This is a genomic window from Paenibacillus pedocola (assembly GCF_031599675.1).
In the GTDB taxonomy this organism is placed as follows: Bacteria; Bacillota; Bacilli; order Paenibacillales; family Paenibacillaceae; genus Paenibacillus_AQ; species Paenibacillus_AQ pedocola.
Genome location: NZ_CP134223.1, coordinates 5,735,245 through 5,791,445 on the forward strand (window position 1 = coordinate 5,735,245; position 56,201 = coordinate 5,791,445).

60 protein-coding genes, 14 tRNA genes and 4 rRNA genes (2 of these 78 only partly in view) are annotated in these 56,201 nt (G+C 48.8%); 4 read left to right on the forward strand and 74 right to left on the reverse strand.

Going from position 1 to position 56,201, the window contains the following annotated elements; translation table 11 throughout:
- The 27 genes from glmS to QU597_RS25520 all read right to left on the reverse strand — a co-directional run.
- Window positions 1-1,356, reverse strand: partial view of a glutamine--fructose-6-phosphate transaminase (isomerizing) gene (gene glmS, locus QU597_RS25390; protein ID WP_310830355.1) — the 5' portion only. The gene continues 477 nt to the left of window position 1, outside the view; only the first 1,356 of its 1,833 coding nucleotides appear in the window; the start codon lies at window positions 1,354-1,356; its stop codon lies beyond the left edge, outside the window.
- A 643-nt stretch (window positions 1,357-1,999) separates the two neighbouring features.
- Entirely contained in the window at window positions 2,000-3,340 is a 1,341-nt protein-coding gene (gene glmM / locus QU597_RS25395) for a phosphoglucosamine mutase (RefSeq protein WP_310830356.1), read from the reverse strand.
- 110 nt (window positions 3,341-3,450) lie between these two features.
- Window positions 3,451-4,896: a CdaR family protein gene (locus QU597_RS25400; protein WP_310830357.1), complete on the reverse strand. Its 1,446-nt coding sequence runs from the start codon at window positions 4,894-4,896 to the stop codon at window positions 3,451-3,453.
- A complete protein-coding gene (cdaA, locus tag QU597_RS25405; protein ID WP_310830358.1) occupies window positions 4,889-5,719 on the reverse strand; it encodes a diadenylate cyclase CdaA in 831 nt (276 codons plus the stop codon). The genes QU597_RS25400 and cdaA overlap by 8 nt, the downstream gene beginning before the upstream one ends.
- Window positions 5,720-5,926: 207 nt before the next feature.
- Window positions 5,927-6,541, reverse strand: a complete 615-nt coding sequence (locus QU597_RS25410) for a zf-HC2 domain-containing protein (protein WP_236336862.1) — start codon at window positions 6,539-6,541, stop codon at window positions 5,927-5,929.
- 121 nt (window positions 6,542-6,662) lie between these two features.
- Entirely contained in the window at window positions 6,663-7,229 is a 567-nt protein-coding gene (gene sigW, locus QU597_RS25415; RefSeq protein WP_054943560.1) for an RNA polymerase sigma factor SigW, read from the reverse strand.
- Between the two features lie 690 nt (window positions 7,230-7,919).
- Window positions 7,920-10,712, reverse strand: coding sequence for a phosphoenolpyruvate carboxylase (gene ppc / locus QU597_RS25420; RefSeq protein ID WP_310830359.1), 2,793 nt, complete (start codon window positions 10,710-10,712; stop codon window positions 7,920-7,922).
- A gap of 379 nt (window positions 10,713-11,091) precedes the next feature.
- Window positions 11,092-11,165, reverse strand: a tRNA-Pro gene (locus tag QU597_RS25425).
- Window positions 11,166-11,181: 16 nt separating this feature from the next.
- Window positions 11,182-11,255: transfer RNA gene (locus QU597_RS25430), tRNA-Gly, on the reverse strand.
- 11 nt (window positions 11,256-11,266) lie between these two features.
- Window positions 11,267-11,340, reverse strand: a tRNA-Pro gene (locus tag QU597_RS25435).
- 34 nt (window positions 11,341-11,374) lie between these two features.
- Window positions 11,375-11,451 (reverse strand) — tRNA-Arg (locus tag QU597_RS25440).
- Between the two features lie 7 nt (window positions 11,452-11,458).
- Window positions 11,459-11,533: transfer RNA gene (locus QU597_RS25445), tRNA-Gly, on the reverse strand.
- Window positions 11,534-11,540: 7 nt separating this feature from the next.
- Window positions 11,541-11,624: transfer RNA gene (locus QU597_RS25450), tRNA-Leu, on the reverse strand.
- Between the two features lie 22 nt (window positions 11,625-11,646).
- A tRNA-Lys gene (locus tag QU597_RS25455) sits at window positions 11,647-11,719 on the reverse strand.
- Window positions 11,720-11,724: 5 nt separating this feature from the next.
- Window positions 11,725-11,798: transfer RNA gene (locus QU597_RS25460), tRNA-Gln, on the reverse strand.
- Between the two features lie 52 nt (window positions 11,799-11,850).
- Window positions 11,851-11,926: transfer RNA gene (locus tag QU597_RS25465), tRNA-Val, on the reverse strand.
- Window positions 11,927-11,963: 37 nt separating this feature from the next.
- Window positions 11,964-12,038, reverse strand: a tRNA-Glu gene (locus tag QU597_RS25470).
- Window positions 12,039-12,049: 11 nt separating this feature from the next.
- Window positions 12,050-12,125: transfer RNA gene (locus QU597_RS25475), tRNA-Thr, on the reverse strand.
- 1 nt (window position 12,126) lies between these two features.
- A tRNA-Asn gene (locus QU597_RS25480) sits at window positions 12,127-12,202 on the reverse strand.
- Between the two features lie 9 nt (window positions 12,203-12,211).
- A 5S ribosomal RNA gene (gene rrf / locus QU597_RS25485) occupies window positions 12,212-12,328 on the reverse strand.
- A gap of 149 nt (window positions 12,329-12,477) precedes the next feature.
- Window positions 12,478-15,404, reverse strand: a 23S ribosomal RNA gene (locus QU597_RS25490).
- Window positions 15,405-15,548: 144 nt separating this feature from the next.
- A tRNA-Ala gene (locus QU597_RS25495) sits at window positions 15,549-15,624 on the reverse strand.
- 29 nt (window positions 15,625-15,653) lie between these two features.
- A tRNA-Ile gene (locus QU597_RS25500) sits at window positions 15,654-15,730 on the reverse strand.
- A gap of 45 nt (window positions 15,731-15,775) precedes the next feature.
- Window positions 15,776-15,892 (reverse strand): 5S ribosomal RNA (gene rrf, locus QU597_RS25505).
- 114 nt (window positions 15,893-16,006) lie between these two features.
- A 16S ribosomal RNA gene (locus QU597_RS25510) occupies window positions 16,007-17,554 on the reverse strand.
- Together the 16S, 23S and 5S rRNA genes with 14 tRNA genes alongside form the textbook arrangement of a ribosomal RNA operon.
- Before the next feature lie 362 nt (window positions 17,555-17,916).
- A complete protein-coding gene (locus QU597_RS25515; RefSeq protein ID WP_025336637.1) occupies window positions 17,917-18,147 on the reverse strand; it encodes a hypothetical protein in 231 nt (76 codons plus the stop codon).
- 247 nt (window positions 18,148-18,394) lie between these two features.
- Window positions 18,395-19,006 carry a stage II sporulation protein M gene (locus QU597_RS25520; RefSeq protein WP_310830360.1) on the reverse strand — a complete coding sequence of 204 codons (612 nt, stop codon included), beginning with the start codon at window positions 19,004-19,006 and terminating at the stop codon, window positions 18,395-18,397.
- A gap of 118 nt (window positions 19,007-19,124) precedes the next feature.
- Between QU597_RS25520 and pdaB the strand changes: the two genes are divergently transcribed.
- Window positions 19,125-19,931: a polysaccharide deacetylase family sporulation protein PdaB gene (pdaB, locus tag QU597_RS25525; RefSeq protein ID WP_310830361.1), complete on the forward strand. Its 807-nt coding sequence runs from the start codon at window positions 19,125-19,127 to the stop codon at window positions 19,929-19,931.
- A gap of 45 nt (window positions 19,932-19,976) precedes the next feature.
- On the opposite strand, the gene QU597_RS25530 is transcribed toward pdaB, so the two are convergent.
- Both QU597_RS25530 and QU597_RS25535 read right to left on the reverse strand, forming a co-directional pair.
- Window positions 19,977-20,798, reverse strand: a complete 822-nt coding sequence (locus tag QU597_RS25530; protein ID WP_310830362.1) for a PPK2 family polyphosphate kinase — start codon at window positions 20,796-20,798, stop codon at window positions 19,977-19,979.
- A gap of 200 nt (window positions 20,799-20,998) precedes the next feature.
- Window positions 20,999-21,592 carry a KinB-signaling pathway activation protein gene (locus tag QU597_RS25535; RefSeq protein WP_310833413.1) on the reverse strand — a complete coding sequence of 198 codons (594 nt, stop codon included), beginning with the start codon at window positions 21,590-21,592 and terminating at the stop codon, window positions 20,999-21,001.
- Window positions 21,593-21,719: 127 nt separating this feature from the next.
- Here QU597_RS25535 and gerD point away from each other — a divergent pair, with 127 nt between their 5' ends.
- A complete protein-coding gene (gene gerD, locus QU597_RS25540; protein ID WP_310830363.1) occupies window positions 21,720-22,406 on the forward strand; it encodes a spore germination lipoprotein GerD in 687 nt (228 codons plus the stop codon).
- Between the two features lie 59 nt (window positions 22,407-22,465).
- Here gerD and salA read toward each other — a convergent pair whose 3' ends face one another.
- The 24 genes from salA to QU597_RS25660 form a co-directional block, all read right to left on the reverse strand.
- Window positions 22,466-23,575, reverse strand: coding sequence for an iron-sulfur carrier protein/transcriptional regulator SalA (salA, locus tag QU597_RS25545; protein ID WP_310830364.1), 1,110 nt, complete (start codon window positions 23,573-23,575; stop codon window positions 22,466-22,468).
- An 89-nt stretch (window positions 23,576-23,664) separates the two neighbouring features.
- Complete coding sequence (gene cwlD, locus QU597_RS25550) at window positions 23,665-24,411, reverse strand: N-acetylmuramoyl-L-alanine amidase CwlD (RefSeq protein WP_310830365.1); 747 nt, start codon at window positions 24,409-24,411, stop codon at window positions 23,665-23,667.
- Between the two features lie 83 nt (window positions 24,412-24,494).
- Entirely contained in the window at window positions 24,495-25,667 is a 1,173-nt protein-coding gene (gene sat, locus QU597_RS25555; protein WP_310830366.1) for a sulfate adenylyltransferase, read from the reverse strand.
- 57 nt (window positions 25,668-25,724) lie between these two features.
- A complete protein-coding gene (locus QU597_RS25560; RefSeq protein WP_310830367.1) occupies window positions 25,725-26,417 on the reverse strand; it encodes a phosphoadenylyl-sulfate reductase in 693 nt (230 codons plus the stop codon).
- A 242-nt stretch (window positions 26,418-26,659) separates the two neighbouring features.
- Window positions 26,660-26,932, reverse strand: coding sequence for a holin (locus QU597_RS25565; protein ID WP_310830368.1), 273 nt, complete (start codon window positions 26,930-26,932; stop codon window positions 26,660-26,662).
- On the reverse strand, window positions 26,932-27,792 hold the full coding sequence (locus QU597_RS25570; RefSeq protein ID WP_310830369.1) for a DUF1906 domain-containing protein: 861 nt from the start codon (window positions 27,790-27,792) through the stop codon (window positions 26,932-26,934). The genes QU597_RS25565 and QU597_RS25570 overlap by 1 nt, the downstream gene beginning before the upstream one ends.
- 1 nt (window position 27,793) lies before the next feature.
- Window positions 27,794-28,195 (reverse strand): hypothetical protein, encoded by a 402-nt coding sequence (locus tag QU597_RS25575; protein ID WP_310830370.1) that lies wholly within the window; start codon window positions 28,193-28,195, stop codon window positions 27,794-27,796.
- A gap of 292 nt (window positions 28,196-28,487) precedes the next feature.
- The gene (locus QU597_RS25580) at window positions 28,488-28,595 is read right to left on the reverse strand and encodes a CD1375 family protein (protein ID WP_310830371.1); all 108 of its coding nucleotides are present in this window, start codon (window positions 28,593-28,595) and stop codon (window positions 28,488-28,490) included.
- Window positions 28,595-29,107, reverse strand: a complete 513-nt coding sequence (locus tag QU597_RS25585) for an XkdW family protein (RefSeq protein ID WP_310830372.1) — start codon at window positions 29,105-29,107, stop codon at window positions 28,595-28,597. The genes QU597_RS25580 and QU597_RS25585 overlap by 1 nt, the downstream gene beginning before the upstream one ends.
- Window positions 29,108-29,120: 13 nt before the next feature.
- Window positions 29,121-32,312: a hypothetical protein gene (locus QU597_RS25590; RefSeq protein ID WP_310830373.1), complete on the reverse strand. Its 3,192-nt coding sequence runs from the start codon at window positions 32,310-32,312 to the stop codon at window positions 29,121-29,123.
- A gap of 12 nt (window positions 32,313-32,324) precedes the next feature.
- Window positions 32,325-32,876 carry a phage tail protein gene (locus tag QU597_RS25595; protein ID WP_310830374.1) on the reverse strand — a complete coding sequence of 184 codons (552 nt, stop codon included), beginning with the start codon at window positions 32,874-32,876 and terminating at the stop codon, window positions 32,325-32,327.
- Window positions 32,869-33,999, reverse strand: a complete 1,131-nt coding sequence (locus QU597_RS25600) for a baseplate assembly protein (RefSeq protein WP_310830375.1) — start codon at window positions 33,997-33,999, stop codon at window positions 32,869-32,871. The genes QU597_RS25595 and QU597_RS25600 overlap by 8 nt, the downstream gene beginning before the upstream one ends.
- A gap of 1 nt (window position 34,000) precedes the next feature.
- Window positions 34,001-34,333 carry a GPW/gp25 family protein gene (locus QU597_RS25605; RefSeq protein ID WP_310830376.1) on the reverse strand — a complete coding sequence of 111 codons (333 nt, stop codon included), beginning with the start codon at window positions 34,331-34,333 and terminating at the stop codon, window positions 34,001-34,003.
- The gene (locus QU597_RS25610; protein ID WP_310830377.1) at window positions 34,330-34,749 is read right to left on the reverse strand and encodes a phage tail protein; all 420 of its coding nucleotides are present in this window, start codon (window positions 34,747-34,749) and stop codon (window positions 34,330-34,332) included. Before QU597_RS25610 ends, QU597_RS25605 begins: the two co-directional genes overlap by 4 nt.
- Complete coding sequence (locus QU597_RS25615) at window positions 34,746-35,150, reverse strand: phage baseplate assembly protein V (protein ID WP_310830378.1); 405 nt, start codon at window positions 35,148-35,150, stop codon at window positions 34,746-34,748. The genes QU597_RS25610 and QU597_RS25615 overlap by 4 nt, the downstream gene beginning before the upstream one ends.
- The gene (locus tag QU597_RS25620; protein WP_310830379.1) at window positions 35,144-36,175 is read right to left on the reverse strand and encodes a phage late control D family protein; all 1,032 of its coding nucleotides are present in this window, start codon (window positions 36,173-36,175) and stop codon (window positions 35,144-35,146) included. Before QU597_RS25620 ends, QU597_RS25615 begins: the two co-directional genes overlap by 7 nt.
- A gap of 2 nt (window positions 36,176-36,177) precedes the next feature.
- On the reverse strand, window positions 36,178-36,381 hold the full coding sequence (locus QU597_RS25625; protein WP_310830380.1) for a tail protein X: 204 nt from the start codon (window positions 36,379-36,381) through the stop codon (window positions 36,178-36,180).
- Window positions 36,378-39,368, reverse strand: coding sequence for a phage tail tape measure protein (locus QU597_RS25630; RefSeq protein ID WP_310830381.1), 2,991 nt, complete (start codon window positions 39,366-39,368; stop codon window positions 36,378-36,380). The genes QU597_RS25625 and QU597_RS25630 overlap by 4 nt, the downstream gene beginning before the upstream one ends.
- Window positions 39,369-39,520: 152 nt before the next feature.
- A complete protein-coding gene (locus tag QU597_RS25635; RefSeq protein WP_310830382.1) occupies window positions 39,521-39,850 on the reverse strand; it encodes a phage tail assembly protein in 330 nt (109 codons plus the stop codon).
- Between the two features lie 15 nt (window positions 39,851-39,865).
- A complete protein-coding gene (locus tag QU597_RS25640; RefSeq protein ID WP_310830383.1) occupies window positions 39,866-40,387 on the reverse strand; it encodes a phage major tail tube protein in 522 nt (173 codons plus the stop codon).
- A gap of 11 nt (window positions 40,388-40,398) precedes the next feature.
- On the reverse strand, window positions 40,399-41,844 hold the full coding sequence (locus tag QU597_RS25645; RefSeq protein WP_310830384.1) for a phage tail sheath family protein: 1,446 nt from the start codon (window positions 41,842-41,844) through the stop codon (window positions 40,399-40,401).
- 3 nt (window positions 41,845-41,847) lie between these two features.
- Window positions 41,848-42,195 (reverse strand): hypothetical protein, encoded by a 348-nt coding sequence (locus QU597_RS25650; RefSeq protein ID WP_310830385.1) that lies wholly within the window; start codon window positions 42,193-42,195, stop codon window positions 41,848-41,850.
- Complete coding sequence (locus QU597_RS25655) at window positions 42,192-42,611, reverse strand: hypothetical protein (protein WP_310830386.1); 420 nt, start codon at window positions 42,609-42,611, stop codon at window positions 42,192-42,194. Before QU597_RS25655 ends, QU597_RS25650 begins: the two co-directional genes overlap by 4 nt.
- Window positions 42,612-42,751: 140 nt before the next feature.
- A complete protein-coding gene (locus tag QU597_RS25660) occupies window positions 42,752-43,258 on the reverse strand; it encodes a sigma factor-like helix-turn-helix DNA-binding protein (RefSeq protein ID WP_310830387.1) in 507 nt (168 codons plus the stop codon).
- A gap of 188 nt (window positions 43,259-43,446) precedes the next feature.
- Between QU597_RS25660 and QU597_RS25665 the strand changes: the two genes are divergently transcribed.
- Together QU597_RS25665 and QU597_RS25670 are read left to right on the forward strand one after the other, a co-directional pair.
- Window positions 43,447-43,833 (forward strand): helix-turn-helix domain-containing protein, encoded by a 387-nt coding sequence (locus QU597_RS25665; RefSeq protein ID WP_054943987.1) that lies wholly within the window; start codon window positions 43,447-43,449, stop codon window positions 43,831-43,833.
- A gap of 93 nt (window positions 43,834-43,926) precedes the next feature.
- A complete protein-coding gene (locus QU597_RS25670) occupies window positions 43,927-44,814 on the forward strand; it encodes an ImmA/IrrE family metallo-endopeptidase (RefSeq protein WP_310830388.1) in 888 nt (295 codons plus the stop codon).
- A gap of 76 nt (window positions 44,815-44,890) precedes the next feature.
- On the opposite strand, the gene rpsI is transcribed toward QU597_RS25670, so the two are convergent.
- The 21 genes from rpsI to rplE all read right to left on the reverse strand — a co-directional run.
- Window positions 44,891-45,283 (reverse strand): 30S ribosomal protein S9, encoded by a 393-nt coding sequence (gene rpsI, locus QU597_RS25675; RefSeq protein ID WP_206102155.1) that lies wholly within the window; start codon window positions 45,281-45,283, stop codon window positions 44,891-44,893.
- A 20-nt stretch (window positions 45,284-45,303) separates the two neighbouring features.
- The gene (gene rplM, locus QU597_RS25680) at window positions 45,304-45,741 is read right to left on the reverse strand and encodes a 50S ribosomal protein L13 (protein ID WP_042140128.1); all 438 of its coding nucleotides are present in this window, start codon (window positions 45,739-45,741) and stop codon (window positions 45,304-45,306) included.
- Window positions 45,742-45,977: 236 nt separating this feature from the next.
- On the reverse strand, window positions 45,978-46,757 hold the full coding sequence (truA, locus tag QU597_RS25685) for a tRNA pseudouridine(38-40) synthase TruA (RefSeq protein WP_310830389.1): 780 nt from the start codon (window positions 46,755-46,757) through the stop codon (window positions 45,978-45,980).
- A gap of 225 nt (window positions 46,758-46,982) precedes the next feature.
- Entirely contained in the window at window positions 46,983-47,348 is a 366-nt protein-coding gene (gene rplQ, locus QU597_RS25690) for a 50S ribosomal protein L17 (protein WP_019908254.1), read from the reverse strand.
- Window positions 47,349-47,390: 42 nt separating this feature from the next.
- Complete coding sequence (locus tag QU597_RS25695; RefSeq protein ID WP_054943983.1) at window positions 47,391-48,335, reverse strand: DNA-directed RNA polymerase subunit alpha; 945 nt, start codon at window positions 48,333-48,335, stop codon at window positions 47,391-47,393.
- 131 nt (window positions 48,336-48,466) lie between these two features.
- Complete coding sequence (rpsK, locus tag QU597_RS25700; RefSeq protein WP_020427052.1) at window positions 48,467-48,862, reverse strand: 30S ribosomal protein S11; 396 nt, start codon at window positions 48,860-48,862, stop codon at window positions 48,467-48,469.
- A 19-nt stretch (window positions 48,863-48,881) separates the two neighbouring features.
- The gene (rpsM, locus tag QU597_RS25705; protein WP_020427053.1) at window positions 48,882-49,250 is read right to left on the reverse strand and encodes a 30S ribosomal protein S13; all 369 of its coding nucleotides are present in this window, start codon (window positions 49,248-49,250) and stop codon (window positions 48,882-48,884) included.
- 19 nt (window positions 49,251-49,269) lie between these two features.
- Window positions 49,270-49,383 carry a 50S ribosomal protein L36 gene (gene rpmJ, locus QU597_RS25710; RefSeq protein ID WP_003322638.1) on the reverse strand — a complete coding sequence of 38 codons (114 nt, stop codon included), beginning with the start codon at window positions 49,381-49,383 and terminating at the stop codon, window positions 49,270-49,272.
- 53 nt (window positions 49,384-49,436) lie between these two features.
- The gene (infA, locus tag QU597_RS25715; RefSeq protein WP_018753971.1) at window positions 49,437-49,652 is read right to left on the reverse strand and encodes a translation initiation factor IF-1; all 216 of its coding nucleotides are present in this window, start codon (window positions 49,650-49,652) and stop codon (window positions 49,437-49,439) included.
- Between the two features lie 2 nt (window positions 49,653-49,654).
- Window positions 49,655-49,963: a KOW domain-containing RNA-binding protein gene (locus QU597_RS25720; RefSeq protein ID WP_054943982.1), complete on the reverse strand. Its 309-nt coding sequence runs from the start codon at window positions 49,961-49,963 to the stop codon at window positions 49,655-49,657.
- Window positions 49,964-49,974: 11 nt separating this feature from the next.
- The gene (map, locus tag QU597_RS25725; RefSeq protein ID WP_206102157.1) at window positions 49,975-50,727 is read right to left on the reverse strand and encodes a type I methionyl aminopeptidase; all 753 of its coding nucleotides are present in this window, start codon (window positions 50,725-50,727) and stop codon (window positions 49,975-49,977) included.
- A 4-nt stretch (window positions 50,728-50,731) separates the two neighbouring features.
- Window positions 50,732-51,376, reverse strand: coding sequence for an adenylate kinase (locus QU597_RS25730; RefSeq protein ID WP_236337399.1), 645 nt, complete (start codon window positions 51,374-51,376; stop codon window positions 50,732-50,734).
- 98 nt (window positions 51,377-51,474) lie between these two features.
- Entirely contained in the window at window positions 51,475-52,773 is a 1,299-nt protein-coding gene (gene secY / locus QU597_RS25735) for a preprotein translocase subunit SecY (RefSeq protein WP_206102159.1), read from the reverse strand.
- Complete coding sequence (rplO, locus tag QU597_RS25740; protein WP_020427058.1) at window positions 52,773-53,213, reverse strand: 50S ribosomal protein L15; 441 nt, start codon at window positions 53,211-53,213, stop codon at window positions 52,773-52,775. Before rplO ends, secY begins: the two co-directional genes overlap by 1 nt.
- A gap of 40 nt (window positions 53,214-53,253) precedes the next feature.
- Window positions 53,254-53,439: a 50S ribosomal protein L30 gene (rpmD, locus tag QU597_RS25745; protein WP_019908243.1), complete on the reverse strand. Its 186-nt coding sequence runs from the start codon at window positions 53,437-53,439 to the stop codon at window positions 53,254-53,256.
- A 14-nt stretch (window positions 53,440-53,453) separates the two neighbouring features.
- A complete protein-coding gene (rpsE, locus tag QU597_RS25750; RefSeq protein ID WP_036652980.1) occupies window positions 53,454-53,951 on the reverse strand; it encodes a 30S ribosomal protein S5 in 498 nt (165 codons plus the stop codon).
- Between the two features lie 27 nt (window positions 53,952-53,978).
- A complete protein-coding gene (gene rplR, locus QU597_RS25755) occupies window positions 53,979-54,347 on the reverse strand; it encodes a 50S ribosomal protein L18 (protein WP_054943978.1) in 369 nt (122 codons plus the stop codon).
- A gap of 84 nt (window positions 54,348-54,431) precedes the next feature.
- Window positions 54,432-54,974 carry a 50S ribosomal protein L6 gene (rplF, locus tag QU597_RS25760; protein ID WP_042181065.1) on the reverse strand — a complete coding sequence of 181 codons (543 nt, stop codon included), beginning with the start codon at window positions 54,972-54,974 and terminating at the stop codon, window positions 54,432-54,434.
- A gap of 30 nt (window positions 54,975-55,004) precedes the next feature.
- Window positions 55,005-55,403: a 30S ribosomal protein S8 gene (gene rpsH / locus QU597_RS25765; RefSeq protein WP_019908239.1), complete on the reverse strand. Its 399-nt coding sequence runs from the start codon at window positions 55,401-55,403 to the stop codon at window positions 55,005-55,007.
- A gap of 32 nt (window positions 55,404-55,435) precedes the next feature.
- Window positions 55,436-55,621, reverse strand: a complete 186-nt coding sequence (locus QU597_RS25770) for a type Z 30S ribosomal protein S14 (RefSeq protein ID WP_036589425.1) — start codon at window positions 55,619-55,621, stop codon at window positions 55,436-55,438.
- A 45-nt stretch (window positions 55,622-55,666) separates the two neighbouring features.
- Window positions 55,667-56,201, reverse strand: the 3' portion of a protein-coding gene (gene rplE / locus QU597_RS25775; protein ID WP_038597061.1) for a 50S ribosomal protein L5. Its footprint extends 8 nt past the window's final position; 535 of the gene's 543 nt are visible here — the last part of the coding sequence; its start codon lies beyond the right edge, outside the window — the gene reads right to left on this strand; its stop codon occupies window positions 55,667-55,669.

Consider the following 56,201-nt stretch of genomic DNA (forward strand, 5'->3'; position numbering starts at 1 on the left):
CTTCTGTGCCAGAACTTCTTCTACCTGCTCAGGCAGTTTGTTCATGGCTGCAAGAATCTCAGCGACTTGCTCTTCGGTTTGCGTTCCGCGTACTTCAGCCATGTACAGACCAAGCAGTGTAAACGCGATAATCTGTGAAGTATAGGCTTTGGTGGATGCTACAGCAATTTCCGGTCCAGCCAGTGTAACCAGCACATCGTTAGCTTCACGGGCGATGGAGCTGCCTACCACATTGGTGATTGCAAGTACATGTGCACCATTCGCTTGACCTTCACGCAGTGCAGCCAGTGTATCTGCAGTCTCACCGGATTGGCTGACTACGATAACCAGTGTTTCCGGTGTTACGATCGGAGCACGGTAACGGTATTCCGAAGCGATATCGTTCTCTACCGGAATACGAACCAGGGACTCGATCAGGTTGCGTCCTACAAGACCAGCGTTGTATGCAGTACCGCAGGCAACGATCTGGATGTTGCGGATATTCTTGATTTGTTCTTCAGTCAGATTGAGTTCTGGCAGAATCACTTTAGTGCCTTCAGCATTGATGCGTCCGCGCATAGTATCGCGGTAAGCCTTAGGCTGCTCGTGGATTTCTTTCAGCATGAAATGCTCGTAGCCGCCTTTTTCTGCGGTAACAGCATCCCAATCGACAGTAATCATTTCCCGAGAAATAAAGTTGCCTTCAATCGTCATCAGTTCGACAGCATCCCGTGTCAACACAGCCATTTCGCCGTCGTTCAAAATATATACGTTGCGGGTGTATTCCAGCAGAGCAGGAATATCCGACCCGATAAAGTTTTCGCCTTCGCCAAGACCGATAATCAGCGGGCTGGCTTGACGCACAGCTACCAGTTTATCCGGCTCATATTCAGTCAGAACACCCAGTGCGAACGCTCCGCGCATGTAAGAGATCGCTTTTTGTACAGCTTTAACGATATCTCCATCATATTCACGGGCGATCAGGTGGGAAATAACCTCTGTATCCGTTTCGGAAGTGAAGTGGCATCCGCCGGCAATCAGCTCTTCTTTGAGGTCCAGGTAGTTTTCGACAATCCCGTTGTGCACAACTGAGAACTTATGACTGTTGTCAGTGTGCGGATGGGAGTTCTCATCAGATGGTTTGCCGTGAGTCGCCCAACGGGTGTGCCCGATTCCGGCACTTCCTGTCAGCGGAGTAGCTTCAAGTCTTGACTCCAGGTTAGCCATACGGCCCTGTGCCTTAACAACCTGCAAGCCATCCTTCGTAAATACGGCAATACCTGCCGAATCATACCCGCGATACTCCAGCTTCTTCAAACCTTCTACCAAGATCCCCTGCGAATTCTGATTACCAATATATCCTACAATACCACACATTATAATTTCCTCCGTCCAATTTATCGTAATGTGGGCGGCATAAGGAAAGAAACGTGCCGTGCGGCATGTTTAGAGAATAAGCAAATATTCTGTTGTCTTGAGACACTCAACAAAATAAACCTGTCACCTGCATAGGTGGTTCATGACATGCACAGTCTTCTCCTCTGCCGCAGCAGAAACATCTGTTTCTTCCGTTTAGCGCATACCCATGAGTTAATTCAATTCTTCCTGCACCCACAAAAGCGTTGTGTGAAAGGTCGCCCTCTCATTTTCCGCTTCCATTTACGGCTCTGGTGCATCACCGGGAGGTCCCCGCCGAACATTTCGAACACCTCCACCTCGTCAGCTTACATCTGCCGTGATCCGTTCAAGCCGTTGCCTTAAAGCTGGCAGCTCCGGCCGTCCCTTCTCCCCCGCGCAAGATCAAGCTCTGGCGCTTGTTATTGCTGTAACCTTACTATCCCCGCTTTCCTTCTGGAATGACACTTAATCATTATATGCACCTTACATCACTTTTGGCAATGCAATAATGCTTGAAACCTTTGGAATTTGCAGAAAAAACTCACATAATAGCCATACAGCCGGCAGTTGAAGAGCTTATCTCCGTCCACCGGCTCTGCTGGCCAATCATATTATACGTATATTAAACCAATTCACGCTGAACAACATCAACAATTCGTCCGACATACTGATCCAGCTCAGACTTATCCGGACCTTCCGCCATGACACGAATCAGCGGCTCTGTTCCCGAAGGACGTACCAGCACGCGGCCATTGTCGCCCAGTTTACCTTCTACCTCTTGAATCGCCGCCTCAATGGCCGGGTTGTTCGGGTAGTTGGTTTTATCCTGTACGCGCACATTCACGAGCACCTGCGGATATTTAGTCATCATTGACTTCAGCGCGCTCAGCTTCTTCCCTGAAGCCTTCATCGTATCAACCAGCTGGATCGCAGTCAGAATACCATCACCAGTTGTGTTGTAATCAAGGAAAATAACATGACCGGATTGCTCTCCGCCCAGGTTATAGCCGCCACGGCGCATTTCTTCCATTACATAGCGGTCACCGACAGCCGTTTTGGCAGTATTAAGTGACAGCTTCTCCGTTGCTTTATAGAAGCCGATGTTGCTCATGACCGTAGAGACAATCGTTGCATCTTTCAGCTTGCCTGCACGGTTCATAGCATCTCCGCAGATGCAGAGGATAAAGTCACCGTCGACCTCTTCGCCCGTTTCATCAATAGCGATCAAACGGTCAGCATCCCCGTCAAAAGCAAGTCCCAAGTCCGCGCCATGACGCAGCACTTCTTCACGGAGCTTCTCTGGATGGGTCGAACCGTAGCCGTCATTAATGTTGAGGCCGTCCGGCTCTGCTCCAATAGAGATGACTTCAGCACCCAGCTCTTTGAACAACCGCGGGGCCAGCTCATAAGCCGCTCCGTGCGCGCAGTCCAGTACAACCTTAATGCCTTCAAAACGATTGGAAATCGTTGTCTTAAGGTATTCAAGATACAGGTACTTGGCGTCGTTGTCCACGGTAAGCATACCGAGACCCGAGCCTACAGGACGGGGAAGTTCATCCTTCTCTGCGTCCATCAGTTCTTCAATCCGCAGTTCCGTTTCATCCGTCAGCTTAAATCCGTCTCCGCCGAAAAACTTGATACCGTTGTCCTCCACCGGATTGTGTGAAGCGGAAATCATTACACCCGCATCAGCTTTCAGCAATCTAGTAATATATGCTACAGCAGGTGTGCTTACAACACCTATGCGGATAACATGGGCACCAATAGACAATAATCCGGCTACAAGTGCTGATTCCAGCAGCGGACCGGAAATACGTGTATCCATACCGATAACCACTTTTGGCTTCTCTACATTCCCCGCCAATACATAACCACCGCAGCGGCCAATACTATAGGCCATTTCTGCTGTCAATTCCTGGTTTGCGACTCCGCGCACACCATCAGTTCCAAAATACTTACCCATCTTTTTTCTCCTTTAAATACGCTACATTAGCTTAATGAATTATTGTATGAAAGAATCCTGATTCTGTGTAACTATACTACTGTAAAATAGACGTGTTCCCATATAAAAAGTTACGTTCCGCCGGTGCTCGCTGCATTATTGGTATTCCCGCTGCCGGCAGGAGTACTGCTGTTCTCCGAAGCGCCTGCTGTAGGGGCTGGGGTTGCAGTAGCTGCACCTCCGCTATTGGAAGGCTCAGTATCTGCCTCCTCCCCGGAGACAGGCTCAGAGCTCGGCTCCGGGGTGGGGGCACTCCCTGTACTGGGATTATCTGTTGTCTCCGGCGTGGCTGGCGCTTGCAGATCTATAGTAACTATATGCGGCTGTGAAGAATTGACCAGTGATATGAACCGCGGCATTGAGATTTGCAGAGATACCTGATGAACACCAGCGGCCAGTCCTCCAACATCTGCAACAACGCTAATATTGTCCTGATCAAGCTGATCCAGCAGTGTCGGTGCCCCGGACAGAGTCAGCGTAACAGCTTTGGCAGCGGGATCCGTTACGACTGCTGTCAGGCCGCTGCCCACACCCTCCAGCTTAATCGGAATATTCTCCATTGTCCGCTCGGCAATTTGGGCAACAGAGACAGTGACACTTACCGCCGCGGGTTCGATTTTTGCGGTTCCCTCCGGCGGTTTAAGGTCCAGCTTTACCTGCTCTGTACCGGCCGATTTAATGGAGCTCAAATCCAGCGATGCCTCATAAGAGGATAATCCGGCCAGTGCCTCCTCACTCCCGTATGCCGTAACTGTATCTACCTCAGGAGTTACCCGCGACAGTACGAGCGAACCTGGCAACTGGCCGGTAAAGCTCACATCAAGGGGCAAGCTTTTAAACGGGAGTGTAACCGGCAGCTCTACAGACACGGTGGAAGGCTCAATAACCGCGTTCTTTATTTCATTACCGCTGCTATCGTAAGCCGCCAGCTTCACTTTTTTCTCTGTAATGTTTGCACTATCCCCATCGAGTTCAAGGGTACCCTGAACCTTTGATACATTACCCAGTTCACTGGCCGGAAGCGTTACTTCTACCTCGACAGGATCAATAACCGCTGTACCTAGCTGGTAGCCTTCTGCAGGCTTACCATTAGTAACCAGAGTAACCGGAAAAGACTTGGTATTCCGCAGCTCCACATGCACATTTACCTCATGCGGTATCATTTCGACCAGCGATACTCCGCTGGGAAGGTCGTAATTCAGCGGAAGCGTAGTATCCCCGGGTCCGACATCACTTAAATCGACCATAACGTTGTAAGCATCCGATAGTTTGAAATTAAGATCAGAGTTTTTCCCCCGGACCTCCATCCTTACACTATCCGCATCAAAGGTGTATACATACTTCTCGTTATCAATGCCAACCTGTTCTATTTTGACATTCTCAATGATTTTGGACTGGGTGCTGACTGTGGTCTGATTCGTTGGCGCAGTATCCACATGCACAATTGTCCATAGAATAACGCCGAAGACAAGAGCAAGAATTTTGTTGAAGTTGTTATTCTTCATCCACTTATCCATTGTTTTTGCCCCCTCTCCGTTTCCAGAAAGCAGAGCTCTTCTCCTTCAGCGGGGAAGATGCGCTCAGTTCCTGATGGAGTTTGGAGATGAGCGATTCTTCCTTAATATCCCGCACAATTTGCCCATTAATCGCCAGAGAAATCTGTCCGGTCTCTTCTGATACCACAACAGATACGGAGTCCGCCACTTCACTGATCCCGATGGCCGCGCGGTGGCGTGTCCCCAGCTCTTTGCTGATGAATGGATTCTCCGACAAGGGTAGATAACAGGCAGCGGCAGCAATTTGCCCCTCCTGCATAATCAGAGCACCATCATGCAGCGGCGTATTAGGAATAAAGATGTTGATCAGCAGCTCCGAACTGACGACAGAACGCATAGGAATGCCTGATTCGGTATATTCATTAAGGCCCGTGGCTCTTTCAAAAACAATTAATGCCCCAATTTTTCGCTGTGCTAAATAATTCACGGCTTTAATGACTTCGCCGATTAATCTGCTGATCTCCTCATCATTCTCTGAAGCCCGTCCAAAAAACTTACCCCGCCCAAGCTGCTCCAGCCCCCTGCGCAGTTCCGGCTGAAAGATGATAAAGATTGCAAAGATCCCGAAGGTGAAGATCTGGTTCATGAGCCATTTCAGGGTATACAGATCCAGGAGGGTGCTCAGCGCCCAAATGATGACCAGCACCAGTATCCCCTTAAGCAGCTGAACAGCCCGCGTACCGCGGACCATGTTCAGGACTTTGTAGATAATATAGCTGACGATCAGAATATCAATTATATCTTTAATGGATTCTTTCCACGTTAGGTCGGTAAAATAACTCATTGCCTAAAACCCCCGTCATTTCATATTAGCTGGGTTTATGTAAATTGTCTGTAAGATCTGTATCATATCTAGGTTATAACGTTCACGCTCAGGTTGCAAGTTTAGCTGCCTGGAGATTTCTGATAATGGAATTTTCAGGCAACAAAAAAGCGCCATCTTTCCGGAAAAAGAGGCGCAAATAATATTTCTGCATAAAGGGCCATGGTATTAACGGTAGGCAACTTCAGAGAACATGTTCGTCACTTTATACCAGAGCCAACTTACCGCTTGGTCTATGCTTTTGACTTGCCCGGAAATATGAGCAGTTGATGCCTTATAGAGAGACCCGTCAATTACCGTTACATTACCGTCAACTTCACCGTATACCTGGGTTTGGCCATTCTCCACTGTGAGATCGCCGGATATTGTTTTGCCGGAGGGTACGATCACCGTATCCCCTTTGATTACAACCTGATCGAGGTCAGCACCTCTGACAACAAGCTGCCCATCCTGATTCCAAAAAGTAACGGAGCTCATCAGCATCACAAGAATAAATAAGGACGCCGCCGTAAGGGCAGGATGTCTTTTGATCCAGGTGATAAAGGCTTTCTCCTTCTTGGGTTTCGGTAATGAGTTCATAATCCGGCCTACAAGATCCTCTGAAGCCACAGGGTTCTGGTGCATCAGGGAGAACATCAGCATATCGGTTTGTTCCAGTTCTTTGAACTTTGCACGGCAATCCGGACAGGATAGAAGATGCTCCTTCAATTCCCTCTGCTGCAGTTCGGGCAAGTCGTCATCCAAGTAATCATGCATCATAGAGACGGCCAGTTTGCATTCCATAGGAGCCAATCCTTTCATGAGTGCTATTTAATTATTTCAAGGCAAAGGGGCAGGGCGCATAAGACTTGCTTAACTTACATACGGTGCTCCCGGAAAGACGTTTCAAAAAAAACATCAATTTTTACAATTTAGGGCCTAATTTTTTACGTAAAAATTCACGTCCGCGATGTACACGGGTCTTAATTGTCGTTACCGGCATATCCAGCACATCGCTGATCTCCTGTAGCGACAAATCCTGCAAATAGCGCAAAATCATTACAGACCTGTATTTCACGGGCAGACTGTCAATAGCCTCATAGATCAGTCCCTGCGTCTCTGAGAGCAGCAGTTCGGTCTCAGGGGTCACATTGTCACTCGGAATCATCGAATAGCCGTCAATGCCTTCCTGATCGTTCATTTCAGCATCGAGCGAATAAGTCGGTTTCCGCTTACGTAGTCTGTCTATACAGAGATTCGTTCCGATCCTATAAATCCAGGTTGAAAATTTCTGTTTATCATCATAACGGTCTAAATTTCGGTATACACGCAAAAAAGTTTCCTGAACAATATCCTCCGCTTCGTGCCGGTTGTTCAGCATCCGGTAAGCCAGATGATATATCTTGTCTTTATATAGTTCCACAAGCTCGGCAAATGCCCTTTGGTCGCCTTTCAAGGCGAGCTTTGTCAATCTGCCTTCCAAATTCTCCACCTGTTAACTCCCCCAGACTTGCCGCCCTTGGTATTCCATCTCTTGAATGTCCACGGTACAAGCATTTAAATCGTAATTCAAGTTTCAGTAAAAATCAAGGATTGTCTTGTTACCTTCTAGGGAATTTGGGCTAAAGCAACTTAACATCGAGTAAGCTGATACGCCGGTATTCCTAAGAATGTTTGGACTTCCGGTCGCTGTTATTGTCAGATTTCCTGATTATAACCGTTGTGCACGGTAGAAATCTGACAATAAAGGCGAACGCTACCGCTCCTACAGTTCCAAAATTCTTCTCCACACCTTCTCCCCACCTGTACCCTATGCAGTGCTGCTCGCCCAAATTCCCTCCCGGTAACTATGGAGGGGTAGAAGACTCGAAAGCCGCTTGAGCACGGCGGCTTCAATAGATAAGCTCAGCAAGCCCTGCAGCTTCTTCGGCAGGGCTATTACAATAACCCCCCACCCGACTCGTTAGAAGATGCCAGAGAGGGATGTTACCGGTTGAAGCGGTTAAACCGCATTTGTTTTCTAATGTACCTCCTGCGGACAATGTCATTACAATAGAATAAGTGCCGGTTTGAATCTGATTTCAGATTCAAACCGGCACTTATGTTGGGTATAAAGAGTTCTTTATCTTCAGGCTGCAAATGATTCAGAGCCTATTCCTGTAGACTGTAAAAATTCCGGGCATCAGCCCGTATTCCGGAGACCGGCGGCAATGCCGTTGATCGTAAGCAGCACCTCACGCAGCAGTTCAGCGTCGTCGCCCTCAACTTCACGCAGGGCTCTGAGCTCGGATAACAGCTGCACCTGAAGGTAGCTGAGCGGATCTACGTATGGGTTGCGCAGACGGATGGATTCCTGAATAACCGGAACGTTATCCAGAATATCCTGCTGGCCGGTGATCTTAAGAATCAGTTCTGAAGTCAGCTTGAACTCTGCTTCAATCTGACCGAAGATCCGTTGGCGGGCTTCGTCATTTTTGCCCATGGTGGCGTATTCCTTGGCAATAACCAGATCCGCCTTGGCAATAGCCATTTGCAGCGTATCAATCAGAGTGGTAAAGAAGGAGAAGTTCTCATACATAGTCTGCATGATTTTCAGGTTCTCTTCTTTCCCCTCGTAGAAGCTCTGCAGTCCGGTTCCGGCAGCATACCAGGCAGGAAGCAGGTAACGGCTCTGCGTCCACGCAAACACCCATGGAATTGCACGCAGGTCCTCGAAACGGTCACTGTTCTTCCGTTTGGAAGGGCGTGAACCAATATTAAGTTCTCCAACCTCAGGCAGAGGTGTCGATTCTTTGAAGAAAGTCAGGAAATCCGGATCACGGAAGATCAGATCCTGGTATTTGTTTAATGAAACTTCGGAGATGCGGGCCACAATTTCATCCCATTTGGCTTCATACAGATCAGCTTGAGGCATTCTAGCATGAATAGCTGCAGTCACCAGTGCTGAGGTAGCTTGCTCTAGACTCCGGTAAGCAATACCCTTCATCGAATACCGGGAAGAAATTACTTCCCCCTGCTCGGTAATCTTAATCCCTCCGCCAATGGTTGAAGCAGGCTGGGCAAGAATACTGCGGTTCAGCGGCATGCCGCCGCGTCCGAGTGCACCGCCGCGTCCATGGAAGAACTTCAGCTTAATGCCGAATTCATCCGCCGTAGCGGTAATTTGCTTGAGGGCCACACGCAGCTCCCAGTTCGCAGTCACCACACCGCCGTCTTTATTGCTGTCGGAATAACCGAGCATGATTTCCTGGAGATCGTTCATCGCTCTAACCGCTTCACGATAAATCGGCATGTTGAGCAGTGTCTTCATAATCTCAGGTGCATCATGCAGGTCATCAATCGTCTCAAAGAGCGGCACTGCCTGCAAAGTGCAGACGACCGTTCCATCATTATCTTTGCGGAACAAGCCAACCTCTTTGGAGAATACCATAACCTCCAGAATGTCGCTGGCCGCTTCTGCCATACTGATCAGATAACTGGTAATACACTGTTTGCCGTATTCTTCCTGTGCCATAAAAATCGTACGGTACACCGCGAGGCATTCCTCCGTACTCTCACTATATGACTGGTACGGGGAAGTCAGTGGACGCGGATCATTAAGCAGCGATTCCAGCAGCGTTACCTTTTCTGTTTCCGGCATATTGGCATAATCCTGCGTGATGTTCATTTTAGCCAGAATTTCTGCCATCGCATTTTCATGCTCCTGACTATGCTGGCGGACATCCAGAGCCGCAGTGTGGAAGCCGAACAGCTCAACCTGACGGATTAGCTTCTTAATATAAGTGTCCGCAACATAATCAGCATAGTGGTGACGCAGGCTGCGGTCAATTACGTTCAAATCATCTATGAACTGCTGCGGTGATGAGTAGCGCTCAGGAGTGCCTTTTTTCTCATCATCAAGCACATTTTGTGTTTTCGAGATCATATAGCTTAGCTTGATCCGGTAAGGCTCATTATCATTGCGCCAGGCATCGACCCGGTTGAGGTTAATGATGTTCCGGTCTTTTTCGATGGAATCCACCAGTTCGGTAGTTACACTGACAATGCTTGTACTAAAGCTCAGATACTGCATTAGTTCACGCATAATACGCTGATATTCCCTGATCGCAAGTTTACGCTGTAAACGCAGTGTCTGAAGAGTAACAGCGGCAGTTACCGAAGGATTTCCGTCGCGGTCCCCGCCGATCCATGATCCAAAACGCAGATAAGTCGGCACGTGCCAGTTCTGGCCCGGATAATATTTGCTCAAACATCGCTCAAGCTCTTGATACACATCCGGCAGCACTTGGAAGATCGTCTCATGGAAATAGTACATCCCATTGCGTACTTCATCGAGCACAGTAGGTTTGCGGTCGCGCAGTTCATCCGTCTGCCAAAGGGTAATAACTTCATTCAGCAGCTTCTCGCGGAGCTGTTCCCGTTCACGGAACGTTAACGTTGGATTGTCTAAACCCATTACATCGTCGGATATCCGTTTGTGAATATCAAGAATAGCCCGCCGCATTGCTTCGGTAGGGTGAGCCGTCATGACCAGCTCCAAAGACAGGCCGTTCATGATCTCATGAACATCCTCTTGAGAGAAATCCCGTTCGCGTAGCTCCTGAATCGCACTTTCGATAGAACCCGGCTGTACCGTGTCCCCTGCTGAGCGTTCATAGTCACGCTTACGGCGAATCCGGTGGTTCTGCTCCGCGATATTCACCAGTTGGAAATAAATGGCGAACGCCCGTATCACTTGGTGACGATTTTCAGGATCCAGTGAATTAATCAGCTCTTTAAATTCATTGTGCAGTTCAGGCAAAAACAATGAGCGCAGTGATTTACTGGTTTCGCGGATTTTCTCCACGATCTCCAGCAATTCGTTGCCGCCTTGATGTACCAAGACTTCGCCCAAGATATTCCCCAGGAACCGTACGTCACGCCGCAGCAGATTGTTGGAATTGCTTTTGCTGACAGCTGTCGTAAGTTCGGTCATGCTGCTCCCCCCATCCTCTTCCGGATCAATGTCCTTAACATTGTCTATTTGAAGCTTTCCTCATATCATACAGTAAAACCACTAGGAAATCTCCAACTTATTACGCTGTAAAGCGTTGCAGTAATTACGATTATACACCAAATTCATTCATTATACAGTCATAAAATATTTATGTTCCTATACTAAATTAGAATGGCTGAGTTAATCCGTATTTATGTGCAAGGTTTACACAGCGTGTAGGTATTGATTGCATTATACACGGATTGAAGAAGAATAGAAATCGGGGTTTATGATATCCTGTGAGGGGGCAACCGAGGTCTTAAATTTATAACAAAAAACTCCTACCGGAGTAAGAGTTTTGTCAGCCTAGACTGAAGTATCGGGATGACACGATTTGAACATGCGACCCCCTGGTCCCAAACCAGGTGCTCTACCAAGCTGAGCTACATCCCGAAAATATATATAATTATGGAGCGGGTGATGGGAATCGAACCCACGCTATCAGCTTGGAAGGCTGAAGTTCTACCATTGAACTACACCCGCAAAGGTGAAAATCGGGATGACACGATTTGAACATGCGACCCCCTGGTCCCAAACCAGGTGCTCTACCAAGCTGAGCTACATCCCGTTAATATATTGATGATTCATAGAAAAATATAAAATGGCGCGCCCTGAGAGATTCGAACTCCCGACCTTTTGATTCGTAGTCAAACGCTCTATCCAGCTGAGCTAAGGGCGCAAAATTATGGAGCGGACGACGGGAATCGAACCCGCGACCCTCGCCTTGGCAAGGCGATGCTCTACCGCTGAGCCACGTCCGCAAATAAGTGGTGCGCGTGAAGGGACTTGAACCCCCACGTCTTACGACGCCAGATCCTAAGTCTGGTGCGTCTGCCATTCCGCCACACGCGCATAATACATGTTTTAATCAAAGTGAGCCATGAAGGACTCGAACCTTCGACACCCTGATTAAAAGTCAGGTGCTCTACCAACTGAGCTAATGGCTCGCATTTGGCAGGGGATATAGGATTCGAACCTATGATGACGGAGTCAGAGTCCGTTGCCTTACCACTTGGCGAATCCCCTATGATGGATACTTATAGATTGCCCATAATCTCTTCAAATATGAGGACGATTATGGTGGAGGCTGAGGGGTTCGAACCCCCGACCCTCTGCTTGTAAGGCAGATGCTCTCCCAGCTGAGCTAAGCCTCCATATGTATGCCCTCAAAGGGTGAAGATAAATAATAATTGGTGACCCGTATGGGATTCGAACCCATGTTACCTCCGTGAAAGGGAGGTGTCTTAACCCCTTGACCAACGGGCCTTGTAAATCTGTGGAGCTCTCAACCGGATTCGAACCGGTGACCTCTTCCTTACCATGGAAGCACTCTACCTGCTGAGCTATGAGAGCATGGCTCCCCGAACAGGACTCGAACCTGTGACAACTCGATTAACAGTCGAGTGCTCTACCAACTGAGCTATCAGGGAATATTGTCCGCTTGGCGGCGTCCTACTCTCCCAGGACCCTTCGGTCCAAGTACCATCGGCGCTGGAAGGCTTAACGGTCGTGTTCGGGATGGGTACGCGTGGAACCCTTCCGCTATCGCCACCAAACGGGCATTTACAGCGTAAATGCGTATTCAGGTCTCAGCATCGCCAAATGCTGAATATCAATTCTTTATCAATCAACCGCTAGGGTCTCATGAATCAGAACTTGATTCCTGAAAACTGAATCCGAAACGAATCTGCGTTCTTCGAAATTTTTGGATAAGCCCTCGACCGATTAGTATTGGTCAGCTCCATGCATTACTGCACTTCCACCTCCAACCTATCTACCTCGTCGTCTTCAAGGGGTCTTACTAATTGGGAAATCTCATCTTGAGGGGGGCTTCACGCTTAGATGCTTTCAGCGCTTATCCCGTCCGTACGTAGCTACCCAGCCATGCTTCTGGCGAAACAACTGGTGCACCAGCGGTACGTCCATCCCGGTCCTCTCGTACTAAGGACAGCTCCTCTCAAATTTCCTGCGCCCACGACAGATAGGGACCGAACTGTCTCACGACGTTCTGAACCCAGCTCGCGTACCGCTTTAATGGGCGAACAGCCCAACCCTTGGGACCTACTTCAGCCCCAGGATGCGATGAGCCGACATCGAGGTGCCAAACCTCCCCGTCGATGTGGACTCTTGGGGGAGATAAGCCTGTTATCCCCAGGGTAGCTTTTATCCGTTGAGCGATGGCCCTTCCATGCGGTACCACCGGATCACTAAGTCCGACTTTCGTCCCTGCTCGACTTGTAGGTCTCGCAGTCAAGCTCCCTTATGCCTTTGCACTCTTCGAATGATTTCCAACCATTCTGAGGGAACCTTTGAACGCCTCCGTTACTCTTTAGGAGGCGACCGCCCCAGTCAAACTGCCCGCCTGACACGGTCCCCGTACCCGCTTAGGGTACCAGGTTAGAACCTAGATACGATCAGGGTGGTATCCCAACGGCGCCTCCGCAGAAGCTTGCGCTCCTGCCTCTACGGCTCCCACCTATCCTGTACAGATCGTACCCAAATTCAATATCAAGCTGCAGTAAAGCTCCATGGGGTCTTTCCGTCTTGTCGCGGGTAACCTGCATCTTCACAGGTATTAAAATTTCACCGGATCTCTCGTTGAGACAGCGCCCAAGTCGTTACGCCATTCGTGCGGGTCAGAATTTACCTGACAAGGAATTTCGCTACCTTAGGACCGTTATAGTTACGGCCGCCGTTTACTGGGGCTTCGGTTCATAGCTTCGGGTTACCCCTAACCACTCCCCTTAACCTTCCAGCACCGGGCAGGCGTCAGCCCGTATACTTCGCCTTGCGGCTTCGCACAGACCTGTGTTTTTGCTAAACAGTCGCTTGGGCCTTTTCACTGCGGCCCCCTCGGGCTATTCACCCTACCGAGGCACCCCTTCTCCCGAAGTTACGGGGTCATTTTGCCGAGTTCCTTAACGAGAGTTCTTCCGCGCGCCTTAGAATTCTCTTCTCGCCTACCTGTGTCGGTTTGCGGTACGGGCACCTTCTCCTGGCTAGAGGCTTTTCTTGGCAGTGTGAGATCATGACCTTCGCTACTATAATTTTCGCTCCCCATCACAGCCCAGCCTTACGATGTGCGGATTTGCCTACACACCAGCCTCACTGCTTAGACGGACATCCATCAGTCCGCGTCACTACCCTCCTGCGTCACCCCATCGCTCATAGCGGATTACGGTGGTACAGTAATTTCAAACTGTTGTCCTTCGACTACGCCTTTCGGCCTCGCCTTAGGTCCCGACTTACCCTGAGCGGACGAGCCTTCCTCAGGAAACCTTGGGCTTTCGGCGGATCAGATTCTCACTGATCTTTTCGTTACTCATACCGGCATTCTCACTTGTATGCTGTCCAGCGCTCCTTACGGTACACCTTCAACCCACATACAACGCTCCCCTACCCCAGATACATACGTATCTAGCCATAGCTTCGGTGGTGTGTTTAGCCCCGTTACATTTTCGGCGCAGAGTCACTCGACCAGTGAGCTATTACGCACTCTTTCAATGGTGGCTGCTTCTAAGCCAACATCCTGGTTGTCTGTGCAACTCCACATCCTTTCCCACTTAACACACACTTGGGGACCTTAGCTGATGGTCTGGGCTGTTTCCCTTTTGACAATGGATCTTAGCACTCACTGTCTGACTCCCGGCAAGAAGTTAATGGCATTCGGAGTTTGACTGAGCTTGGTAACCCTTGCGGGCCCCGCACCCAATCAGTGCTCTACCTCCACCACTCCATTCACCGAGGCTAGCCCTAAAGCTATTTCGGGGAGAACCAGCTATCTCCGAGTTCGATTGGAATTTCTCCGCTACCCCCACCTCATCCCCGTATTTTTCAACATACGTGGGTTCGGGCCTCCAGTGCGTGTTACCGCACCTTCACCCTGGACAGGGGTAGATCACACGGTTTCGGGTCTACGTCCACATACTAAATCGCCCTATTCAGACTCGCTTTCGCTGCGGCTCCGGCTTCTCACCTTAACCTTGCATGTTAAACGTAACTCGCCGGTTCATTCTACAAAAGGCACGCCATCACCCCTAAAACGGGCTCTGACTTTTTGTAAGCACACGGTTTCAGGTTCTATTTCACTCCCCTTCCGGGGTGCTTTTCACCTTTCCCTCACGGTACTGTTTCACTATCGGTCGCCAGGTAGTATTTAGCCTTAGCAGATGGTCCTGCTGGATTCATACGGGGTTTCACGTGCCCCGCACTACTCGGGATCCGTCTCGGAGAGAATACAGTTTAGGTTACAGGGCTTTTACCTCTATCGCGGGCCTTTCCAGACCTCTTCACCTACCATATTCCTTTGTAACTCCATGTGAGACGTCCCACAACCCCAAGGGGCAAGCCCCTTGGTTTAGGCTGTTCCGCGTTCGCTCGCCGCTACTGACGGAATCACTATTGTTTTCTCTTCCTCAGGGTACTTAGATGTTTCAGTTCCCCTGGTCTGCCTCTACACACCCTATGTATTCAGGTGTGAGTAACTGCGAATTACCACAGCTGGGTTTCCCCATTCGGACACCCCCGGATCAAAGCTTGCTTACAGCTCCCCGAGGCAGTTTCGTTGTTCGCCACGTCCTTCGTCGGCTCCTGGCGCCTAGGCATCCTCCGTGTGCTCTTATTAGCTTAACCAATGCGTTCTCCCGAAGGAAACCGCCAGCATCGCTATAATTGAAACTCGTTTACACAAGTTCAGCTTAAAGGAATATTCTAAAACGCAAATTCGTTTCGGTATCCAGTTTTCAAGGATCAAGATAATGCATGTAATGAAGTTATTGGTGGAGCCAAGCGGGATCGAACCGCTGACCTCCTGCTTGCAAGGCAGGCGCTCTCCCAGCTGAGCTATGGCCCCATAAAAGGTATGAAGTTATAATTGTTATATGGTGGGCCTTGGTGGACTCGAACCACCGACCTCACCCTTATCAGAGGTGCGCTCTAACCAACTGAGCTAAAAGCCCATATAACATATATAACATTTGAACCAACCAATGGAATGGTTGTCCGCTTGGCAGCGTCCTACTCTCCCAGGACCCTTCGGTCCAAGTACCATCGGCGCTGGAGGACTTAACGGTCGTGTTCGGGATGGGTACGTGTGGAACCCCTCCGCTATCGCCACCAAACGCATACGAAAGAGACTTGCTCTTTCAAAACTGAACACGAGTGAGTGTTTGAAGCTTTTTGGAAGTTATACTTCCGATTTGAATGTCACCGTTGCAGGTGACGATTCTCCATAGAAAGGAGGTGATCCAGCCGCACCTTCCGATACGGCTACCTTGTTACGACTTCACCCCAATCATCTACCCCACCTTCGGCGGCTGGCTCCCTTGCGGGTTACCCCACCGACTTCGGGTGTTGTAAACTCTCGTGGTGTGACGGGCGGTGTGTACAAGACCCGGGAACGTATTCACCGCGGCATGCTGATCCGCGATTACTAGCAATTCCGACTTCATGCAGGCGAGTTGCAGCCTGCAATCCGAACTGAGACCGGCTTTGCTGGGATTGGCTCCACCTCGCGGCTTCGCTTCCCGTTGTACCGGCCATTGTAGTACGTGTGTAGCCCAGGTCATAAGGGGCATGATGATTTGACGTCATCCCCACCTTCCTCCGGTTTGTCACCGGCAGTCACTCTAGAGTGCCCAGCACTACCTGCTGGCAACTAAAGTCAAGGGTTGCGCTCGTTGCGGGACTTAACCCAACATCTCACGACACGAGCTGACGACAACCATGCACCACCTGTCTCCTCTGTCCCGAAGGCCGCCTCTATCTCTAGAGGATTCAGAGGGATGTCAAGACCTGGTAAGGTTCTTCGCGTTGCTTCGAATTAAACCACATACTCCACTGCTTGTGCGGGTCCCCGTCAATTCCTTTGAGTTTCAGTCTTGCGACCGTACTCCCCAGGCGGAGTGCTTACTGTGTTAACTTCGGCACCAAGGGTATCGAAACCCCTAACACCTAGCACTCATCGTTTACGGCGTGGACTACCAGGGTATCTAATCCTGTTTGCTCCCCACGCTTTCGCGCCTCAGCGTCAGTTACAGCCCAGAAAGTCGCCTTCGCCACTGGTGTTCCTCCACATATCTACGCATTTCACCGCTACACGTGGAATTCCACTTTCCTCTTCTGTACTCAAGCCATCCAGTTTCCAGTGCGACCCCAGGTTGAGCCCAAGGTTTAAACACCAGACTTAAATAGCCGCCTGCGCGCGCTTTACGCCCAATAATTCCGGACAACGCTTGCCCCCTACGTATTACCGCGGCTGCTGGCACGTAGTTAGCCGGGGCTTTCTTCTCAGGTACCGTCACTCCGGTAGCAGTTACTCTACCGGACGTTCTTCCCTGGCAACAGAGCTTTACGATCCGAAAACCTTCATCACTCACGCGGCGTTGCTCCGTCAGGCTTTCGCCCATTGCGGAAGATTCCCTACTGCTGCCTCCCGTAGGAGTCTGGGCCGTGTCTCAGTCCCAGTGTGGCCGTTCACCCTCTCAGGTCGGCTACGCATCGTCGCCTTGGTGAGCCGTTACCTCACCAACTAGCTAATGCGCCGCAGGCCCATCCCTTAGTAGCAGATTGCTCCGCCTTTCATCCTTTCCTCATGAGAGAAAAGGAATTATCCGGTATTAGCTACCGTTTCCGGTAGTTATCCCAGTCTGAGGGGTAGGTTGCCTACGTGTTACTCACCCGTCCGCCGCTAAGCTTACCCCGAAGGATAAGCTCCGCTCGACTTGCATGTATTAGGCACGCCGCCAGCGTTCGTCCTGAGCCAGGATCAAACTCTCCAAATTGGTATTTAGAAAGAGCGATTGCTCATTTTGAAACATCTGACGAGAATTTGCATTCTCTAATTTTGGATCTCACTTTCGTGATCTCCCACTCACTCGTTGTTCAGTTTTCAAAGATCAACGTCTCTCTTTTTAACACTTCGCCGCGTTTCAGCAGCGACCTTTATAATATATCACAGTGTTTATCGTTTTGGCAAGTGTTTTTTTGAAAAAAGTTATTTTTCATTTTTTCTTGCCGTGCAGCTACTATTCAAACATCGAAAAGGAGCGCGAGATATAATGTATCACGGACGCTCCCTTTTAGTCAACCTATTTGATTAAATTAATAGCCAAGCACACAAACTTGTGAGCAGCAGCTTATTATTTCAATGTTTGAACTGGGATGAACGGCCGCCCCACGCATACTTCGACAACTCTTTCTGCGGAGCAAAACGCGCGTACATGCGGAATACGGTTTTATATCGGTTGGCAATGGCATGCCTGATATTCTGGTCCAAACGCTGATCACTTAAATCAAGGAGCATCTCGTCAAGCTCTTTTCTTAAAACATAGTCCAGCTCCTTGCACTCCTTCTCATTGAACAACATTCCCAACATATGCTTGGCCTCCTTCGTGGTATTTTAAGATCAAAACCTAAAACGCTGCTGTTTGTGTGATAGAAGTTAGTCCATTTGGTGGGAAAAGCTGTGAATATGCCTGTTACACTAAATTAACCGGAGCACAAGAGCTATAACCATAATCTCCAAAATTCCCTTATGGCCTCGCCGCCTATGCCTGCGTGTCGTGTTGTCAGGATCCCCCAAATTCGAATGGCTTTAATGTTATGCTCATTTCCCTGAATTTTTATGATAAAAGAGACAACGTAATTGTACTTTCAATAATTGCAGCAATGAACAAAAGGATTATAATCCACACCGACGCTGTAAATGTCTGCCGCATAAACCCGGACCAGCTAAGGTTTCCCTGTTCTTTTCCGCGGGATGGGCTGAATAAGCTGAGTATCACTTTACCGCCAAAATGAAGGCCAAAAGCACAAGCGATGATTATTGCCGGTATCTCGATAATTCCGTGAGGAAGCAGTCCCTTTACTATCAGCTGAAATAGATCCTGTCCCTGCATAGCTGACAAATGAATCAAGTAGCCGATAACGCCTCCGTTAATCAGTAAGAATACAGCCGGTATGAGTCCGAACAGTGCACCCAGAAAGATAACCACTACACTTTTGATGCTGTTGTTCGCAAAGATAAATATGAAAAAACTCCACTGCGGGTGCTCTGAATCTCTGAGATTCCCGCTGATCTCACTTAATCCCTCTAACTGCTGGGCGAGCAGCTTCTGCAGACTTCCGGTACCTATCCAGCCGAGCACTCCTCCTGCTAGGAATAGAATCAGCGCAACCAGCAAGGTTTTGCGGATTGTGCCTAAATCTTTGACAAATGTTGAAAATGAAAACATAGGTTCCTCCTATAAGTTATTAATGCGATTTGTGAGACGGATGAGGTCATAAGCGGTAGGTACGAGCATACATTTAGAACAAACAAGCCATTTCGCATGGGAGAGGAGCGCTGCAAGTATGAATTCTTTTTATGTATTCAGCGGCAAAAAGATAAAACGGTTCATTTATATCTTTGCCGCTGCGCTTCTTGCCGCTGGTGTTGTGTATGTCGAGAGGGGCAATATTACCGTTTTTTCGGATTCGACGGCCCCGTCTGCGATTTACAGTGTACCAACGGAGAAGAAGCTGATCGCCTTAACCTTTGACATTAGCTGGGGTGAAAAGAGGCCTGAACCGATTCTAAAGGTGCTGGAGGACAAAAAAGTAGATAAGGCTACCTTCTTCCTCTCCTCGCCCTGGAGCAAAACGCACCCGGAAATTGTTACGAGTATTAAAGAGGCAGGATTTGAAATCGGCAGCCACGGCCATAAGCATGTTAACTACAGCACTTTGAGCAACGAGGAGATCCGTACTCAAATCTCAACAGCTCATACCGTCTTAACCGAGTTAACGGGTAAAGAACCGAATTTGATCCGTATGCCGAATGGCGATTTTGATAAAAGAGTGCTTCAGGTGGCCAGCGATCTGGGCTACAAGGTCATCCAGTGGGATACCGACTCCCTTGACTGGAAAAACATCGGTGTAGATAATATCGTAAAGCGCGTAACCAGCAAAGCCCATCCTGGAGATATTGTTCTGCTCCATGCCAGCGATTCCTGCAAACAGACACATGAGGCGCTTCCGCTTATTATCGACAATCTCCGCAGTCAAGGCTATGAATTCGTGACGGTGTCTGAATTGATCAGCCAGAGCAGTGCCGACGGTACAGAAGTCCGGGATTCCGCATCACTGAATGAAGGGCTGGAAGACGCCGCAGGACTATAATTTCGTAAACCGCTCAGTACCGCAAGTTGTCTGGCAGAACCTTTATCAGTGGCGCGGGGATATGAGCTCTGAAATCTCTGGTGTGGGGGTATCCAGCTTCGGATAACTCAGGTCAAGGCTTTCCAGTGTCTTCACCACGATAGCCAAAGCCAGATAATTGCGGTACCAACGGTGATTGGCCGGTATCCAATACCACGGAGCTTCTTCTGTGCCTGTCTCACGAAAAACATCTTCATAAGCCTTTTGATAATCATTCCAGTATTGCCGCTCCTGCAGATCACTGACATCGAATTTCCAATGTTTGGTCGGATCCTGGAGCCGCTCCTGAATCTTCTCTAGCTGCTTCTCCTTAGAAATATGCAAAAAGAGCTTGATTATCGTCGTTCCCTCTTCCACCAGCATTTCTTCGAACTGGCGGATGTAGCGGAACCGCCGTTTCATGTCATCCTTTTTCAGACTTCCGTGCACACGCGGCACCAGCACATCCTCATAATGAGAGCGGTTGAAGGCAGCGATGTAGCCTTTCGGCGGAGTCTTCATATGCACTCTCCACAGGAAATCGTGAGCCTCCTCCTCCAGCGAGGGCTTTTTGAAGCTCGTAACGATAAAGCCCTGCGGATTAATACCAGAGAAAATATGCTTTACTGTTCCGTCTTTCCCGCTTGAATCCATCCCTTGAAGTATCACAAGCAGGGAGTGCTTCTTCTGTGCGAACAGAATATCCTGCAGCTCGGCAAGGCGCTTCTTGAGCTTCTCCATCTTTGCCTCTGCTTCCTCTTTGGAATTAAAGTCGCCGCTTTCATCCGGATCAAGCCTGCTCAGGATTTTATCACTTGTGTCTTTTATCATATAGCGCTTAATGTTCATATATGCCCCTCCTCAAAGTTTTGCTGGCCGGATTCCAGACAAGGCCGACTGTGAAATCTCAGGTGCATGTTATGTAAGCTGTTCCTTAAGATTAACCTTCTTGTTTTGATTTTAATCGCTGCTGGAATGAACAAGAAAAAACTTATATTTGAACAAAAACCCCGGCTCCTTGGAGTGCCGGGGTTTTTCGCTGAATTCGATTATAACGGCGGCTTCGGCTTTAGAATGCGGTGCAATCTTAAAATCTGGAATGCATTGCAGGCAATCAGCGGAACAACAATAAATACAGTCGCACTGTCAACACCTATCTGAAGTACACCTACCGTCTCTACAATGGTGATGGCTGTCATAAAGAAAAAAGTCGGAACTGCGGCGGTTGTGTTCGTGCTCCGCACTTTGAAGTAGGTCACTATGAGGGCTGTGAGCAGAATTCCAATTCCCAGGATCAGATCAGATACACCATTCCTGTCTCCACCGACAAAGGTACGCAGAAAGACAAGTTCAAGCAATGCCAGAACAGCCAATACTAATTGTATGTACTGCCAAGCTTTACGGGGAAATACGCCGATGCCCATGTAATTAAGGATCAGATAGGCGAAAAAACCCAGCTGCGCGTAAACGCTAACAAGCATCCCGTAACCAAGAAGAATCAGCGGGTAAATGAGCAGATCTGCTGTGCTTTTAAATTCAATTCCGCCATTTACAGCTTGCAGCAGCAATCCGGCCAGAACAGCCGTGGCAGCACCAATTAAAAGTGTGGTCCAGAATAAATGATACCATTTTCTTATACTCAGCCACTCCACCTCCCCTGTGTGATTTATTTTACCAAGGTTGCCGTCAAAAAACCATTGCGCTGTAACATAACCTGTGTGACCGTGCGGCATACTACAGTCAGGATTCCTATAAAGGAGGGCAGCGCCAATGAAGTGGAGGAGTTTGTTGTCAGGGAGCTTGGCATTAAGCTTAGTTTTCGCCTTAACAGCCTGCGGAGGGGAACAGAGCAGTTCTTCCAGCCAGATGGGATATAAGGAAATGAAGACGATGGTTGTCGATATATTAAAAAGCGATGAAGGAAAAAAGGCGGTCGAAGAAGCGCTGAGCTCGAGCTCCGGCTCCGAAGGAGGCAGCGTCAGCGGAATGAGCATGAAAATGATGCCGCTCCAAACCACGGAACAGATCCGGATAGCAGTTAAAGATACAATTACTGCTCCGGAATATCAAAAAGAAATCGAAAAAATCATGACCGATCCGACTTTCGCCGGTGAATTCGCCAAGGCCATTAACAGCCAAAGCAAAGAGCTTCATCTTCAGCTGATTAAGGATCCCACATATCAAAAATCCATTGAAGAAATCATGAAATCACCTGAAATGATGAAAATGTTTCTAGACCTTACTAAGACCTCAGATTACCGTAAGCAATCTATGACCATTATGCAGGAAGCCATGCAAAACCCATTATTCCGCATGGAAGTGCTAAGTCTGTTAAAAACAGTTGTACAGGATGAGCTTCAGCCTAAGGTTCAGAAAAAGGGCGGAGATAAAGAAGGAGAATCTGGAGGCGGCAGTGACAGCTCTAAGCAGGATGGCGAAGGCGATTCCGGGTCTTAAACAAAAGAGGCATCCCCTTATGTGTTGGGGTATGCCTCTTTTTATGCGTTTTGCTTAGTTTATTGTTCATACTTGGCAATCAGCTTATCGGCAACCTCTGCAAACAGCTGTGCGGTCGGTGTTTCTGCTTTGTATACAGACGGCGAAAAATCGGGCTCAGAGATATGATTGTCCGGTGCGCCAAGCGGTACCTGGGCAAGCAGCTCCGTATGCAGCGTCTCCGCCAGCCTTGCTCCGCCCCCGCGGCCGAAAATATAATCCTTTTTGCCACAGGAGGAGCATTCATAATAAGCCATATTCTCGATAACACCAAGCACCTCATGGTCAGTCTGCAGCGCCATAGAGCCCGCTCTCGCGGCAACAAAGGCCGCCGTGGCATGCGGGGTGGTTACAATTATCTCTTTGCTGTGCGGAAGCATCTGGTGTACATCCAGCGCTACATCGCCCGTTCCAGGAGGAAGATCCAGCAGCATGTAATCAAGCTTACCCCAGCCCACATCGCTAAAGAACTGGCGGAGCATTTTGCCGAGCATCGGCCCTCTCCAGATTACCGGACTATTCTCACGGATGAAAAAGCCCATAGACATGACTTTGACTCCGAAACGTTCTACAGGAATTATCGTACCTTCTTCAACTATCGGCCCTTCCTCGATTCCCATCATATCCGGAATACTAAAGCCATAAATATCGGCATCGATCAGCCCAACTCTCTTGCCCTTACGTGCCAGTGCCACTGCGAGGTTAACCGTTACTGTCGATTTCCCTACACCGCCTTTACCACTGGCTACAGCAATGAAGTTTACACCGGACTTCTCATTGATCAATTCATGGCCCTCAAGACCCGCTGCATGTCCTTTGAGCCCTTCCCCCTGTTCTGTGTCCAGTTCGTCCTCAGAGCTCTCTCCGCGCAAAATAGAACGCTCATAATCGGTTGCATTGCGCAGCCGGATATGGACATTAGAGACCTCGCTTGCTGTAAGCAGGTCACGCACCCTCTGCTCCAGTTCCATCCGGCTTTTCTCATCTTCCTCAAGACAGATGACGGATAACGATACCCTATCCTCTTTGACCATTATGTCGCGGATCAACTGCAAATCAATAAGGCTTTTACCGGATTCCGGGTCTGTGAGCGGCTGCAAAAGTTCCTGAATTTGTTCCTTGGTCAGCATGGATAGCACCTCTGTTTCGTTCCGGACGGGTAAGGCTCCGGTTTTTTTGTCTATTATAGCATTACCCTCCTACAGATGAGTAGTCCCCGTCAGGGCTGCTCCGAGACGTACCGCAAAATCCCCCGGTAAATGCCCGTTGCCACTTTCCGCTGATACACATCGTCGCCAAGCAGGACTGACTCCTGCGGATGGGACAGGAACCCTACCTCAACCAGTGCAGCCGGCATTTTCAGCATTTTGAGCAGATACACCGTATTCACCGTTTTCGCCACACGGTCTGTATTCTCAAGAGTGCTCCGCAGCTCGTCCTGAACGAATCCGGCTAATGCCTTATTGCCTTCGTTGTTCGGAAAGTAAAAGGTCTGCGCTCCGCTCCAGCGGTTCGAAGGCACACTGTTCATATGCACACTGATAAAGAGGTCTGCCCCTTCCTCTTCAATACTTCTGACCCGCTGCTTCAGGTCCTCTGTCTTACGCTTGGAATACCCTTTAGTCCCCTCCTGGGCCAGGTCATAATCTCCCTCCCGTGTCATGACCACAATTGCTCCCGCCTGCTGCAAATAGTCACGCAGATAAAGGGAAACCGAGAGATTGATATCCTTCTCGATCAAGCCCTCCCGGCTGACCGCTCCCCCGTCGGGTCCTCCATGTCCGGCATCAATGGCGATAATTTTACCGGAAAGCGGCAGGCTCCAATAGTTCAGCGTCTTGGCGGTAGGCATATCATAAGCTATTATGCCGATCATCACAGCCAGAAGCACGGCTCCCAGAATACTTTTTCTAATACTGCTCCACGCGATCCAGACCGAGACCTTATCTTCCTTTCGGCCAGACATAGCAAAGACCCCCTCGTCCCGATAGATTCTACTCATCTATATGGGACAAGGGGGCCAAATAGTACTGGCTCTATAATTATTGATTATCGGGAAGTGACTTCCTGTGACATGCCTTCAATCAGAATCTCCGCAACCTCAGGGCGGGTAAATTCAGGAGGCGGGCACTTACCGTCACGCAGCAGCGCACGTACCTTCGTACCCGACAGAGTCAAATGCTGATCAGCCGGATGCGGGCATGTCTTACTTGAGGCCATATTTCCGCATTTGATGCAGAAGAAGCTGTGCTCGAAAAATAATGGAGTAATCCCAAGTTCCTCAGCAGTGAAGTTGCTGAAAATCTCCTGGGCTTCATACGTACCGTAGTAATCACCTACACCGGCATGGTCACGTCCAACTATAAAATGGGTGCAGCCGTAATTCTTACGCACCATTGCATGGAAAATCGCTTCTCTAGGACCAGCATAACGCATCGCTGCCGGAAAAACGCCCAGGAAGGTCCGGTCTCCCGGATAATAGTTCTCCAGGAGTGCCAAATAGCTCTTCATCCGCACATTGGCCGGAACATCATCAGATTTGGTCTCACCGACCAAAGGGTTCAAGAACAGTGCGTCTACAACCTCCATAGCACACTTCTGAATGTACTCATGAGCACGATGAACAGGATTACGCGTCTGGAAGCCTACAACGGTTCTCCAGCCCTTTTCAGCGAAGATCTTGCGCGTCTCTGCTGGATCGAAATAGAACTCTCCGAACTTCGCCGGCTGCGGACGGTTAAGAACTGTAATCGGGCCTCCCACATAAGTCGTTGGGCGAGCCAGGAGCTTGCTGACACCGGGATGCTCGGGATCCGTAGTTTTGAACACATTTTGTGCCTCAACCTGCTGGTTCACGCTGTAGATGCTCTCGATATCCAGCAAACCATAGATGACACCGTCTTCTTCACCAACCAGCGAGACAGTGTCGCCAACAGCAAGACCGGAAGCTACTTCATCTTGGACAGCCAAGGTAATCGGAATACTCCATACTGTACCATTGGATAGGCGCATACTGGTGACTACCGAATGATAGTCTTCTTCATTCAGAAAGCCGGTAAGTGGAGAAAATGCCCCGACACCAATGAGATCCAGATCGGATATTGTCCAAGTATTAATTGGAATTGATTTGTTGCCTGAAGCTTGCAGCAGCAATTGTTCCCGCTGCGCTCCCTCCACAATACGCTGAATCAGTGTTCCTCCGTGTGGAAGTATTGACGTCATCTAATTTCTCTCCTCCTGTGTCTTTACACTTTATATGAGTAGCTGATTTGCAGGTGATTATTTGTGAAGGCCGCATTCCGTTTTTTCTGAATTGGCCCATCTGCCGGCACGCGGATCTTCACCTGGCATTACAGCACGGGTGCATTGTTCACAGCCGATGCTCGGGAAGTTACGGTCATGCAGCGGGTTATACACTACATTGTTCTCACGGATATAGTTCCACACATCCTCAGATGTCCAGTTCGCAATCGGATTAAATTTTACAAGGCCAAATTTATAGTCGTACTCTACCTTTTTGGCGTTGGCACGGGTTGGTGCCTGATCGCGGCGGATGCCGGTAATCCATGCATCATACTGGGAAAGAATACGGGTGAGCGGCTCTACCTTGCGGATTGCACAGCACTGGTTCGGATCCACATTCCAAAGGGCCTCTCCATATTGCAGCGCTTGTTCCTCTACGGAGATCTGCGGCGAGACACGGACAAATTCCATTCCGTATTTATCAGCCATAATATCTCTTGTCTCATAAGTCTCTTTGAAGTGATAATCTGTATCCAGGTAAAACACATCCGTTGACGGACTAACTTTCTGAAGCATATCAACAAGCACTACATCTTCGGCACCGAAGCTGCAAGCAAAAGTTATATTAGGGAAGGTCTCTACTGCCCAGCGGATAATGTCTTCCGGAGAAGCATTCTCCAGTTCCTCAGCCTTAACTTTGATCAAATCTTCTTTCTCAAGCAGATTCATAATCCTATTCCTCCATCCTGGTATTAAAACATCCAATCCCGTCAATTCCAACTATTCTTATATGGAATAGTATAAGGCATCCGGGGCCGAAGTCAATGGTTTTTTCCATTTTGGTTGAAAGTTTTGAATGTGGAGAATGATGCGCAAAAAAGCCTCGAAGCTAAATGGCCAGAGGCTTAATTTGCTTGATATGGTATCTGTATGAATCACGGGACTGTATATGGTATTTCATAGGAAGTAAATTATTCTTTCGTGGTCCCTGACCGATTTGAAAATGCCAATTCAAATAATCCGGTAGCTGACAATCCCGCCAGTCCCCCCGCCCATAGCCGCAACGTCAGAGCAAGGTCAGTAAACGGATAGGCTGCAAGACCAATCAATAGACCTGTAGCCAGTCCCATAAAAGGAATTAGTTTTTTAGCCATCCTAATATTAGATTTCAATAACTGCACGACAGCTAGTACAAACACTGCCAGCACCGAAGCAAACGCCAGGACATCGTTTAAATTGTCCATTATTCATCCTCCTTCTCAATCGTTTGCAGCCTTTGCTCAAATGATTTGATATTCGTCTCATTGTCAGCAATAAGTTTCAACAGATTCCGACGTAGCCTGCTGACCGCTATAGCTGCCTCCTCGCGTGTAATTCCGGAGCCAGGCCGGGTACCGTCGAAATAGCCATTTATCTGCATTTCCTCCCAAGCCTCTGCCGCCCACGTGCTAACCTTGTGAATATCACGTTCTATGACCATCTCCTCCTCGGATGGTTTCAGTGCTGGAATTGCAGTGTTCCACCACCCCTCATTCCCGTAAGACTCGTTGAGGTCGAGTGCAACCGCAGTTCCGTCTACCCGGGTATTGTTTTTGTATTGATAAAGGTCTGCTTTAACCGATTTTTTTCCGCCGCTCCAGGCATAGGTCTGCCAAAAATGGCGTCCAGCTCCGCGCTTAGCCATAGCTTCAATTACAGCATAAGAGCCGTAAACACCGATAGCGTACCCCGGAATCTCCGCGGCTGCAGCTTTAAGATAGGATTCGATTTTGTCGTAATCCCCGCTGCCTGAATCATAATCAACAGCAAAATAAATAGCGCTGCCGCCCGGTTGGGCAATCTTCAGCGCCTCCTGATATGCCTCTTTGCCATCTACAGTTCCCGCGGCAGTTCCGCCTGCCGGACGGTTAGGCGTGGTTTCAAACACCGAAACAATGTGCATGCCTGCGTCTGTTATCCTCTCCGCCTCTGTCCGCGTCAATCTCTTCCAGGTCAGCCGTTCCGGCACTAAATAACGTGCTGCAAATTTATGGCCTGATGCTGCCAGCACTCGTGCCGCCTCTGCAGTTAGAGGTGTGGCACAATCAATCCCTTTACTAGCCATCCTATCCCCCTCCTATAAAAATGTATCCGATTATCACAAAGATCGTTCCGCCCAGCACATACTTCAAAAGGTCCATCCAAAACTTCCGCTCTGCCTGAGTGTCTTTCCCTGATTGCTGCAGCAGCATAAATATTCGGTTCTCTAACTGATCAAATTTGCCCATAATGGCGTTGAACTGCAGTTTCATTTCGATAGTCGATTCCTTAATTTGTTTGATATTTTCTTCGTGGCGGTGATCGTTCTCTTCTAACAGCTTCAATTTAGTGTGCGCAGTGGCATTCTCATCCGCTAACCGCGTAAACTCTGCCGCCAAGCCCTGCAACTGTTCTTCAACAACTTGCAGCCTTTGCATAGGCATCACATCACTACCCCCTCCTCTGCCTTGTCCTCCCCCGTCTGACATGGTAATTGCCCCCTCTCTGTATCTATGGTTGTAAAAATATCTCCCGGAGATCCGAGGACAAAATAAAAACGCCTCTATGGGCGCCAGCGTTAAATCTATTCCACAGGCAATGGATCTCCGTCTTCATTTAAGTCACTCGCGGCCAGATAGGACTTCACTTCCGGTTGCAGTTTGGTCGGGACCTGCGCGAAAGCAATCAGCCCCTTAATAATCACCGCGCATAGATAGCAGACATGGTATCACCTCCCCTCATAAGGAGAATACCAGCGGATACCAGCAGCGGGCCAGCCTGTTACGCATTGTCATCAAGTAGCGCCTGGACCTCATTGCGGATCACAGTCGGCACCTGCTCGATTGTCTTAAGTCCCTTGTTGATCAAGCTTGCATATATCTGCGGCATTATACATCACCTCCGATCAGTGGCAGTACCAACTCGTACAGGTCTACGAGCGCCAGTTGCGCACTGGTCGCCTCGTTCTGAGAGGACAGCAATTGCTCATATGTGTCCGTTAAAGCTATTTGTGTTTGTACCAGCTCCTCCCGGACCTGTTCGATCTCCGTCCGCTTCGGCGGCTTGTTTGCTTCGGCTTCATGGTAGGCTTCCCAGGCAGCCACAAGCTCGGCATCTGTCGGCTGCGGCTCTTCCAGCCCCCAATAGGCGATAAATGGGCCACGCTCTACCAGATAATAGTCCTCGTCCTTTGTCAATAGGTTGTAGTCTATGCCGAAGCGGTAATGGAGGTTCTCGGTAGGTTCTTCGCCGTCTTCTGGCTGTTTGATCTCATACCGGACAAGGCCTTTCTCTTCGGCTCCGGGGAACAAAACAGGTTCCGGTCCGTTGTCCTGTACGGTGAAATCTCTCATTGGGTTAGCGTCCGGGTATAGGTACATGATTGCTAGTGCTATATTCATTCGTTTTCCCTCCTTACGCTATTTGTGTAACTCCGAAATTCGACAATGGGCTTCCCGTGCTTGTTGTCATGCTAATCCCATCCGCATAAGCGTATAGCTCAACGTAGTCTCCAGCCGCTAAGAACGCATGAGTAGCACCCTGTACGTATAATGCGCCTGCTGTGCCTGAATTAGCATATGATCCCAAATCTAATTGCCTGTTCCCATTTAAATATGCTGCTAAAGTTATATGAGTACCCGCTGGTGAAGCCGCATTTGCAACCGCACCAGATATTAAATACCACCCTGCCTTTTTAGCGGTGAATCTAAAGGTTGAAGTGCTATATTCACCCAACATATCATTAACAATTGTATTGAACTGTAGCTTGGTAAACGTATTCGCCGCAAGAGTATGCCCGCTAGTAATTATAGTCCGCACTGCACTTCTGCTGAATGTCGTGTTATCTCCCCATGGGTTAAGGACACCGCCATAGGTCAAGAGTCCGTTATCGCTTGAATCTCCGGCAGTTCCAGTTAAGCGTGTCCCTGCCGCCGTGACACAAGAACCGAGAGTGCCTCTATTTCCCCAGGTATTCCCAGACCCTGAGAAATTCTCTATATACGCAACGCTGGCATTAACGGCGCTAACACCAGCGAATTTGTTGGAGAAATTGCACCCAGTCGCTCGGATATTGCTTAGATTAATGTCTATGCCATTACCCGAGGAAGCTACCGTGCTATTAAACGCATTGACCTGTGCCCCAATACAACAGGTAACGGTAACGGCTGTTGTGTTACCTGGAGTCAAACAGTTAAAGCCGGTGGCGTCTACGTAACAGGTATTTCCGTACATAACTAGTGAATGTATGTTTCTTGATGTCGATGGTGAGACATCCCCTACGAGTTTGATTTGTCCAGTCCCATAAAAGCCCCTAAATTCCACAACTTCTGTATAGGTTCCGACGGCAACATTCACAACAACCGTATGATTGACAGCTTTGGGAATCAAGCTAACAGCTTTCGTTATCGTCTTAAATGCCCCTGCCACCGTATTTGTCAGACCCGTATTATTATCATTACCATCTGTACGGACATAATAGGTAATGTCACCGTTTGTTTCAAGTACTACAGGATTGTCTTGTACGCCAGGCACACTAAACATCAGTTTTCCAACAGTATTTACCGCTAAGGTTCTATCTCTTGGAACATTAGCGGAATCGCGATATTGGTATTTCAAAACTTTTGACCATGAATTTGCCACACTAGCTGTGGACATGATGATATCCCCTGTCATTGTTCCCCCGGTCTTCGAAAGCGCAGCGTCTAGCTGCCCCTGAATCCCACTTGTCACCCCATCCAGATAACCAAACTCCGTATTGGACACAACACCTGTCCCGATCTTGGAAGCATCAATTGCCGCAGTAGCATTGACATCAGCATTGACGATAGCTCCGGCAGTGATCGCCGCTGTTCCGGTTCCCGCAGCCATTGTAATATCCCCCGAGATTGCCGGGAGACGCGCCGCAGGCAGCGTGCCGCTGGAAAGATCTCCGGCGGATCGTGTGGGCAGGTCAGCCAAGGAAGCCCCTGTCTTGCTGACTTTATTCCAGCCAATGGCTGCTGCAGCTGCAACATCAACGTCTGCGATGGCTGCAGTAGAGTTAACTTTTGCCCAGGAGATAGCTGCTGCAGAATTGATATCCGCGTCAACGATTGCCCCCGCTGTTATCGCCGCTGTACCCGTGCCAGCGGCCATTGTGATATCACCACTCACTGCAGGTAGGCGTGCTGCCGGCAAGGTGCCGCTGGTTAAGTCGGCTGCCGATTTTGTTCCTAAATCTGCAAGCGAAGATCCTGTTTTATTAATCTTAGACCAGCTGATGGCTGCGGCACTATTTACATCGGCATCGACTATGACACCTGGGGCAATGGCGGTGACACCGTCTCCCGAACTGGTAACGTCTCCGGTATGATTGGGATGTACGTAAGCATTGGCCCCTGCAGCTATGCCGTTAAGTTTTACTTTGTCAGCAGCAATCATAAAACCGTCAGTAGTCGTAGTCACATCTGCGTGTGCAGTTCCACCGGAGCCGATATGGGCAGTCAAATTAGTTTCAACAGCATTAGCTTTGGTTGAGGCATCACTAGCCGCCGCGCTTATGGCTGCTGCCTGAGCTGCATTTGCTTTTGTCGTTGCATCTGTGGCTGCTGCGGCTATTGCAGCTGCCTGAGCTGCCGAAGCTTTTGAACTGGCATCTGTCGCTGCCGTGGAAATGGCTGCATCGACTGTATCCTTGCGCGCAATATCAGCTGCAGCAGATGGGGCAGCTACCTGAGCACGTCCGGAAGCATCACGCTTTATAAGAGTTGAAGCTGTGGCTGCATTAGTCGCTGCGTCTAGGAGAGCTTTAATGGCTGCAATCGTCATACCCGGGAGTGTCCGCCAGGTTGCTCCGCCTGTAGTCTGTTTGATCATATTAGCCAGGCCGGAGAAAAGCGAAGTGATTGAACCGGTCTCCGTAGTCGGGGCAGTTGCATCGGATAAAGTACGGTTACCTGTTACCGTATCCGTAGCTGCCCCATCAGCAAGCTGCACTGTCCCGACAGCTTTATCCCCAATCTTCGCTTGCGTAACTGCCTTTGCCCCCAGCTGCGCTGTCCCTACTGAAGAGTCAGCCAAGCCCGCTGAAGTAATCTTAGGAGCATCCCCGGCTGCACCTGTATGCTTATGTCCCGTAAACAGGTCAAATTTAGCGTTAACATCTGATTCCCGGGCAAAGACAAGTGAATTATCAATGGTTGCCGTAATATTGGTCGCCGCACCCACGACTACAATGCAATCAAAAACCTTCTCGATGATATCCGTGCCACCGCCGGGGGCGATATAATCTGCTGTAACTCCCGAATTGGCATACGCATATAAAATCTCTCCAGCATCCGGATCCTGTGCGAAAACTCCCACCTCACGGAAATAAAATCCTGTAGTGACCTCCGCATTGGATAAGACTGCACCCACGATTACTTTGTTCGGCGATTGCGTCCGCAGTCTCTTGATAGGCAAGGTTTTCTTAGGTGAAATCAGTCCATTAAGCGCCGGTATAGACTGTCCGCTCAGTGAGCCGTCACCGACAGCAATCCTCGTATAATTAAGCTGTGTGCCCGCCTGTGCCTTACCTTGGAGTGCAAGGCCTTTGTTGGTTAGTGTCATACCGCCAAATACTGCCACGATAGTCCCTCCCTAAATAGTAATTTGTTCTCCAAAATGCAAAAAAACGCCGATATACAGCGGCAGTCCTTCAGATTGTGAAATAGTGACGCTATCCAGCACGGCAGAGATACGTTTAACTGCATCTACCGCGTCTATAAATTCCTGTGCCCGCGCTGCAGTAACATCTGCATTGTTAGTGACGACACGGAAGTGGTAAGGATCTCCTCCGTATTCCCACCATTCTTCAACAGCTCCCTCACCGAACAAGATAGCGATGAGATCCTCAACAGCGCCTGCTGTCCCTTTATGCCGGTGAAATGGAATTGACGTTTTAACCAGGAGCCTTTTTTGCTCCAGCGGCAAGCCGGGATCATAATAGGGCGGCCGGTATTGAACAGCCAGCTCGTCAGTCTCTCCATTCGTCCATTCGCCCGAGCGTCCGAAGATATTTAATTCCCTTATCATATCCGTCGTTTCCTGCAGCTGCTTGTCGAGTGCTGTGGCTGCCGTTGACATAGCCGGATCGTTCCGAAGCGATGAAGGTAGCAGATCAAGCAGGCTTGCCTTTTGAATATTAATCATCTGCCAGCCCCCCAAAAGTGATAGTTGTCGTACCCTCTTGGGCAACTTGTGTTGCGGTTAAGGCCGTATATGCAGGTACTATTGGGACAACCCGCAATGCTCCGGCAGCCATGACACGGGCTATTAATTCCGAAGGATTGATATCCCGGCCAAGCTTGGACTTTTGCCAGAGCTGATAAGCAGCTACTGCAGAAGTTACCGCTGCTTGTATAGCCGGCACCTCCGAGACCCTGCTGCGGCTGATGTAATAGGTTATAGTTGTGTTGTAGGGTACCGAAGTTGGAACCATCACCGTCACTTTGTCCGTTAATGGCCTAATACCCCGGTCTTCCAAGGTCTCGGCTACGGCATCAAGAACATCCTGGCCCGGGATCTGCCCGCCGACCAGCAAAGGGACAACCGTCACCTTGCCATCGTCAGGTGAAAAGGCATGCACATCTAAAATTGCCGCCGAGGTGGATTTTGCCCAAAATTCATATGCTCCCTGCGGGCCGGCCGTGCTGTAGGAATCCGGAGCGGTCCGGATACGTTCCCTAAACGCTTCGTCCGACTCCTTCTCCGCTCCGCCAGTACTAACCGTCAGATTGGTCACGGACTGTACGAACGGCAGCTGGTCCATTAGAACATTGAGCTGCCCAGGTAAGAAACCGTTCCCGGTTGTACCAGGTGCCGAGCACACTGCCGCTACCGTACCGGTGGTCACCCCCGCCGGTATCTCCAGATATTCCTCTGTTGCAAAAAAAACAGACCCGTCGCCGCCCTGCACTCCGATCCTTGTACCTTCCGGAACCGCGGTAGGGGACGACAAGGGAATCGACAACGTAAATTGCAATGTAGTTATCGCGGCAGAAGCCGCTAAACGCTCCGAGCCCTGAAATTCACCCATAAGGTCCAGCTGTACGCCGGAAGCGTAGCGGAGCAGATTACTTTTGGCCGTCTGATTAATAAGCACCCGCTGCTGGACAATAATAGCAGCAAGCGAAGACAAAAACAGCCGCACCGGATCGGCTGGCTGAAGCGTTCGGCCGGTTAGGCCCTCATACACAGAAACTATGTTTTGCTGGATTTCGGAAGCCTCTTCAACAGTGAACTGAATATCCGGGAATTCTACAGATTGCGCCAAGTCATACCACCTCCTCCTTTAAGCTATACTTTACTACTGCCAGCAAGCGCCCGGCCAAAGCCTCAGGCAGTCCCTCTTTAAATGTGATCTCTGTAATTTGGGCCCGTGGTTCCTGTTCCGCCACCGCAGACATGATTTCACTGATCATACGGGTTTTTATAAATGGGTACGGTGCATCTATATTTCCAAAATCCAACCCGATGCTGCGGGCTAGCGGCGTGCTGCCAAGGGTTGTGGTCAGAATCGTGCGGATGTTCTGCGCCACCTCTTCGACAATCGTAGCTGGTGCAAAATTTATGATTGAAGGCTGCGTCATGTCCAAAATATATATCATTTCACATACTCCTCCAATGTGATGTCAACCGTGGCGGCATAGACATACCCTTTGTTGTCGATCTGCTCCCAGGCTTGTGACAGGCTCGTGATTACCCACAGCCCGGTTCCCAGACCCTTGTTCCCGATAACCAGAGGGAGTGCTTTGCCTGCACGCTCCAATTCCGTCAGCCGGTCAAGTTCCGTCCGGGGATTGAGCTCAAGACTCGAAACAAAACGCATGGTAAAGGATACCGAATCAACCCCCGGTCCCAGCCACTCTTTTTTAGGTTTTTTCCCCAGAATGTCATGCTGTGCCCAGCGGCCTGCGCTGCTTCGTGTCAGGTCCTGAAAGGTCAGGACCTTGTCTTCGCTAACCTTAAATATTACAGGCCCAAAAGCTCCAATCGTATAATTCGTCGTTTCAGCCTCGCTCACAACACACCTCCTGAACTGGTAACCGAACCGGTGACTGTTAAATCCCCTTCAATTTTTACCCCGCCGGAAGCTTTAATAGTGAGCAGGCGTGCACTGCGGTCATAAAATACATAGCTACCGTCTTCAAACCACACGCCGTGCTGATTAATATTGCCAGGTGCTGTTTCCTTTGAACCATAGTAGGTTCCCAAACAAAATCCGGCGGAATAGCTCCTATCCAAAAATACGCAGAGAACGGTCTCTCCCGGTTCCGGAACAGCATTTCCGCGTCCCCACCCGCCCGGCATAAGTACCGGCAGCGGAGCAGACACCAGATTGTCCCGTTCAGCAAAGGTCACCCGCACGCTGCAGGAGGCCGGATCTGCTGTGGAGACTTGTCCAATTAAAATTATGTCTACCACCCCAATACCTTTCTGATTTCAAGCTCTGTTGTATAGCCGCCGCTGCCGATCACATGCCTGGCAGATTCGATAATATATTTCCCGTCAAACCGCTTCCAGCCTTTAATATTAATCGTTAATCCGGCTGCCATCCTTATGTCGCCCATGAGGGACAACGATCCTCTGCCGCCTTCTTTATTGGACTCCCGCAGTCTTTTACGGGCCAGCCGTAGAGCGGCAGCCTCATCGTCTACCTGCTCGGTTATTTTCAGCACCGGTCCGGTTTTTGGCGCACCCTCAGGAACAAATGTTGCCTGCACTGGTTCTTTGGCTTTTGGCGGTGTATAAGTTACGGTACATGCCCTGTATGCGGAGTACGCCGTATTCACAGAGAATCCAAAGCCCGTCACATTATTTGCACCCCTGGTTATAGTGGCAACAGATGCCCTTTTCTCAAAAACAAATTCGTCAAACAGCACCAGCTTGCCGCCGGATACTTTGATAGCGATCCCTTCCCGGGTTGCTGTCTCTAATAAAAAGCTCAAATCCGATTGCTGTGTCTGCTCCAAATGATCATAAGACGGATTATCTTGAGCTTCGTAAATCAGCTCCAGCTTTGCACGCTTGGCAATTTGCGCAGCGACTGTCTTTAAATTGGTCTTCTCCCAGTTTCGCGAGCTGCGCTGCATACGGATTTCAGACGTGATCGGCAGCGATACAGCTTTGATAGCTACCGTATCCGGCGGCCCGTTAAACTCAATGCTGTCCACTTCAAACGTCCCCAGCGGCAGCTTTTTAATCTCGTTGGGTCCATCCCAATTCATAGTCCGGATCGTGGCGTGTATTAAATCCCCTTCAGCTGGAGCCCAGGGTCCCTGCCAATTACGCCCTGCATCCTCCAGGGAGATAGAGATATCGTCAAGCTGTCCTGAAGCGGCATCATTGTATTGAAAATCGGTCAGCGATTCTGCAATATCCTTTGTGACATCCTTCCCGTTATATTGAAGCACCAGCATCGCTCTTCGGGCATTTTGCCGCAACTCCACTCTTATCCCTCCCTTCTCCACGGCGGAAGCGTATCTGAGGCATCTACAGGCTTATCCGGAACGTTGACCGGGACATTGCCGGAAAAGACCACGGTCTGCGCAAGCTCCGGATTGGCATTGATCAGCAGTGTCATCAAATATTCGTCACCATACAGCTTAAACGCAATACTATCCCAAGTGTCGCCTTGTACTGACTTATAGATCACTGGAAGCTCACCCGCCTTTGCTGCTGAATCATCCGCTGAAAACGCTGTTCAAATGCCGGCTGCTGATCCTGCATTGCTTTGGCCACCTCAGCCGCGATAGAAGGAGTTCCACCCTGAATAGTGACTTGGGGAGCCCAGGTCACTTGGATGTTCCCTTCATTTACGTTATTGGAGCTCGAGTACCCCATTAGATCGTTAGCCTTCTCCAAAAGCGAGCGGGAGCGCGGTTTGGTATTGAGCGGAATGGCGATTTCCGGACCGGCCTCACCAAAGATAGAAGGGCGTGTGGCGATCCCCCCGTCGGCATATCCTTCAAAGCCGGGATCATGCTGAGCTAACCGGTTTAGCTTTTGGCCGGCTGCTGTCTTCAAATCGGGTGAACCATCTTCCTTCATCGTCTTATGAAGCACTTTCCAGTCTTCGTCCGTAAGACTAAAATCAGGGACTTGCCCGGTTTGTTCCCATATCAGCTGCAAATTAATCTTTTTTGCATCAGGCAGCATGTCTACTTCCTGGTTAAGGATAGCCATATTGCTCATCGCCTGATTAAATTGCTCTTTTTCCGCACTAGATAATTCATTGTACTTTTTGGCTTTCTCTTCCAATGAGCCGCCGAGATCTATCTCTACCAACCGCTTTTGCAAATCATAGTATGAGGCAAAGCTCTGCTGTGCTTCATTCATTTCACTTTGGGTTTTCTCGATCTTCGCATTGTATTTATCAAATGATTCTGAGATATCTGCATAGTCGAATTGGAAGCTAGCCCAGTTGGCGCTGTAATTTTTACCTGTCGACTTCTCAATCTCTGCAGCTAAAGCATTCCGCTGCTGCCCTTTCTCCTCTTCACTGGCGTCACTGCTATTGATTTTATCGAGTTGGTTCATATAATCCCAATAGTCACGATAAGATACCTTTGCTTTTTCATAAGCAGCATTTTGCTTACTTAGATTTTCGGTCAGCTCTGAATACTGTTCCTCAAGCTGCGGCATCTTTCCTTGGGCAGCGAGTGCATCATGCTCAATCTCCCGCTTGCTCATATCTTTCCTGGAAGCATAAATATCTTCAACTAGATCCAGCTGTTCCCGGAATTTGCTGTTTTTCGAGCCCTCTGCAGATAATATATCCGGATTCATGTCGATCAGTTCTTGCTCGACCAGCTGCAGTTTTCTTCTGGCTTCCGTTAATTCGTCAGCCGGGGTCTTGGCATCATTAATTTTTTTGGTCAGCCGGTCATACTCGGTAATGAGGTCTTGATTTCTTTTACTTGCCTGATCAATCTCCTCATAATTGTTATAGGCCGCTCCAAGAGCATCACCCATATTCAAAAGATCGAGCCTTGCTTCTTCCTGATGTTTTTTATAGGTAATTACCCCCGCTGTAATCAAGCCCAGCGCACCTACCGCAATACCCACCGGATTCGTGAGCAGGCCCAGCGCACCGGCAAAACCGCCAGCCGCTCCGCTTGCTCCGCCGGCGGCACCTCCTATTTTCTTAAATCCCTGAACGATTTTAAGCGTGTTGGTTGTGAGCGCCGCAGCAGGAGCTGCAAGACTGAGCACCATCATCAGCTCTTTATTGCTGCTCATCCAGTGAACCAGACCCTGAAGCAGCGGCATCAAATTCTCACCAAGCGGAACAATCAGCCCGGTCATCATTTCCCTGCCGACTGCCTGGAACTGTTGGGTCAGCGTACTGTATTTTACCGCGGCCACTTCTTCCATGGTCTGTCTGGTCATGTCGAACTGACTCCGCGTACTTCCGAGCGCAAGAATTGCCTCACTTCCGATATCCGCAAACTGGCTGCCGAACAGCTCGCTGGCGATTTGCGCCTGTTCCACAGGGTCCTTAATTTCCTTAAGCTTCTGAATCACTTGCTCCATCGCTTGTTTGCCGGTAAGTGAGCCATCTGCGAGACCCTTAAAGATTGCCTTACCGCTGCCAAGCGTCTTTTGCAGCTCCTTCATGGCTTGTTCCGCGGAATCCCCGCCTGCAGTTAAATCTTTAGTAAGGGTATCTGCTACCTTCTTTCCGGCTGCCTTTAACAGGGTGGCATATTCAGCAGATTTAGTACCGCTCTTTACAAGTGCTGCACTGAACTTCTCCAGCTGCTCCGGTGCAAACAATTTATAAATGGCTTCTTTGGCAGAGTCTGAATCACCCGTTACCGCTGTACTGAACTCCTTCACGGCATCAGCCACACCGCTTAGGGACGCAGCCCCATGCTCTATGCCGGCGCTGAACACGCCAAACATCTCGTTGGCTGAATAGCCCATTTTGTCAAAATAGACACTGTATTCGCTGGCGGTATCCAGAAGTTGGCCGGAGCTATTCAGCCCCTTTTGTGCCCCTTGGGCCATCAAATTGTAAGACTGCTCAGAAGTAATGCCAAACTGCTGCATCATTGCATTGACTGCTTTTAAAGAGTCGGGAAGCCCCCCTTTAAAAACATCCCTGTAGGTGATGGCATTCTGCGTCGTCTTCTCCAGTTCATCTCCGCTTTGCTGCAGAATCTGCTTTACCAGCGCGAGGGAGTCGCCTAAATCCTCAAACCCCTTACCATAATTTTGCCGGTAGAGGTTGTTAGAGATCTCCTCCATATTTTTCATCTGGTCTGTTGTCATTCCAGTTGATGCCTGAAGCTGAGCCATCGCATCGGCAGATTCGTTCATCGCGTTCATAATTTTCGTAAGCGGCTCAATACCCTCTTTGATCCCGGAAAATAGTTCTGTTTTTTCCTTTATGTTTCCCAATAAACCTTCGAGTCCGCTGGTGCTCTTGCTTAGATCGTCCACGGTATCATCGGCAGCCTCCGCATCCCGGCGCAGGCTTTCAAATCCCGGAAGACGCGACAGATCACGAATTATTCTAGCGATCTCTTCTACGCTGTCTTCGGCTTGTCCAACCGACCGGCGGAATGCGGGTGTTACGATCGCATTTAATTGAAAGACGATATCATAGCTGTTTCTTGTACTGATTGATCCTGCCATGTGTTATTTCCCCCTTCCCTTCAACCGGGATACCCGTTCCACCCAATCGCCCATTTCTCCCAGCGGCAGCGAGAGGAAATACGGAATGGGAGTGTAGGTGAACATAGCCAAAAGGGCGGCGAGGTCCTTGATGTCCCCGCCGCCTCCACAGCCTACAGCAGCAAAAAACTTTGCGCCCTCAAGGTTAGCTTGGTGAAGTCCTTGGCTGAAAGTGCACGGATCAATCCCACATGCACACCTGCCGCTTTAGCAACAATATAGGCCTGATATGCCTTGTTAGTCTCCTTAACGAGTTCATTGACCCCTTGCCGGGCCGTTTCGGCCTGATACTGGCGGTCACAGACAAGAATATCTGCCCCGGTCAGTTTGTCAAAATCAATGTTCAGAGATTCTACAGTTTCACCTTCAAAAGTAACAGGCCGGGCGAAAGTATAAACTTCCGCCGTGACCTCCTGAGTTTCATTTTTTTGTTCAATGTCCATCGTTCAGTACTCCCCCTAATTCATTGCTAAATGAGCTCTTGTTTCTTTCAGATAATCCGTGCCATGTACCTTATGAATATAGTTATACTTATCGATTTCAAGTACTGAAACCTGATCGAGAACAACCTTCAAATAACTGACCGAGAAATTATTTGTTGTTTCCATGGTTGCTGCCGGCTCCAGATTTCCCAGTGTCAGCCCTAGTGGTCTGGCACGTACTGTAACTTTAAGTGCGGACTCCTTATACTCACCTGTCGAGGTATCAAACGTCTGAATGGATGCACGCAAATCCAGTGCATGACTTACCGGAGCCAGCAGCTCAGCCGCAGCCTCCTCTATCGTGCGCCAGGTCAGAGCCAGACTCATCGCACCCGTTTGTCCCGGGGAAGGTGCCTCTATTTCACCCGCGATACCTCCGCCTTTAATGGTTTCTACCAGATAAGTAATCTCCGGCAGAGTAGCGGTAGCTGTACCCAGATATTTGTTTCCGTTCAAGAACACCGAATAATCAATAACCCGTTCTGATCTTTTAGGCATGTTTTTCCTCCTTAGGCCACTAATGCAGCCAAATATGATGTGTCGTATTCAAGCTGGAATGAAATTTCCTGTGCCGGTCCCGGCGGTGTGATGTATAGATGGAACGTAATTTTGCCCGCCATCAGGTCTGCGGCCTGATTTTCGGAAGCATTGAATTCCACACGTCCACCCAACAGCGCACCGGAAGCGGTAAGGCCATTCAACCAAATATTTACGGAGTCCGTAACCGCAGCAATCAGCCGCTTGTTCATCGGTTCATCCACCTTCTGCATGTAAGTCAGGATCAGACTGTTGCCGATCCAGTTAAACATGCGGCGGACCGGAATGAAGCTGTCTTTGGGATCAGTTGCTCCAGGGAATGCGCCTGTATTGTTCCCCCATGCTTTCCAGCCGCTTGTCCCCAGATTTACGGCTGTCATGATGCCGAGACTGTTCATGTAACTCGCTTGATCGATACCCAGATACAAGCTCGTACCGTCAGATAGTGCCGTACCGTCAGCCTGAAGCGCCTTGTTGGATGGAGATACAAAAGGAACATTGCCGTTATTAGCGTCTGTTGAGGCAATCAGCCCGGACAGCTGCGTGGAAAAATGATACTGCTTCTCCCCCAAGGTCAGCATCGGATAAGAAGCAATTTGAAGAGTCCCATTATAGTTGTTATCTGACTTCCAAGCGCCTGCAGCGCTGTAGGTTTGACCAGGATCAATATCCGTAAGTGCCATCGCCTTAAAATTGCCGTTAATATTGCCAGCCTTAGCTCTCATTACAGCAGCGACTGAAGGGAGATGAGACCAACCTGGTGCAAGCAGCAGATCCGGAAGTATACCAAACCGCGGGTAGACCTGATTAATCAATTCAAACCCGGTGTAGTCGCCCCCGGTAGTCAAACCGCCAATAATATCATCCGAGTCGACAGCCTCAGGGCTGATCTTGTCATAACCAATGGAGAGTTGTGCAACATTTGCCGCAATGGCTCCGCCTGCTTTTGTTGTAATGACCACATGGCCGTCATCATCAAATGCTGCGGTGTAGTCCGTACCCTCCACGTAAATTGATGTTCCGTCAGATGATTTGACTTTGAGCGTTGGCAACAGTACACCTTCAGCGGCCAGCTTCGCAACACGGTTAGCGACATTGACTGCCGCCGGTATGACTGTAGCTTTGTGCACAGCAGGATCAAGGACATTGACCAGGATCAGCGGTGCCTTTTGATACAATACAAAATGAGAGTAAATCAGTTCGCAGAGCGAATATTTCGTCCAATCCTCGCTGTAACCAAGTAGGGCTACTGCTTCTGCATACGTATATGCCAATACAGGTGTGTTTACCGGAGCTGCCGAGGATGCCAGATGGACCGGTGCCGTACCTACCGCAAATGGTATGCCGCTTGCTGCCTCTGCAGGTGCCAGGACAGATGTCGGTTGTTCAATAATGTTAATTCCATGTTTATAGGCCATGAATTAGTTCCCCTTTCCTAAAAGCCGTTGATAAGCTGCATACTCTGCTGTTCCGGCCTGAACGATACGTTCCTGCACTTCCGCCATTCCTTCAACTGGTACAGTAAGCTCAGCTACATCCGGTTTCTCTGTAAATATGGGCTGCAAATAGGTAGGAATCCCTGTACGGAAAACCGTTGACTGCAGCAGGCGTCCTCCCGGCAAATTTGGCCCTAAGTAAATACTGGCCTTTTCAACTGCGGGCTCGTCCACCTCGGTCACATCGTTCAGCACATTTCCATTTAAATCATCCGTCATTTCCGGCTCCACCTGCTCCTCCACCGTTTTGGTTGTATTTTTGATTTGACTCATAATTCTACCTCCCGTCTAATTTGGGGCAACACCCATGTGGTTGTAACCTCCCCGGTCCATTCAGTTAAAGGCTGTTCTTCACTAAGTTTCCATTTCCAGCTGACATCGATGGCAAATTGCTTAGCAATGATTCGTTCCCGCATCAGCAGGATACGCACCCGCTCCATGAGATTCAGCAAATCAATTAAGCCTGAGCCCTCTTCTGCTTGTGTGCCAAAAAGAAGTTTGATCTGAGCCTTAATGCTGTCCTTATCACCCTCACCCTCTGCAGGGCGGATAATAATGAACGGATAGGCCGGCTCTTCCGGCTCCTTGGGGAGATGACCCAAATGCACCGCCGGAACCGTTGCCCCATCGTCGGCCAGCTCATTTTCCAGGAAGGCTTGAATAGCTTTAATCAGCAGATAAATAGTCACTGCGTTCCCCCTTCCGATACATATATGCTGCAGCGTACATAACGGCTGTCACCCCCTTTCCTGCTTCGCGGTTATCCGTAAGTTATTTGGTCTTTCTATACATACGGGGCTTTCACTAGACAAACGGTCAAAGTTATTTTTCAGAGTACAAATATAACCTCAGCCACGAGCGGAGTAATTTTTCTCTGTGCCCGCTGAATGTACTCACTCACACTTCCTGCGGAGATCCCAAGCATCTCTGCTACCGTGGCGTGAGAAAAACCTTCGCCGTGGGCTAGCATGTAACATTCCCGTTCTCTTCTGCTTAATGGCTCCAATGCAAATTCAAGCAGTGCCCGTTGATCATCTGAGAGTCTTGCTTCCGGGCAGACATGTGTATGGTTGCTGAATCTTTGCATTCGGTTTGGTTCCACAGGAATTTCTCTCTCGTAACCGGCCCTGCGTTCAATACCGCGTCTATTCCCTGGACGTCTGCCTGTATGGAGCCAATCAATCACATATTTACAGTCGCTAATCATCCCGGAAATTATTTTTTTATCATCAGAATCAGCGTTATAATAGGCATTTTCTGCACACTTCAGGGATTCGCGGTATTCCCAGAGCAATTCTTGAAGATCATTTATATGCGGACTCTCTAACATGTTCATTCGTTCCCCTCGCTCACTTATACTCAATTGCGTATTTAAATGCCATACTATATTTAATTGCGTACTTTGTCAAATGTAAAATAAATAAAAAATACGATGTTGAACATTTACATTCTTGTATAGCTTCTTTATAATGAAGAGATAATGCGAAATAGCGTATATTTGCTGTGCTCAGAGGAGGGCTATATGTGCGTAGGGCTGAAGTCTTAAAAAAGTTGATTGAGGAAACCGGCCTGAACACAAAGGCATTTGCGGAAAAGGCAGGAATTCCCTATACTACACTCAGATCGATGTTAATGCGTGGTGTGGGCGGAGCATCTGTAGATAATGTGATTAAAGTTTGCCGTGCGTTAGGGATAACGACAGAAGAAATGGATCGCTTGGCCTTCAGACCGGAGGAGGCAACTTCCTTTCATCAGGATTTTGCCGAATTCGAGGCCTTTATCAACAACCCGGAGCACAGTCTGTTCTTTAAAGATTACCTTGGTGCTCCTGAAGAACGGAAGCGGGAAATGCTTACCTTTTGGAACTTTATTAAAGATGCAGAGAAGAAAAAAACAGAGGACAAGCAATAAAATACTGATGATTCGCATTATCGTGGTTTCAGCTAGCGAGCTGATTTCACGCACCCATATATACGAACATACATTCCTGTTAGGGGGTTCCTAATGTTTAACCATTACAAAAAAACACAGCTTGAACAGTTTGTGGAGCAGCTTTACATAGAGCATCACATTGCATCTCCCGAGCAGATTACAATCCAAGTTCTTGCCCAGGCCCTGAACATATACGTCCAATATTCGCCCATTGGCAGCCGCGCTTATGAGTCAGATTCAGGCATGCGCTGCATTCTGCTGGACAGCCGTCTTCCTCCAATGAAGCAGCGTCTTGATTTTTTGCATGAGCTTTGCCATGTTCTCAGGCATGTTGGCAATCAGCTCATTATGCCGGACTTTTTCATTAAAGCCCAGGAGATAGATGCCGAGAAATTTGTCCTTTACGCCTCTATGCCATACTTTATGATTAACCTTCAGCAGCTGCCGGAGGATTACACTCAGACAATCCAGCATTTATCCGGCACCTTCGGTGTTCCGAGAGAGTTGGCAAAGACAAGATTTGACCAAATATTACGTCGCGAATACGAAGGCGAGTTGACGAGTGGATTATTTAATCACAAATCCTCGTTTACGGGCAACCAGCAGCAAATCGAATTTTCCGATACGACAAAAATATTCGCCTATTATGACCCTCACAGCACCTTTGAAGGCCCTGACCAGTTAATCGTAAGTCTGGATTATGAAACTTTGACTACACAATATGAACTGCTTATCCCCAGAGATGAACGGTTCCAAGAGATTGAATGGGAGGCATTAAAGGAACTTGCTGTTGAACCCACTATTAGCGGGGATATCATTTGTTTCGACGGGCAACTAACTTTGCAAATTCACCGGCTGGTCTTCAGAAATGGATTTTCTAAAAATACATTTGTTGTGCATATGCGGGACGTTGAACAGATTATTGAATCCGATCAGAGATTAACACGGAGGTTTAATTAAGAGGATACGATGCAGGAAATAATAAAAGCCCCTGACCCGAAGGGCCAGAGGCTTGATTTCCTTGAAACAAGGAATATTAACGTTTCGAGAACTGTGGAGCACGACGAGCAGCTTTGAGGCCGTATTTCTTACGTTCCTTCATACGTGGGTCACGAGTCAGGAAGCCGGCTTTTTTCAGAGCGCCGCGGTATTCAGGGTCAACTTTCAGCAGTGCACGGGCGATACCGTGACGGATTGCACCAGCTTGACCGGAAATGCCACCACCATGTGCAAGAACGATTACATCGTAGTTGCCCAGTGTTTCAGTCAGGTTCAAAGGTTGTTTTACGATCATCTTCAATGTTTCTACACCGAAGTATTCATCCATCTCACGTTTGTTAATGACAATGCGTCCTTCACCCGGTACAAGGCGAACACGTGCTACCGAATGTTTACGACGACCTGTCCCATAGTATTGTACTTGTGCCATGAAACTGTCCTCCTCTATTCTTATCCGCGAAGTTCGTAAACTTCAGGTTTTTGTGCTGCATGTGGATGCTCAGCGCCTGCATAAACTTTCAATCTCAACTTCATGTGATCCCCTTGACGAGTCTTAGGAATCATACCGTGAACTGCGAATTCAATCATGCGCTCAGGCTTAGTTTTGATCAGGTCTTCTGCAACAGTGACTTTCAAGCCACCTGGGTGCATCGAGTGACGGTAGTATTTCTTGTTTTGCATTTTCTTGCCTGTCAGGTGAATCTTCTCAGCGTTGATAACAATTACGAAATCCCCTGTATCAACGTGTGGGGTGAATTGCGGTTTGTGTTTGCCACGGATCAAAGCAGCGGCTTCGCTTGCCAAACGACCAAGTGTTTTGCCTTCGGCATCAATGATGTGCCAATTGCGTTCAACTTCGTTCGGCTTCGCCATATAGGTGGTACGCATGAATGTTTCCTCCTTGTTCTCGTACGAAAATCATCTGTTTCGTATATCTAATTTCTCATTGGAATTACGATTATGTGAGTTAAGAAAAGCTTGTTTGTTGGCATTTTCCTGATCGGGGCTGTGGGATAGCCATCAAGAAAACACAACTTTTATATTACAGCATAAACATGACAAGTGCAAGTGATTTTTAAATAGAAAGTCTATATTTTTTCGCGAAATATATAGTTTCCAGATCATCACAAACTGTCCTGGTCATATTCCACACTCCACAGCGCGAGTCCTTTGGCTACAGCCGTTGGTCCGGCAGCTGCACGGTCGCATGCTGCCAGAATCTCCGCAACCTTATCCGCTTGAACCTTGCGCTCACCCACTTGAATCAGCGTTCCCATAATGATGCGAACCATATGCTGCAAAAATCCGCTGCCGGTAATATAAGTATGAATAACCCCCTGGTCAGACGAACCCGGGCGGCACATGCTACGGTCAATCTCCATAGAAGCTTCAAAAATCGTCCGCACATGCGAGGTCTTCGTAGACTTCCGAGAGGCAAACGATGTAAAGTCATGGGTGCCCAGAAGATGTGCAAGTCCCTGCTGCATGGCCGTGATGTCGAGCTTCACCGGGTGATGGTACTGCAGTCGCCGCTGGAACGGATCCGGGAATCGGTTGCCGTTAATCGTGTATCGGTAGGTTTTGCGCTTAGCCCCTCTACGGGAGTGGAACGAAAGCGGAACCTCTTTAGCCTCAGTGACCACGATATCCTGCGGCAATCTGGCGTTGAGCGCCAGACACCAGCGTTCCAGCGGAATCTGCGATGAAGTAATGAAGTTAAACGGCTGGCCATAAGCATGAACTCCTGCATCTGTCCGCCCAGAGGCTGTTATTTTAAGCGTCTCGCCGGTCAAATGAAGAATTGCCTGTTCCAGCCGGTCCTGAATCGTATTGCCCTGAGGCTGGGTCTGAAAGCCATCATAATGGGTTCCGTCATAATTGACTTTCATCAATAGATTGCGCATTCCGTTCTTCCTTTCACCCTGTTGCTCAGCTACACTAACCATCCATCGTCTTCAAAAAAAAAGAGCCCCGGCGGGAGCTCCTTCTACTCTTTACAAGGTGATTCCCGCGGTTATTGGTACAGCAGGGTCTAAACGCCCCTGCGGTACAATAACAATAATACTTACTGCTCAATCTCCGGAGATCATGAACTTAAAGAGTCAAATCGGAAATCATGACTTGTATACTTACGCGCGGTCTACCAGTTCAAGATAAACCATAGGCGCAGCATCGCCACGGCGAGGTCCCAGCTTCAGGATACGAGTGTATCCGCCTGGACGCTCTGTGTAACGAGGAGCAATATCAGAGAACAATTTTTGGATTGCATCTTGCTCACCGTCTACAGTCTCACGACGAACAAAAGCAGCTACTTGACGACGAGCATGAAGATCGCCCTTTTTCGCTTTAGTGATCAGTTTCTCAGCGATGGAACGAACTTCCTTCGCTTTGGCTTCCGTTGTCTGGATGCGTTCGTATAGGAACAGATCCGTTACCATGTCGCGGAACAACGCTTTACGCGCACTGGAATCACGGCCCAATTTTTGGTATGCCATTTGTTTTCCCTCCTTCACTCAAGTACTCAAGCAATCTGATAACTATTCTTCTGTACGGAGACCCAAACCAAGTTCCTCAAGCTTCTCTTGAACTTCTTCCAAAGATTTGCGGCCCAGGTTACGAACCTTCATCATATCTTCTTCAGTTTTCGTAGTCAGCTCTTGTACGGTATTAATACCAGCACGTTTGAGGCAGTTGTAGGAACGGACAGAAAGATCAAGTTCTTCGATTGTCATCTCAAGCACTTTTTCTTTTTTGTCTTCTTCTTTTTCGACCATAATTTCGGCGTCTTTCGCTTCGTCCGTAAGTCCTACGAACAATACGAGGTGCTCGTTCAAAATTTTGGCTCCGAGGCTTACAGCCTCTTCCGGTCTGATACTTCCATCTGTCCAAACTTCCAGCGTCAACTTGTCATAGTTCGTCACTTGACCGACACGAGTATTATCGATGCCGTAGTTTACGCGGGAGATAGGAGTGTAGATAGAGTCAACTGGAATAACACCGATTGGCTGATCGTCGCGTTTGTTCCGGTCTGCTTGGACATAGCCGCGACCACGGCCTGCAAAAATACGCATGTGAAGTCTCGCGCCAGGTCCCAGCGTTGCAATATGAAGATCCGGATTGAGGATTTCAACATCGCTGTCCGCACGGATATCACCTGCGGTAACGATGCCTTCACCCTCAGCATCAATCTCGAACACTTTCTCTTCATCTGAATGAATCTTCAGGGAAAGAGCTTTAAGGTTCAGAATGATTTCCGTCACATCTTCCATTACGCCAGGAACGGTCGAGAACTCATGCAGAACGCCGTCAATTTGGACCGAAGTCACTGCGGCTCCCGGAAGGGAGGAAAGCAAGATCCGGCGAAGCGAGTTCCCCAGAGTCGTGCCATATCCACGTTCCAGCGGTTCAACTACGAATTTCCCATAGGTTCCTTCATCATTGGCTTCTACGGTCTCAATCTTCGGCTTTTCGATTTCTATCACGAGTGTACCCCTCCTTCAAACGTCGCTCCTATATGAAACTGTCACCCCATCAGGTGCATCATGTAGTATGCCTAAACACCTATTATTAGCAGATGCGTCAGAATTATACCACAATCACAATTCTGATTTCACTATACGCGGCGACGCTTCGGCGGACGGCATCCATTGTGAGGAACCGGAGTTACGTCTTTAATGAGGTTTACTTCAAGGCCTGCGGCCTGAAGGGAACGGATGGCTGCTTCGCGGCCCGCGCCCGGTCCTTTAACCATAACTTCAACGGACTTCATGCCGTGTTCCATAGCTGCTTTAGCAGCTGTTTCGGCTGCCATTTGCGCTGCAAATGGAGTCGATTTACGGGAACCTTTGAATCCTTGACCACCGGAGCTTGCCCAGGAAATTGCATTTCCGTGAGGATCCGTGATCGTAACGATAGTGTTGTTGAACGTGGAACGGATGTGTGCCACGCCAGACTCGATATTTTTCCGGTCGCGACGTTTAGTACGTACGACTTTTTTCGGTTTAGCCATTGTCTCTTATCACCTCTTCTTATTTCTTTTTGTTTGCTACCGTACGACGCGGGCCTTTACGGGTACGAGCATTTGTTTTAGTACGTTGACCGCGAACAGGCAATCCACGACGGTGGCGAACACCGCGGTAACAGCCGATCTCAGTAAGACGCTTAATATTCAAGGAAATTTCACGACGCAGGTCACCTTCAACCTTGACCGATTTGTCGATCATTTCACGCAGTTTGCTGACTTCATCTTCCGTCAAATCACGGACACGTGTGTTAACGTCAATGCCTGTTTCATTAAGAATTTTCTGGGAAGTCGTTTTACCGATTCCGAAAATATAAGTCAAGGCGATCTCAACGCGTTTGTCACGTGGCAAATCCACTCCAGCTATACGAGCCATTTTACGCTACACCCCCTTCTTAACCTTGTTTTTGTTTGTGTTTCGGATTTTCGCAAATTACCATAACAGTCCCTTTGCGGCGGATGACTTTGCATTTTTCGCAAATGGGCTTCACAGAAGGTCTTACCTTCATGTTAATTACCTCCTCAAAGTTTTGCGAAGCAAAACTTTCGTTGTAGTTCCCATCTATTTACGGTAAGTTATACGGCCCTTAGATAAATCGTAAGGCGATAACTGCACGACCACTTTGTCTCCGGTTAGGATACGGATAAAGTGCATCCGCAATTTCCCGGACACATGGGCAAGTATTTGATGACCGTTCTCAAGCTCAACCTTAAACGTTGCATTAGGCAACGGCTCAATGACCGTTCCTTCCACTTCAATGACATCTTCCTTAGCCACAGTTAGTCTCCTTTCTCATCAGCACTTATTCCAGCGGGACTTCCATATTTCATCACTGCGAACCGCAGCTTTCCATTGGTTACCCGGCCGGTTTCTTCCAAACTATTTACAACCTCACTGCTTATGAAAGGTATGAGCTCCAAATGTCCGATATTCTTCTTTTTCGGCCCATCAAACTTTCGTTTGTCTCCATCAGCAATATATACAAATCTGCTATCAACAACTGCGATAACAACGGCAGCCTCTCCGGCATCTTTGCCTTTGAGAATTCTCACGATTTGACCAACCTGCGGGCTGCTCCCAGTATTCACGTGAAGATCACCTACGCATTCAGTTTTGTGAAAATTTCCATGCCGTCCGGTGTAACTGCTACTGTATGCTCAAAATGAGCACAGAGTGAACCGTCTACCGTAACGACCGTCCAGTTATCTTCCAGAGTTCTGACATATCTGTCCCCTGCGTTCACCATCGGCTCAATCGCGAGTACCATACCCGGTTTCAGACGTGGTCCGCGGTCCGCTATGCCATAGTTCGGAATTTGCGGTTCTTCATGCAGTTCTGCCCCGATGCCATGACCTACATACTCGCGTACGACGGAGAATCCGGCGTCCTCGATATATGTTTGGATCGCATGGGAGATTGTAAACAAGCGCACATCCGGTTTGACTAACGCCAGTCCTGCGTACAAGGAGCCTTCCGTGACGTCCAGCAAACGCTGAGCATCTTCGGAAATGCTGCCCACTCCGTAGGTCCAAGCGGAATCACCGTGATACCCGCGGTACTCGGCACCAATATCCAGCGTAACAATGTCGCCTTCGATCAGTTTGCGTTTCCCCGGAAATCCATGCACCAATTGTTCGTTGACTGAAGCGCAAATGCTGGCAGGAAAACCGTTGTAACCTTTGAAAGACGGCACAGCACCTTGACTGCGAATGTATTGATCGGCGATTCTGTCGAGCTCACCGGTAGTGATCCCCGGCTCAATGGCCTGGGCGATCAGACGGTGACTCTCGGCAACAATTCGACCAGCTTCCCTCATGAAGGCAAGTTCCTGTTCGGATTTACAAATGATCATTACATTAACCCCGCAGCAAAGATACGATTTCGGAAGTAACGACGCCTATTTCGTTCTCTCCGTTTACCTGACGCAAAAGACCTTTATTCTCATAAAATGCAAGCAATGGCGCTGTCTTATTATCATACTCATCCAGACGTTTGCCTACACTCTCTTCGTTGTCATCCGGACGTTGATACAATTCGCCGCCATCAATGTCGCAAATGCCTTCTTGCTTCGGCGGGTTGAAAATTAAATGGTAGGATGCACCGCAAACTTTGCAGATCCGGCGTCCGGTAAGGCGCGCCATCAGCAGTCCACGGTCCACATTCAAGTTGATCACATGATCAAGGGAACTGCCAGCCCGGCTTAAAAGCTCTTCCAGCGCTTCCGCTTGCGAAAGGGTTCTTGGAAAACCATCCAATAAGAAACCTTTTTCGCAATCGGACTGCTGGAGCCGTTCTTCAACGATTCCAATGGTCACATCATCAGGTACAAGCAAACCTTGATCTATATAAGATTTAGCTTTCAGCCCAACCGGAGTCTCCTGCTTGATTGCCAAGCGGAAGGCATCACCTGTTGAAATATGCGGAATGCCAAGTTCTTTTACGATTACAGCAGCTTGCGTTCCCTTGCCTGCCCCAGGAGGGCCCATGAATAAAATGTTCACGATTTCTCTTCTCCCCCCAAAAGTTCGCCACCAAGCAAGAAACAGCACAATAGGTGCCGGGAAGTAAGCAGACCTTAAGCTTCGCCGGAACCTATCGCCTATTTATTGATGAAGCCTTTGTAATGGCGTTTGATCAATTGGCTCTCGATCTGCTTCATCGTATCCAGGGCTACACCGATGACGATCAGCAGTGAAGTACCGCCAATCTTCACGGAACGGGGTAGTCCGGACAAGTTTCCAAAGAATACCGGCAGTACAGAGATCAGAGCCAGGAAAATCGCGCCGGACATAGTCAGACGGGACATTACCCGAGTCAGATACTTTTCTGTAGCTTTACCTGGACGAATACCTGGGATGTAGCCGCCGTTCTTCTTCATATTGTCAGCCATTTGCTGCGGATTCATCTGAACGAACGTATAGAAGAACGTAAATCCGATGATCATCACTACGTAAAGTAGCATGCCGAGCGGCTTATCATAGTAAAGATTAGCAGTGACCCATTTAGCCCATTCATGACTGGCCCAGAAGCTGGAGATTACAATTGGAAATTGAAGCAGTGATACGGCGAAGATAACCGGAATTACACCTGCCGCATTGATTTTAAGCGGAATGTGCGTATTCTGTCCACCGTACATTTTGTTACCGACTACGCGTTTGGCATATTGTACAGGGATTTTACGGATACCTTGTTGTACAAAGATAACCCCTGTAATAATAGCCACAATCACAATCAGTACAATAACGACTTTAAGAATATTCAGGAACACCTGATCCGGCTGAATAAAGCTTGACTGCGCCGTAGTCGTGATATATCCCGGTATGGCGGCGACGATTCCCGCAAAAATCAGGATCGAAATCCCGTTTCCTATTCCCTTTTCAGTGATCTGCTCACCGAGCCACATCAAGAACGATGTACCTGCAGTCAGTATGATCGCAATAAGCAGGTAATCCGCAAAGGTTGCATTTGGAATCATCTCAGTGCCATAAATCCGGTTAAACCCGATTGAAGTGGCAAACGCTTGAATCAGACCGAGTACAACCGTACCGTACCGGGTGATTTGCGCCAGTTGCTTTTTCCCGTGCTCCCCTTGTTTAGCCCATTCGGCAAACTTAGGGATAACATCCATCGAGAGCAATTGCACAATGATGGAAGCTGTAATGTACGGGTAAATACTAATCGCAAAAATCGAGAAGTTTTTGAGCGCTCCGCCCGAGAAGGTGTTCAAAAGACCCATCAAAGCGTCGCCGCTTTGATTTGTTGATTCCAGTACTTCTTTGTTCACACCGGGAACCGGTACAAACGAACCGATGCGGTAAATGATCAGAACGAACAGGGTAAACAGGATCTTTTTGCGCAAATCTTCAACATGCCATATATTCTTAAGCGTCTTGAACATTAGATCACCTCGGTTTTACCGCCGGCAGCCTCGATTTTCTCTACCGCAGATTGAGAGAACTTATTTGCTTGTACAGTCAATTTAACGGCTAGTTCGCCATTACCGAGGATCTTGATGCCGCTCTTGGAATTCTTGACAACACCAGTTTCAATCAGCAACTGTGGAGTCACTTCAGTTCCTTCAGCAAAGCTGTTCAGATCTTCCAGGTTCACAATCGCATACTCTTTACGGGTAGGATTGATGAAACCACGTTTAGGCAGACGACGATAGAGTGGGTTTTGTCCACCCTCGAAGCCCGGACGAACACCACCGCCGGAACGGGAGTTCTGACCTTTGTGACCGCGTCCGGAAGTTTTACCGTTCCCGCTACTTGGTCCGCGACCAACGCGGTTGCGTTCTTTACGGGATCCAGGAGCTGGAGCAAGTTCATGTAACTTCATCGTTTGCACCTCCTTATGTTTGTTAATTTATGCAAGGCGTTTAGCCTTCGATTTCAGTAACGGAAAGCAAGTGGCTCACTTTGTTGATCATTCCGCGAATTGCAGGAGTGTCATTGTGAACCACGGACGAGTTGGTTTTACGCAGGCCGAGCGTCTTAACAGTAACACGTTGTGTTTCTGGACGTCCGATTACGCTGCGTACGAGGGTAATTTGCAATTTAGCCATTGACGTTCCCCTCCTTAACCGCGCAATTCTTCGACAGATTTGCCGCGAAGCTTCGCGACCTCTTCAATGCGCTTCAGACGGGAAAGACCCTCCAAAGTTGCATTGACCATGTTCATGGAATTCGAAGAACCCAAAGATTTTGTCAAGATGTCGCCAACGCCTGCCAATTCCAATACCGCACGAACTGGTCCGCCAGCGATAACGCCAGTACCTTCGGATGCTGGTTTCAGCAGAACGCGTCCTGCGCCGAAATGTCCAGTAACCAAGTGGGGAATCGAAGTTCCTACGATCGGAATGTGAATCAGGTTTTTCTTGGCGTCTTCAATGCCTTTACGGATGGCATCCGGAACTTCGCCGGCTTTACCGATACCAGCACCGACGTAGCCGTTGCCATCGCCCACAACAACAAGTGCGCTAAAGCTGAAACGGCGTCCGCCTTTTACAACTTTTGCTACACGGTTAATGTGTACAACTCTTTCTGTCAGCTCTAAACTGTTCGGATCTACACGCAAGTCGTTAACCTCCTTTTAAGAAATATTCTAGAATTCAAGACCAGCTTCGCGAGCTGCATCAGCCAAAGCTTGAATCCGTCCATGGTACAAGTATCCACCGCGGTCAAATACAACCACTGCATAACCTTTTGCTTTAGCGCGCTCAGCGATCAATTGACCCACTTTGCTTGCAGCTTCAACGCTGCCGCCATTGCCGATTGTAGCGCTCAATTCTTTGTCCAGTGTCGAGGCGGATACGATAGTAACGCCTGTCACGTCATCGATCAGTTGAGCGTAGATGTGTTTCGAAGAACGGAACACGTTCAAACGTGGACGCTCAGTAGTACCTTGGATCTTCTTACGAACCCGCAGGTGTCTTTTGAGACGAGCCTTGTTTTTATCCTCTTTTGTAATCATGACTTCCCTTTCACTCCCTTCAGTTTGCCGTAAACAGCTTCACTTTAAGATGCACGGGGTATCTTACAATGAAGAGTAAGCCGATTATTTCTTCTTACCGGCTTTACCTTCTTTGCGGATGATACGCTCGCCTTCATATTTGATACCTTTACCTTTGTACGGTTCTGGTTCACGTACGGAACGGATTTTGGCAGCATATGCGCCAACGCGTTCTTTATCGATACCTCTAACGATGATTTTCGTGTTCGCAGGAACTTCGAACTCGATGCCCGCTTCCGGTGTGATTTCAACCGGGTGGGAGTAACCAACGTTCAGAACGATTTTATCTCCGGATTTGCTTGCACGATATCCGACCCCAACCAGCTCCAGAGATTTCGAGAAACCTTCAGTCACACCGCTTACCATGTTGTTGACAACGGAGCGGGTTGTGCCGTGAAGTGAACGATGCAATTTGTTGTCCGACGGGCGAACAACGGTGATTTCGTTATTTTCAACTGTAACCTTCATGTCTTTATGAAGCTCACGAGTCAAAGTGCCTTTAGGACCTTTTACTGTAATAACGGCGTTGTCTAAAGTGACATCTACACCGCTAGGTACTGCGATTGGTTTGCGACCAATACGAGACATGTGTTGCACCTCCTTATCTTGTGACGTTTATTACCAAATGTAGCAGACAACTTCTCCGCCCGATTTTGATTGACGAGCTTCTTTGTCGGTCATAACTCCCTTAGATGTGGAGATAATCGCGATTCCAAGGCCGCCGAGTACACGAGGCACTTCATTGCTCTTCGTGTAAACGCGAAGGCCTGGTTTACTGATTCTTTTCAGACCAGAGATAACGCGCTCTTGGTTAGGGCCGTATTTCAAGAAGATACGGATAATCCCTTGTTTGCTATCTTCAACGAATTCCGCATCACGGATGAAACCTTCACGTTTCAAGATGTCCGCGATTTGTTTTTTCATAGTAGAAGCAGGCATTTCTACTGTCTCGTGACGCACAGTGTTGGCGTTACGAATACGAGTAAGCATATCTGCAATAGGATCAGACATAGTCATGTGTGTAAACCTCCTTCCCGTTTATAAACTTCTTACCAACTTGCTTTTTTCACGCCAGGGATCTGGCCTTTATAAGCTAACTCACGGAAACAAATTCTGCAAATTTTGAACTTTTGCAGTACCGAATGTGGACGACCGCAACGCTCGCAACGTGTATATGCACGTACTTTGAACTTAGGCTCGCGTTGTTGTTTAACTTTCATCGAAGTTTTTGCCACTTTAGCCTGACACCTCCTAAACAGTTTCGGAGAAATGGATGATTCTTACTTAGCGAAAGGCATTCCCAGCTGATTCAGCAGCTCGCGGGATTCCTCGTCCGTCTTTGCAGTCGTTACGATAACGATGTCCATACCGCGGACCTTATCCACTTTGTCATACTCGATTTCAGGGAAGATCAGTTGTTCTTTAAGACCAAGTGTGTAGTTACCACGGCCGTCAAAGGCTTTAGTGGAAACACCACGGAAGTCACGTACGCGTGGAAGCGTTACGTTGAACAATTTGTCCAGGAAGTAATACATACGCTCGCCGCGCAGTGTTACTTTAACCCCAATCGGCATGTTTTCGCGCAGTTTGAAACCGGCGATGGATTTTTTGGCTTTAGTGATTACTGGCTTTTGACCAGCGATCAGTTGCAAGTCGTTAACTGCAGCGTCAAGCACTTTGGAGTTTTGAACAGCGTCACCCACACCCATGTTGATGACAACTTTCTCGATCTTAGGCACTTGCATAACAGTTGTATAGTTGAACTTCTGCATCAGAGCAGGTGTAATTTCATTCAAATAACGTTCTTTCATTCTT

Excerpts from the sequence above, each read along its gene's own strand:
- QU597_RS25630 (WP_310830381.1), bottom strand. The coding sequence starts at position 39,368 with ATGGCAGGATCAATCAGTACAAGAAACAGCTATGATATCGTCTTTCAA.
- rpsH (WP_019908239.1), bottom strand. The coding sequence starts at position 55,403 with ATGACTATGTCTGATCCTATTGCAGATATGCTTACTCGTATTCGTAAC.
- cdaA (WP_310830358.1), bottom strand. The coding sequence starts at position 5,719 with ATGAGTTATTTTACCGACCTAACGTGGAAAGAATCCATTAAAGATATA.
- cwlD (WP_310830365.1), bottom strand. The coding sequence starts at position 24,411 with ATGTCTGGCCGAAAGGAAGATAAGGTCTCGGTCTGGATCGCGTGGAGC.
- QU597_RS25645 (WP_310830384.1), bottom strand. The coding sequence starts at position 41,844 with ATGGCCTATAAACATGGAATTAACATTATTGAACAACCGACATCTGTC.
- QU597_RS25565 (WP_310830368.1), bottom strand. The coding sequence starts at position 26,932 with ATGGACAATTTAAACGATGTCCTGGCGTTTGCTTCGGTGCTGGCAGTG.
- rpmD (WP_019908243.1), bottom strand. The coding sequence starts at position 53,439 with ATGGCTAAATTGCAAATTACCCTCGTACGCAGCGTAATCGGACGTCCA.
- rpsK (WP_020427052.1), bottom strand. The coding sequence starts at position 48,862 with ATGGCTAAACCGAAAAAAGTCGTACGTACTAAACGTCGCGACCGGAAA.
- map (WP_206102157.1), bottom strand. The coding sequence starts at position 50,727 with ATGATCATTTGTAAATCCGAACAGGAACTTGCCTTCATGAGGGAAGCT.
- ppc (WP_310830359.1), bottom strand. The coding sequence starts at position 10,712 with ATGACCGAACTTACGACAGCTGTCAGCAAAAGCAATTCCAACAATCTG.
- pdaB (WP_310830361.1), top strand. The coding sequence starts at position 19,125 with ATGAATTCTTTTTATGTATTCAGCGGCAAAAAGATAAAACGGTTCATT.
- QU597_RS25605 (WP_310830376.1), bottom strand. The coding sequence starts at position 34,333 with ATGATATATATTTTGGACATGACGCAGCCTTCAATCATAAATTTTGCA.
- rplM (WP_042140128.1), bottom strand. The coding sequence starts at position 45,741 with ATGCGTACCACCTATATGGCGAAGCCGAACGAAGTTGAACGCAATTGG.
- sat (WP_310830366.1), bottom strand. The coding sequence starts at position 25,667 with ATGACGTCAATACTTCCACACGGAGGAACACTGATTCAGCGTATTGTG.
- QU597_RS25560 (WP_310830367.1), bottom strand. The coding sequence starts at position 26,417 with ATGAATCTGCTTGAGAAAGAAGATTTGATCAAAGTTAAGGCTGAGGAA.
- QU597_RS25575 (WP_310830370.1), bottom strand. The coding sequence starts at position 28,195 with ATGTCAGACGGGGGAGGACAAGGCAGAGGAGGGGGTAGTGATGTGATG.
- salA (WP_310830364.1), bottom strand. The coding sequence starts at position 23,575 with ATGCTGACCAAGGAACAAATTCAGGAACTTTTGCAGCCGCTCACAGAC.
- rplO (WP_020427058.1), bottom strand. The coding sequence starts at position 53,213 with ATGAAGTTACATGAACTTGCTCCAGCTCCTGGATCCCGTAAAGAACGC.
- rpsI (WP_206102155.1), bottom strand. The coding sequence starts at position 45,283 with ATGGCACAAGTACAATACTATGGGACAGGTCGTCGTAAACATTCGGTA.
- rplQ (WP_019908254.1), bottom strand. The coding sequence starts at position 47,348 with ATGGCATACCAAAAATTGGGCCGTGATTCCAGTGCGCGTAAAGCGTTG.
- secY (WP_206102159.1), bottom strand. The coding sequence starts at position 52,773 with ATGTTCAAGACGCTTAAGAATATATGGCATGTTGAAGATTTGCGCAAA.
- QU597_RS25670 (WP_310830388.1), top strand. The coding sequence starts at position 43,927 with ATGTTTAACCATTACAAAAAAACACAGCTTGAACAGTTTGTGGAGCAG.
- QU597_RS25570 (WP_310830369.1), bottom strand. The coding sequence starts at position 27,792 with ATGGCTAGTAAAGGGATTGATTGTGCCACACCTCTAACTGCAGAGGCG.
- QU597_RS25640 (WP_310830383.1), bottom strand. The coding sequence starts at position 40,387 with ATGCCTAAAAGATCAGAACGGGTTATTGATTATTCGGTGTTCTTGAAC.
- QU597_RS25585 (WP_310830372.1), bottom strand. The coding sequence starts at position 29,107 with ATGAATATAGCACTAGCAATCATGTACCTATACCCGGACGCTAACCCA.
- QU597_RS25410 (WP_236336862.1), bottom strand. The coding sequence starts at position 6,541 with ATGGAATGCAAACTGGCCGTCTCTATGATGCATGATTACTTGGATGAC.
- QU597_RS25635 (WP_310830382.1), bottom strand. The coding sequence starts at position 39,850 with ATGGACATTGAACAAAAAAATGAAACTCAGGAGGTCACGGCGGAAGTT.
- QU597_RS25515 (WP_025336637.1), bottom strand. The coding sequence starts at position 18,147 with ATGTTGGGAATGTTGTTCAATGAGAAGGAGTGCAAGGAGCTGGACTAT.
- rplF (WP_042181065.1), bottom strand. The coding sequence starts at position 54,974 with ATGTCTCGTATTGGTCGCAAACCAATCGCAGTACCTAGCGGTGTAGAT.
- glmM (WP_310830356.1), bottom strand. The coding sequence starts at position 3,340 with ATGGGTAAGTATTTTGGAACTGATGGTGTGCGCGGAGTCGCAAACCAG.
- QU597_RS25660 (WP_310830387.1), bottom strand. The coding sequence starts at position 43,258 with ATGAACATGTTAGAGAGTCCGCATATAAATGATCTTCAAGAATTGCTC.
- QU597_RS25580 (WP_310830371.1), bottom strand. The coding sequence starts at position 28,595 with ATGCCGCAGATATATGCAAGCTTGATCAACAAGGGACTTAAGACAATC.
- QU597_RS25530 (WP_310830362.1), bottom strand. The coding sequence starts at position 20,798 with ATGAACATTAAGCGCTATATGATAAAAGACACAAGTGATAAAATCCTG.
- rpsM (WP_020427053.1), bottom strand. The coding sequence starts at position 49,250 with ATGGCTCGTATAGCTGGAGTGGATTTGCCACGTGACAAACGCGTTGAG.
- QU597_RS25595 (WP_310830374.1), bottom strand. The coding sequence starts at position 32,876 with ATGATTAATATTCAAAAGGCAAGCCTGCTTGATCTGCTACCTTCATCG.
- rpmJ (WP_003322638.1), bottom strand. The coding sequence starts at position 49,383 with ATGAAGGTAAGACCTTCTGTGAAGCCCATTTGCGAAAAATGCAAAGTC.
- truA (WP_310830389.1), bottom strand. The coding sequence starts at position 46,757 with ATGCGCAATCTATTGATGAAAGTCAATTATGACGGAACCCATTATGAT.
- rplR (WP_054943978.1), bottom strand. The coding sequence starts at position 54,347 with ATGATTACAAAAGAGGATAAAAACAAGGCTCGTCTCAAAAGACACCTG.
- gerD (WP_310830363.1), top strand. The coding sequence starts at position 21,720 with ATGAAGTGGAGGAGTTTGTTGTCAGGGAGCTTGGCATTAAGCTTAGTT.
- QU597_RS25650 (WP_310830385.1), bottom strand. The coding sequence starts at position 42,195 with ATGAGTCAAATCAAAAATACAACCAAAACGGTGGAGGAGCAGGTGGAG.
- QU597_RS25400 (WP_310830357.1), bottom strand. The coding sequence starts at position 4,896 with ATGGATAAGTGGATGAAGAATAACAACTTCAACAAAATTCTTGCTCTT.
- QU597_RS25520 (WP_310830360.1), bottom strand. The coding sequence starts at position 19,006 with ATGTTTTCATTTTCAACATTTGTCAAAGATTTAGGCACAATCCGCAAA.